This window comes from Emticicia agri, assembly GCF_004168285.1.
GTDB lineage: Bacteria > Bacteroidota > Bacteroidia > Cytophagales > Spirosomataceae > Emticicia > Emticicia agri.
The window spans coordinates 1-57,671 of sequence record NZ_SEWF01000032.1; the positions used below are offsets into that span (position 1 = coordinate 1).

Here is a 57,671-nt window from a genome sequence, read left to right on the forward strand (position 1 = left end):
ACTGCCGCTGTAGTTACATTACTTATACTTGGATTCTGGCTTGTTGAACTATATGAATTCGGCCCTGACCAAGAGTAGCTTGTGCCACCTGATGAAGTCAGATTCAATGTTTGCCCTACGCAAACTGGTGTGTTTGAAGTGGCTGTTGGCGTTGGCAAGGCGTTGATGACTATCGAAGTAGTCGCTGTGGCACTACAACCATTGGCATTGGTTACAGTTACCGTATAAACTCCTGCCGCCGCTGCTGTTACATTATTAATGCTTGGGTTCTGGCTTGTTGAACTGTATGAGTTTGGTCCTGACCATGAATAAGAAGTTCCACCTGAAGCTGTCAGGTTTAAGGTTTTGCCCACACAAACAGGACTGTTTGAGCCTGAGGTTGGCGTAGGGGCAGCATTAACTGTAACTGTTACCTGAGCAACTGCCGAACATACTTTAGAGCCTCCCACAATCCATTCAGCGAAATTAAGTGTGGTTTCTCCACTTGTGGTGTTCGCTCCGTTCAGAAAAATATATCTTATTTCATCTCCTATTACATTTGGTGCAGGGCTGGCACTAATCACTCCATTGCCTGTCCCACTTACTACATTACCTTGATAAACCATTGAGCCGTTTTTCCAGATTTGCATTACTCCACCTTTAGAGCGGTCTGTGCAACAATCATTTCTGCTATCAAGGCTTAAAGATGTAATCAGGTAATCTCCTCCTAAATTATAACCTATACCCCAATCTTGGCCACCGGTTATTCTGGTGGCATGGAATGTATCTCCCCCTGTATTATCAACCCCATCAAATAAACTCTGCGGGCCGGCGTATGAAGCTGAAGAGTTAATATAATTAAAATTGGTACCACTATAAATTGACTGGTCTTTTACCAGATTTGTATAACTACTGTTGGCTTCATAAGCGGTTACTGTATAAACAGTACTTGTAGTCGGACTAACATTGATACTTGTCGTAGTTTCACCAGTACTCCATACATAACTTGTTCCTCCATTGGCTGTTAAAGTAGTGGATTGCCCTATACAGATAGCTGTACTTCCTGAAATACCGGGTGTTGGAGTCGGATTAACCGTTACATTGGCTGTTGCTGTAGCTGCGCAACCTTGAGCTGAAGTAACTGTAACGGTATAAACCCCTCCCATAGCCGTAGTTGCATTAGGTATAGTTGGGTTCTGAGATGTAGAACTAAAACCAGCGGGTCCAACCCAGTTATAGGTACTGCCACCAGTTGCTAATAAATCAATAGTATTACCTGCACACTCTACATCTCCGGTTGCGGTTACTGTAGGAATCGTGTTTATTGTAGCTGTTACTGCTGTCCGGGATGAACTCACGCAACCATTCACTGTACAGGTTACATAATAAGTAGTATTAATGCTGATACTTGGCGTAGTATAAGTAGTTCCGGTAGCTAAACTTGAGGTAGCTGTGGCAGAGGCGTACCAGGTTACTGTACCGCTACAACCTGTTGTACCTAAACTTACTGTTCCGGTGCCGCATCTGCTTCCGTTAACAGCAGTTGGTGCTGATGGTAAGTTATTCACTGTTACCCGTGTGGTGGCTGTGGCTGTACAACCATTCGCATCTGTAACGGTTACGGTATAAACTGTGGTAGAAGTAGGGCTGACAGTTTTAGAAGTACCGCTTCCCAAGCTATTACTCCAGGAATAAGTATAAGGACTGGTACCCCCTGAAGCATTGGCTGTTATAGTTGCACTACTACCTGTACAAATGGTCTGGTTAGCTGAAGGATTGATTGTAATTACAGGTACGGTCAAGGTTGTTTCAGTTCCATCGTAAGAGCAATCAGAATTAGCTAAGTTAGTTAATGAAGTGCCTACTACAATTTTGTATTTTCTGCCATTCATTGCCGCCGCGATAGTTGGCAATGTGTAAGAAACCGTATAGGCTCCTGAGGTAAATGTAGTTGATGCACCGCTTGTCAAATCAGTCCAGGTGGTTCCGCCATCAGTGCTTTGTTGCCATTTATAGTAGGTATATTGAGTATTACCATCCGTTACAGTAGCAGAAATGGTATGTCCGGTAGTGCCAATACATTTAGTTATATCAGCACTTTGCACAATACTTGGTAAACACTGAGTAATAGAGATATCGTCAATAACCCAGTCATTTCCCATCCCACCAGTTGCATTATTTCTGACACTGAATATTGATGTGGTAGCATTACCTGTAGTAAATGTAAAGCCCACTTTCTGCCAGCCAGTTCCTGTTATATCACCAGTAGTATATTTACCAACCCCATCAACCAGGAAGGTTAAGTTAGGTTTAATGGTACAACCTGAAGTATTAGCGGCAGGGCAAATATTATATATCCATAAACTATATTCGTATCTTGTATTCGGACATAGGTTTGTTACTGTTCTTTCAATCACAATATCAGGGTTATAAGAAGCATTAACAACCATCATATACCCGTTTACATCGCCTGTAGTATGGTCTTGTGTTAAAATATCCCAAGTTGTAAAGATATTTCCGCCAGCTGTTGCGCCATTATAATCTGTTGAATTCGTAATTGAATAATTACCATCATTGGGCGAGTCACTGGTTATAGGGGCATAACTATATTGTGTCTCACCTTGCACTAAAGAAGGGCCATTCTGAGAACTACCTGAACCAAAATCGCCACCTGGAAAGAGGTTTGAGCTTTTTGTAGTCGTACAAAGACCAGGAGGGCACGCAGGTCCGGTATTACCCACAGTTACTTTTCTTTCACTATAACAAAGTGGATTACCCCCTCGGGAAACTACTACATAATAAGTACCTTGCGATAAGTTTGATATAGTATTAGCAGGAGAAAGTGTAGAAACTTTCACATAGCTACGGCTTGTTGATGAAATCCACGAAACGTCATCTGTTCCTAAAACATTTTGCAAAACGATTTTACCATCAGTAGCAGAACAAGATGTGGCAGAAGTAGTGGTAGCACCAGTAAAATAAGAACTGGTTGAAGAAATAAGAACCGCTGATATAGTTCTACAAACAATCTTTGAAGTTTTGTCTCTGATAAATATGGTATAATAACCAACACCCAGACCTGAATAAGTCATCTCTGAATTATACCAGGTAATTCCATCCATACTATTTTCATAGTAAGGACCTGCACTATACTCTGTTACAAAAATATACCCGTCAGTTCCTGAGCATGTGGTCGGATTTGTTGGCGTTACGGCAACAGGTGTTGTACATATAGAGGCACAGCTGCTATTAATGACCATATTTGTGGTAGCTGTAGCTGTACAACCATTACTGGCAGTTACTGTTAGTGTATAAACACCTGCCATAGCACTCGTAGCACTGGTAACTAAGGGAGATTGCTCACTACTGCTAAAACCATTCGGGCCGCTCCATGAAAAACTTTCCCCGTTTCCTCCACCTATTAATTTGAAGGTTGTTCCCATGCAGTGGGCACCTGTATTGGATGCGCTTGCTGTTGGAGGCACCAAAACAGTAACTGTTAAAGCAGTGCGGCTTGAACTCACACAACCGTTTACTGTACAGGCAGCATAATAGGTAGTTGTTGAACCAACAGCAAGACTTGGTGTAGTATAATTTCCGGTTCCTAATACTGTTGAAGTAGTCGTATTGGCATACCAATTGACTGTTCCGGCACAATTAGATGCTGAAAGAGTTACAGAACCTGTTCCACAACGGCTAACAGAGCTTGTGGTAGGTGCAGCAGGGATAGGCTTAATAATTGCATCGGCTGACCCTCTGGTTGTACTTGCACAGCCGTTTATAGTACAGCTTACATAATAAGTAGTTGTACTTGAAATACTTGGTGTGGTATAGTTTGTTCCGGTTCCTGAACTTGTAGAAGTAGTGGCATTGGCATACCAGGTATAAGTGCCTCCACTACAACCTGAAGCCGATAGTGTTACTGTTCCAGAACCACAACGACTATTATCATTGCCTGTTGGCGCAGAAGGAATAGGCTTTACCAATACACTGGCTGTAGCTGTAGCCGTACAACCTGCGGCATTGGTTACAGTTACTGTATATACGCCCGACATTCCGGTTGTTCCGTTCGGAATAGTAGGGTTTTGTAAAGTTGAAGTAAAACTATTCGGGCCTGACCAGCTATAGGAAGTTCCGCCTGATGCACCTAAAAAAACCGTAGAGCCTTCACATTCGTTGTCTCCGGTTGTAGTTATGGTTGGTAAAGCATTAATAGTAGCGGTTGCTATGGCTCTATTACTGACACAACCATAATTACATTCAACATAATAATTGGTCGTACTTGAAATACTTGGGGTAGTAAAGGTGCTTCCTGAACCAATTGAAGAGCCACCCGTAGCGGCTGTGTACCAGGCATAGGTACCCGAACATCCGCTCGCAGAAAGTGTTACAATTCCTGTACCACAACGGCTTCCACCAACTGTGTTTGGTGCTGAAGGAGGAGCAGTAACAATGGCATTTATTGAACCTCTGGTAGTGCTTACACAACCATTCAAAGTACAACTTACATAATAAGTAGTAGTGGTTGAAATGCTTGGGGTAGTATAGGTAGCACCAGTTCCTAAACTTGCTGAGGTAGTAGCATTGGCATGCCAGGTATAAGTACCACTACAACCGGTTGCTGTCAAGGTAACTGTTCCTACATCACAGCGGGCTACATCTGCTCCACTTGGTGCGCCAGGAATTGGTTTAACCAACACGCTGGCTGTGGCAGTAGCCGTACAACCTGCTGCATTGGTTACAGTTACTGTATATACACCCGACATATTGGTTGTACCATTAGGTCTGGTCGGGTTTTGTAAAGTTGATGTAAAACCATTTGGTCCTGCCCAGTTATAAGAGGTTCCGCCTGACGAGGCTAAAATAACTGTCGAACCTTCACATTCAATATCACCTGTAGCAGTAGCTGTAGGATTAGGATTTACAGTAGCTGTAACTGCCGATCTGCTACTTAAACACCCAAAGTTACATTCAACATAATAAGTGGTGGTGCCTGAAATACCTGGCGTATTAAAGGTACTTCCTGAACCAATTGAAGAACCACCTGTAGCAGTTGTGTACCAGGCGTAAGTGCCAGCGCATCCACTTGCTGAAAGAGTTACCGAACCTGTACCGCAACGGCTACCATCTACGGTAACAGGGGCTGAAGGAGGGGAAGTAATAATGGCATCCATTGAACCCCGGCTTGTACTCACACAACCATTTACTGTACAGCTTACATAATAGGTAGTCGTACTTGAAATACTTGGGGTAGTATAACTTGCCCCAGTACCCAAACTTGTTAAGGTAGTTGTATTGGCATACCAGTTATAGGTACCTCCACTACAACCTGTAGCTGTTAAAGTAACTGTACCTGTACCACAGCGAGCTACATCTGAACCTGTAGGTGCTTCCGGAATTGGGGTTACTAATACATTGGCTGTGGCAGTAGCCGTACAACCCGCGGCATTGGTTACAGTTACAGTATATACACCCGACATATTGGCTGTACCATTGGCTCTGGTCGGATTCTGTAAAGTAGAAGTATAACCATTCGGGCCTGCCCAGCTATAAGAAGTTCCACCTGTGGCACCTAAAATAACTGTAGAGCCTTCACATTCTGTATCTCCGGTTGCTGTGGCAGTCGGATTAGCGTTTACTGTAGCGGTAGCCGATGCACGGCTACTTGTACACGAACCAACATTACATTCAACATAATAGGTAGTTGTACTGGAAATACTCGGGGTCGTAAAACCACTGCCAGTGCTTAAAGAAGAACCTCCGGTAGATACATTATACCATCTGTATGTGCCTGAACAACCGCTTGCTGTAAGAGCAACTGTACCTGTACCACACCGACTGGCTCCGGTAGCACTTGGCGTAGAAGGAGCCGCCGAAACTGTAACTGCAGTAGTAGCCGTATAAGTACCACTACAGCCGCTGAATGTTACGGCTAAAGTATAAGTACCGCTCATAGCGGTAGTGGCATTGGTTCTGGTCGGATTCTGTGAGGAAGAGGAGAAGCCTCCCGGCCCGGTCCATTGATAGGTGGCTGCTGTTGGGTTAGCAGAGCCTATCAGGTTTAATGTTTGTCCTACACAAAGAGGTTCATTGCTATCTGCTGTTACCGTAGGTGTAGTTGTAGTTAAAGTGATATTGCTTGAAGTAGTACAACCATATACATCTTTAATAGTTACTGTATAGGTACCTGCAGCTAATCCCGTAAATTCATTGCTATCCTGAAATGAACCACTGCCTAATTTATACTGGTAAGTTGGTGTTGTTACAGAAGATGAAGCAAATGGTCTGATGGCGTCAATCGGTATAACCTCAGAAGGGGCAGTCGTCGACTCCCCCGGTTTTGCCCATCCTACTGCCATATTATCTCCTCCGCCGCCTTCTTTGTAGATAGCTTCAATATAATAGATTTCCCCGGCTACCAGACTAATGGCTGCTGACTTCTGTGTAGAAAACTTATTCCATTCCCGTACACCTGTATAACTCGTATGATAAGCAATTCTGGTTCTATTAGCAGCACTGGACGTAGTACTTAGCCAGAGTTCACTATTGTCGTCAGAAGCAATCCAGAAATAATAGGTTCCTGTTTTAGTGGGTGTAATATATCCAATTATCCGACCACCAAAATTATCATCCTGATCGGTCTCTGCTTCCATAGTCGTCAATGAAGAAGTACTGGTCGGGCTATTCGGATAATTGGCATTGCTGGTAAGGTTTGCTACTGTTGAGCCGCTGATGCCGCTCCATTTCTGGAAAGTAATACTTCCTAATCCAATAATTCCATCACTACCTGTGGCGGTGATGGTTCCATTACTTGCGCCACACGTAGGGTTAGTTCTTGACAAACTTACCTGCGGCAACATATTTACTGCTACCAATATTGTATTTGAGGGTAGCCAGGTTGTACACTCATATCTTCTTGCTAAACGGCGAAAATAAGTTAAGGTAGAGATTGTTGGAGAGTCATAAGTAGCACTGGTTGCTCCTGAAATATCTGTCCATGTATAATTATCTGTACTCGACTGCCATTGATAATAGAGTTGCTGGCTACCACCAGATGCCGATGCGTAGTTATTAAAAGCGGCCGGATTAACCGAAGTAGCACAAAAAATCTGGATTGTCTGGTTATCGCTGGTGCTTATATAGCCCGCAGAGGTAACGTTACTACAAGCTACTGCGTCGCCATTCACATAATTGGCAGGTAAGTTTCTGTGAAAGAATTTTTCGCCTTCATTAAAGATTTTGCTTTCTTCTCCGGTAGTATTGGCTAAAGAGAATATAGCGGCATTCTGGTCTGACAGACCTGAATTAATATTTGCACCGACTGAAAGTAAACCCTGATTTGCTGATGATAAAAGAGAATTTTGCGCAAGAGCAGAAGAAAAAACACTAAAAAGAAGACAGACACTCAGACCTATGGCACACTTATAGTTAACATAAGTCTGCCAAAAGAGGCTTCTCTTTAAATCAATGAATTTAGGAGAGCAATAGTTATTTTCTATTACAATGGACACCTAATTTTTATATGCTTTTTTTGAGTTGGGTATATTGAGAGACTAATTAAAAAATGTTTAGGTTTGCCTCTATGTATCCTTATAAAGCAAATGCCATGCCATTGACAAAAAATATTATCAAGCGGATACACCAAAAATTATAAACACCTGATAATCAGCAATAAAAAAATTACAATCCACCTAAAAAAGCGGGAGAAAGAAAGTGATAAAAACAGTTGGAAGAAGCTAAAGAAAAAGCGTAAAGACTTAACAAAAAACTTACCAGTTTTGTATTATTCTTTTATAAAGAAGAAACTATTACCGCAGTAAAGCCCATAGTACACTAAACGTAAAATAACCTTTACCCGTAGTAAGTGCCGAGCGTGAAAATGAAAATCCGAATTGCTTGATTCGTAGATTGGCACCAAAACAGAAGCCGCCTGCGCCCCCTAAAGAATTAACAGTAAGCTCCTGATGGCGCAGGTGGTTGTATCCGGCAAGCAGATGGAAGTTTTTATGAATCAAAATTTCAGTTCCGACTACCAGATGGCGAAGTACCTTATCTGCCACAGATATTTTTTCAGGAACTTTATTGCCCTGATTATCAAAGGTATAGTTAAATGCAGGGTCGTTATAGGCTATATCAAAAACGTAGAGATGATGGGCTGTAAGTGAAAATCTTACAGGCATATGGGCAGGCTTGAAAGAGGCACCAATCTGTAAATCAAAGGGTATGTCATGCTTAATATTTCCATAGCTTTTTATAACAAACCCGATATTTTTTGCCACAACACCAAAGTTCAAATCGTATTCCGGATGGTTAAACGTACCTCCCCAATCGGTAAGTATCGCCATTGAATTATACGATTCCAGAACAGACCCGACTAACCGGGCAGTGATGCCAAAAGATATATTGTTGATTCTTCTGGCATGGGTAATACCCAGTGAAAAATCATTTGCCAAAAACTCGGCAGTTGGGTTACCAACTGCATCAGTTCCCTGAAAAGTACCATAGTTCAGGTTTTGCAAACTAATGCCCCATTGACATTTATTATTAGCTTTTTTAAACTTTGGCGAATAATTGAGTGCAAAAAAATTACTTTGTGCCAGATATGGTGAGTAGTTTATACCCAATTGTCCTTGTTGAGAGGAGTCCAGCAAGGCGGGGTTAACGGTATGCAAATTAATATCCTTATCGAAAAGTGAAGCATTTACACCACCTAAAGCATTCAGGCGTGCATTATTGGTTAGTGTAAGAAAAGAAAAGCTATTCTGTGCATTTGCGTCACTGCCTGAAAAACAAATTACTGAAAAAAATATGAATGGTCTAAAAAATGAGGTAGCCGATTTTAAGGCCCAATGCCAGGTGGGGTATGTTGTAGTTTCTGTCTCTGTATCCAAGCCCTGAGTTGCTGAGTAAACCATCATTATAATAAAAAAAATCATTCGACATATCGCTCTGTAAAGATTCACTCGGGTCATGATGATTAATCATGATTCTCCTTAAACCTGCACCCACATAAAAATCAAATACAAAGTTGGTATTTTTTTTCAATTCATTACGGATTCTTATCTGATATCCGACTTTTGCGCTTATCCCTACCACATATTTATTGATAGGATAATTGACCATTTCATAATAATTGCATAGCCCGGATTCACATTCCCGGCCTATACTCCTATCTGACCTGTCGTTGATTTGCTTATAAAACAACTCATAAGCTACATATCTTCCGGTAAGCGCGCTAGTAGGTCTATATCTTCTTGCTTCTATCTTGGCACGGATATTTTCTCTGAATCTGCTTTGAGTAGTGCCCAGAGAAGCTGTCCAGAAATTAGCTTCTGCTGTACCATACCCAAATTCTTCCGATAAAGTCCATCTGTTTCCTTTCAGCCGATGTTCTATAGCAAACTGAAAAGTATTATCAATGTCTAAAAAAGCCAGCGGTGCCAGCTTCAAGGCAAGATGCTTTTTCCGGAGAGTATCTTGAGCTAATGATTGATTTAAAAATACTAAAACGAACAACCAGCTATATATGGTATATCTCATGATTCTATCGGAATTTTACTCAGCAGTTTCAGTTCATTCTGTGCATTGTAGCTGTATTGGTAGATACCCTGTTTTCCGGTAATAATCAATACGTTAGCGTCAGGGATAACATCAAATGCAGTAAAATCTTCAAAAGTTTTGATTAACTTCAAGTCGTTAGGATTGGTTTTGTCAAATACTTTCAACCCGAAATCGCCTTCCGTTACAAACAAAAGTTTACCATCTACACCTAAGCCATGTGGATTCTGCATAGGATAGCTTTTTACTAACTGCGGTCTGCTCATATCTCTGATGTCAACAACATCTAAAGCATTTAAGCCCCGGTTACAATTATTGCCACTGCGCAGGGTTACATACGCATAGTTACCTTCGGCCACAACAGGGTCACAGGATACAATGTGAGAATATACGGCTACTCTTGCAGGCTCTTCGGGATTAGCTATACTGAAAATAAACATACCGGTTTGTGTACCCACTAACAGATGCCCCTCAAAAGGGAAAATAGTTTCAACAACTGTATTGAGCGGCACTCTTTTAATAAAAGTTGGATTTTCGGGCTCAGTAATTCTAAAAACCTTTAATGACTGGCTATCTACAATATATAAATAATCTTTGGCAATCGTAAAGCGGGCAGTAGAGCCTCCCCTACCAGTATTTGCACTGTCTGTGCCAACATAATCTGATTTACAGGCATATATCAGAAATAGCAGAATCAGACTACAGATAATTTTTCTCATAACTTTCATGATTTATCTGAAACATTTAGGATTGGTTAGTTCGACATACTCCCATGCTTTTACATACCCTTTACTTGGGTCAACACATTCAAACTTCCCCCGTTCATTCGGATAACTCGGATATGGAAATGCCTTTTCGACACGCTTCAAAACCTTTACACTATTCGGGTTTGAAATATCAATACTTACTAAATCATCGCCATTATCTGCATACAGAATGTTATCCTTAATTGAAATATCTTTGTTGACAGGAATTGAAAGAAAAGCAACAGGCTTGGGGTTGGTTTTATCTGAATTATCGAAAATATGGATACCCTCGCCTGATTCATTGATGTAGAGGTACTTACCTTTTATATAAATTTTACCGGGGCTGGTCAGCCCTCTGGCTTGCTGAAGTTCTATTTTGCGGATACTTGCGTAGTCGGTGTAAACAGGTCTGTAACCCATCACTTTTTCATTGGCTGCTTTCTCTTCTTCAGAAATGCAGCTACTCATCAGGGCGATTATTACCAAAAAGTACAGTTTTCTCATAATAATATGTGTTAAAAACAGAACTTACTCTCTATCTACTATGACAACAATCGCCCCGGAATGGTTGGAAAAAACTTTAGTTTTTTTTCAGATAGGCAATTACCGTTTTTCTGATGTCATTCCGCACATCACCATCTGAAAAAGAATCATTTACAGAAATAATATCAGGATTTGTTTTTACAAAAAAGTCAAGATTGCGCTCCTTACCTGTCAGTAGAAAATCGCTCGTTACTACTTTATATTCCTGGTTTACATCAAGCAATTTTCCGTTGATTTTCCATTCTTTTTTCGTCTCATCATAACTGATTTTATCCCATTGCAGATAACCTCCGCTTCCTTTGTTTTGCATACCAGTCTGTAATATTCTTTCTAATAAACGGCCACGCATTTTTACTTCAATTACTTTTCCGCCAAAAGGCAGTATGCGCAATACATCTAACTGGGTAAGTTTGCCAGCAACCACATCATCTATTCTGATAGAGCCACCATTGAAAAAGGCACAATCTATAGCATCAGGTGTAGCGGTGGTCATGGCTTTGGCAATCATGTTACCCATCGCACACTGCTGATTTCTGACAGTTGACTCATGCCCATCTAAAGGCTCTTTTAAATCGGTAATTACTTCGTTTTTATCAATGCCAATGGCTTTAAAACTGGCATCAGCAATATCTTCCCATTTTTTTACTACTACTGCCGCTTCTGCATTATCAACTATGGTATCATCTATTTTCTGCAATTCTGATTTTACTGTGGCCTGATGTTTAGCTTTGTTGTAAACAATTCTATGGACATAGGCAGTTTTGGCATTAGCATCTGCTTTAGCCGTCGTTACATTGCCTATTTTTTCAATCATATGCTCATGGTCGTGTCCGCCCATAATCAGTTTTACTTCCGGCAACATACTAGCCAGTGTCATATCGTCAACTTTATTAAGGTGTGTCAGGGCCACTACAAAATCACATTGCGGCTTTAATTCATTATAGGCTTTTTTAGCTGATTCAAAAAAATCATCGTACCAGACATAATCTTTCGGGTTCGATGGCAACACTACGCCAAACATTCCCATTTTTACGTCTTGACCTTTAGCATTTTTAAAAGTAAAGATTTGTGTTTTCGGAAAAGGCACTTTGGTGCCATTTACTACCTTACCAAAAGGCTCTAACTTACCGTTAATCTTCTCTAAGGCATTGGTATTTAGCCAGTTAAATTTCGATTCGTTGATTCGTTCCTGTAAATCTTTCTCGTCTAAATCAAATTCATGGTTGCCAAAGCATACCCAGTCTACACCTGCTGCATTCATAGCATCTACCATTTGTCTGCCTTTAATTCCCTTGCCTTCATATCTTAATGTACCTGTAACTGATGGACTCAAAAAATCGCCGGAAAGCACCGTAATTGTATTCGGATTTTCTTTTAATAATTCCTGCCTTACAGTAGCTACTCTCGCCATACCCCCTACTTTACCATTGTCTAAAGGCGATATTTCATATACATCATTCAGATGTAAGAAAGTAACAGCTACTTCGTCGGGGTTGGTTTTACCGACTTTAGCCGTGCGACAGGCACCGAATAATACGATTAAAGACAGAAAAAGGAAAAGTTTTTTCATCGAATCAACAATTATGAATGATTAAAAATAGGTTACAAAGGTATTTAAACGAAAACGCTTATAAAGTACAAAACTCTATAAGCGTTTCAAATGTATAGAAAAAGCCTTGATTTATACTAACTCTCCTTTCAAATGCTGAGGTGTTACCCAATCGGGCTTGGTAGTACGGATATTGGCTTTTAAGTCATTTAATAGGGTATAAAGCCCAAAATAGGTACGGTTGACATATAGCCCATGTTGTGAACCACGTGCCGAATTACCGTTTTTCAATTCGGGCATTTTTGAAATAAAATCCAAAAACTGATAAATTTCATCTACATAGCCCGATGCACCAAAATCGAAGGAATGAGAGTCGAAAGGACGACCTAATAAACGAATCATCTGTTTGAATATATCAGCAAACAAAGCCTGTTCTTTGGGTGAGTCTTCTTTCAGCAAGAAATCCAGTTCCCAGAAAATTTTCTGGATTTTTTCTTCATCATTCAATGTATCAGGGTTCATCAAAGCAAAATAATTCTGATAATAATCGTCAGGAATTACTTTGATACAGCCAAAATCTAATACGCCTAATCTACCGTCAGCAGTCATCAGAAAATTGCCCGGATGAGGGTCTGCGTGCACTTTACGAAGTGTGTGCATCTGATAATCATAAAAATCCCATAGTGCCTGCCCAATCTGATTCCTGATTCCCTGCGAGGGGTTGGTCTCTAAAAATTCTTTCAGATGCATTCCTTCTATCCAATCCATAGTCAGAATCCGGTTAGATGAAAACTCAGGATAATATTTCGGAAAAAACAAATGCGGTATATGGGCACAGGCTTCTGTAATCTCAACAGAACGCTTCAATTCCAAATCATAGTTCGATTCTTCTAACAATCGTTCTTCTACCTCTTTAAAATATCGATCAATTTCAGCATCGTTCAGACTCAGCAATTGCACTGCCAGAGGACGAGCCATTTTTAAATCAGAACTAATACTTTCTGCTACGCCGGGGTACTGTATTTTTACAGCCAGTTTTTTGCCGTTTTTATAGGCTAAATGTACTTGCCCAATAGAAGCGGCGTTTTCAGCCTTTAATTCAAACTTATCAAACATTTCAGCCGGAGATTTCCCGAAATACTGTCTGAAAGTTTTAATAACCAAAGGAGACGACAAGGGCGGTGCCGAATACTGTGCCATCGCAAATTTATCTGTGTAAGCCCTCGGTAAAAGATTTTTATCCATACTCATCATCTGAGCTACTTTCAGGGCACTGCCCTTGAGGTTGCTCAAAGTTTCATACACATCAGTGGCGTTGTCTTTGTGCAATTCCTCCTTGCTTAATGAAGGGTCTAAAATCTTTTTACTATAATGTTTTATATAGTTTCCTCCTACTTTTACACCTGCCTTTACAAACTGCGTGGCTCTGGCTACTTTAGAGGTAGGTATTTTATCTTGTGGGTTCATGTGTTAATGGTGAATTATCTTGAACTGTGATTTACCTGATTTGATGATTTCTCTGATACTGGTTAAATAGATTGTGAATGAATTATGTAACCTCTCGATGTTCTTATTATAAGAAATCAGCGCAATCATCAAATCAGGTAAATCAAAGTTCAAGACTAAATTCTTCTGTTATGAAATAAAAATTTACCTAAATCAAATAAAGAATCTAAGGGCGAACGGCCTAATAAATCGAAGGCAGTATTAACCGACTTCTCAATCATGGTATCGGTTTTTTCGAAAGCCTTACTGGTATCATTAATCCAGAAGTCTAAGATAAATAAGGTCTTACCCCAGAATAAGTCGGGATAACGCTGAGTGATTTGCGGAAGCGGGCGTTGCTCTATTTCTTTGGTTTCACGAGCCTCTAATACCAGTTCATTGATATAATCGTAGAAGGCAACTTTAAAATCTGTGAGTTGAATATTACGCTTCATATAAACAGGTTTCTGAAATCCTTCATACGATTTCAGGATAAAACTTCTGTTTTGTTTGAGAACTTCTACCCACGTATAGAAAAAGGCCAGTACTTTTTCACGAACCGAATACTCGCCATACACTTCCTCGTCCTGTGCCGTCGTAATCGTATCTAAAAAGAAGCCTTTCCAGATTTCGCTTTCTATCTGAGGAAACGAAGTGTATTCTTCATAAAAAGCAGCTTCTTTGATTTTCAGTTTTTTAGAGAAAGCATAAACTGATTCAGGTTGAGTACCCTTGTCAAGAATATGCTCTATGTAGGCTTGTTTGATTTTATCTTTAGTCATTGATGTTAAATTAGAATTGTCCATTTTGTCTTCAGTTTCCGAAGAATCTCGATAATAAAACAGAAGTAGTATTATGTACTTTCAACAAAGTGTCAGGAATATTTGTTTCTTTTACACCCAGCATTTCTGCATATTTTTCGCCCAGTAAAAATCTTGATTGCGCCTGTAGTATATCAGCAGCAAACGAACCCGGGCTTATGCCTCTTATAGCCTGCATCAACGATTCTGTTAATGCCTGACTTTCAGCCGATTGTCTGAATTGTCGTTCAGCAATTAACCGTTCAAGTTTAATGGCATCCTGTTCGCTGGCAGGTAATAAATCATTCTCAATACCTAATAAAAAACTAATCATATTCCAGGCGTGCAGATAGGCTCTTTCGTAGGTACTATCAATACTATAGCCCAGTTTTCGCATACCTCTCAATACAATCAGCGAAAATGCCAGATTAGTGCCCAGCATATCTTCCTGATTAATCGGGTGTCCCCATGCCATGTCCCATCTCTGGCTGTGTAGTGTAAAAAATCTGATGGCTGCGTGCATCAGTCTTACTTTGGTACAAATGGCAAATATTTTATTACTCGTCCAGTTATCATAATTCATTACTGCTTTCAGAAAATTACCTGTTTCAACCAACCGGTTATAAGTATCTTTCCTGATTCTTTCTGATAAATACAATACTCTGGCACCGTCGGCACCTAAGTAGCAATAAGGCAAAGCATACAGTCCTAAGATTAACCCGATGGTCTGCTGATTTTGCCGATAAAAATCCGTAGCCCGAATGAGCTCTTTTTTATTGAAAAAATCAGGGAAAGAAGAATTTTCAGCTAAGAAGTCTTGCAATAGCTGTGGTTGACTTTGAAAACTAAGTTTTTTAAAATCTGACAGAAATGGCATTAAGTTACGAAGAAAACTTATGCTCTCTTGCGCTACTAAATCCTGTATCAGGGCATCTGCCTTTCTATCTCCTATTAATCGATAATTCGCTAACTGGTTTTTCATTATTGCAACTCTTGTATATATATAAACGCCTTGCCTGAAAGAATAGTTTTCCCTAATCACTAATATAGTTTAATAGGAAAAGTAGTAAGGTTATGGTGTCTGAATAGCTTTATTTGTAATTTTACAGGAAATCATGGCAGGGTAAATTAAATTTGTATCCTGACTATTTCCTGCATGATATTTGCTTTGTTTAATCATCTGATTCATATAATTTGTTACACATGCCCGTTCATAAGTCATTATATATTTTACTGCTGTTAGTCTTTCTTACGTTCGCTTGCAAGAATCGTTTAGATGTATTGGCCAGAACAGGAGAAGGCGAGACTAAAGAAACGGAATTGTGTTTATTGAAAAATGCGAGTCATGGGCATGGCATTGTTTATAATTTCGACTACGACACTAAAAAACTCATGACCTCCTTAGAGGGCTTTGCCGATTTTGACAGGATTTCTTATGAAAACGGCTTACCTGTTAAAGCCGAAAACTCAAGAGATAAAAGCTATTATATTCTGTTTCAGTATGATGCCAAAGGAGGGCTATCAACTATTAATTTTGTTGGTAAAGACAGTGCAGGCAAGCCTTTTGAGTTTAAGAGCAATGCCTATGTAAACACTAAAAAACAGGTAGAACGTATCAATTTATCGCTTCCTATTTTTGAAGATATTCTTGAAACTACCATTACGTATGATAAAGCCGGGAATGTTGCTAAAATAAGCATTATAAAAGACGGCAAAACAAATACGCTATTAGAAAACCTGAGTTTCGATGATAAAAACTCGCCTTACCTTGGTTTACCTTTATCTAATGTGATGCTGTATTTTGTTATCTTTTCAGCAAGTGTAGGCACAGAAAATACCACCTATTTTATCAATAAAAACAACGTAACTTCGGCTAAAGTCTATTCCATCAACGGAGACATTAGTTATAATTACCAGTACGACTATAACGACAAAAAGTTTCCGACTAAAACCAGAATTACCCGCAAATACAACGGTAAAGATGAAAATTATCATGAGAGTTTTTCTTATAACTGTCCATAATAAAGAAATATCTGGAAATTTAATTAAAAGAACAAGCCTCTGATAGTCAGGACTTTAAGGTAAAAAGCAAAAACTTCTCAAATTTTACCCGAAAGAGTTCGACAAAAAATCGTACCTTTGTATCCCGTAATCAAAGATATTAAGACAACATGTCAATGAACGGGCAACCCCGAAATCCGAAGTATATTTTCGTTACGGGCGGCGTAACTTCATCACTTGGAAAAGGCATTATCGCTTCTTCTTTAGCCAAACTCCTCCAATCAAGAGGCTTATCCGTAACTATTCAAAAGTTTGACCCCTACATCAATGTAGATCCAGGTACACTGAACCCTTATGAGCATGGCGAATGCTATGTAACTGATGATGGTGCCGAAACCGACCTTGATTTAGGCCATTATGAGCGTTTCTTAAATGTTCCTACTTCACAAGCCAACAATGTAACCACCGGACGCATCTATTATAATGTAATTATGAAAGAGCGTAAGGGAAATTACTTGGGAAAAACTGTGCAGGTAATCCCTCATATCACCGATGAAATCAAAAGAAACATTCTTCAGTTAGGAGAAACAGGTAATTTTGATATTATCATTACCGAATTGGGTGGTTGCGTGGGCGACATCGAATCGCTTCCTTATGTAGAAGCAGTACGTCAGTTAAAATGGGATTTAGGTTCAGATAATCTGCTTGTTATCCATCTGACGCTCGTACCTTATTTACAATCGGCAGGTGAGTTAAAAACAAAACCGACACAACACTCGGTTAAAATGCTACAGGAATCAGGCGTACAGCCGGATATTATTGTTTGCCGCACCGAACACCCGCTTCCGCAAGATATTCGTAGAAAAATAGCACTTTTCTGTAATGTAGAGCAAAATTCTGTGATTGAGGCAATGGATGCTGAAACGATTTATGATGTGCCTTTGTTGATGCAGAAAGAAAAGCTCGACCAGAGAGTATTGTATATGTTAGACATCTATAACGACCAGGATGCTGACATGGATGCCTGGAAGGGTTTCTTAGGCAGATACAAGAATCCGATTGAAGAGGTGCGTATTGGTTTAGTGGGCAAATATGTAGAGTTAAAAGATGCGTATAAATCAATTGCCGAATCATTTATTCATGCAGGTGCAGCTAACGAATGTAAAGTAAATATTGAGTGGATTCACTCTGAGAGCCTTACTCCTGAAAACATTGCAGAAAAATTTGACGGGCTTGATGGTGTATTAGTAGCTCCGGGTTTCGGCGAAAGAGGAATTGAAGGCAAAATAGCTGCAGTACGCTATGTAAGAGAAAACAACATTCCGTTTTTTGGTATCTGTTTAGGTATGCAGATGGCTTGTATTGAATTTGCCAGAAACGTAATTGGTATGCCTGAAGCACATTCAACCGAAATGGCACCGGATACCGAATTTCCGGTAATTGACCTGATGGAAGAGCAGAAAAATGTAACTGATAAAGGTGGTACCATGCGCTTAGGTGCTTATGCTTGTAAACTAAAAGACAAGACATTAGCCAAAAAAATCTATGGCAAAGCCAATATCAGCGAGCGCCACCGTCATCGTTGGGAGTTCAATAACAAGTATCAGAAAAATTATGAAGCTGCAGGTATGGTTATTTCAGGTATTAATCCTGACAGCGGATTGGTAGAAATAGTAGAATTGCCTAATCATCCTTATTTTATAGGTGTACAATTTCACCCTGAATTAAAAAGTACGGTAATGAACCCTCACCCACTCTTTGTTAACTTCGTGAAAGCAGCTATAGAATACGCTTCCAACAAGAAATTAGTACTTAGTTAATTAGTGTTTAAATCTTTGAACGCCAAGCGCTTAGAGAAAGCCTAATAATTAGGAATTATTATGAATGTTTGCGACTTTTGTAGGGCAATTTGAATTGCAAAGTGGATTTTTTACGAATTATAAATTTTTAATGGAAAAATTAATAGACAAAAACCAGATAATTGGTATTGTATTGTTGTTGGCAATGTGGGCTGGATATATGTATTTTATGCCTTCAACTCCCCCTCAAGAGCAAAAACCAGCAATTCCGGCAGATGCAACAAAACTAACACCTAAAAATGCTCCTATTACCGATACTACAGCTATTAAAGCCGCATTTGGTGATTTTGCATCAGCAGCTATCGGAACTGCACAAGATATAGTTATCGAAAATCAGGATACCCGTTTTGTGTTTACTACACAGGGAGGAGATATAAAAGAGGTTACGCTGAAAAATTATTCTGCCTACGGCGATTTCAAAGCAGGTAATAAAAAACCTTTGACCCTTTTTGATAACAAGACTTCGACCATTAATCTTGAGATTCAGACCAATAAAGGGAAAGTAGATTTAAAGAAACTGTTTTATACATCTGCCAATCAATCGACAGTATTAAAAGCAGGCGATTCTACCAGACTGGTATTCAAATCTGCTTTGGCTGATAATCAATATGTAGAGCAGGTATATACCATTAAAGGTACGGGGTATACTGTTGATTATGATGTAAATCTGGTAGGCTTAGATGCCGTTGTACAAAATCAGCCTGCCCGTTTATTCTGGCAAGATAACCTGAAAGTATTAGAGCATGATATTAACGAAAACCGAAAAGCAGCTCAAATCAACTATTGGGATGCGAAAGAAGATGATTTTGACGATATTGGCTCTAATAAAATAGGCAACGACGAAATAAATCTGGTTGACCCTATTCAATGGTTTTCGTTCAAGCAAAAATACTTCATTACAGGTTTTGTAGCTAAAAATCAGGCAATGGCTACGCCTAAGTTTAAACTGACTACTCCTGAAACAAACCCCAATGTAGTAAAGATTGCAGAAGTAGAGGCAAATCTGCCTATTGCTGATTTGAAAACAGGTAAAGGCAATTACCGTTTCTATTTCGGGCCTAATGATTATAACCTGGTTAAAACAGTGGCTACGGGTTTCCACAGAAACGTATATTTAGGTTATGACTTTGTAAAACCTATTAACCGCTACATTTTTGTACCTTTATTTAACCTGGCCGAAAACCTTATCAGTAATTATGGGTTATTAATTATAGTGGTGGTATTGGTAATTAAACTGGTGCTTACACCACTGATTTACAAGTCTTATATCAGTTCGGCTAAAATGCGTATTCTGGCACCTGAACTAAGCGAGATTCGCGCAAAGGTGGGTGATGACCAGGTGAAAATGCAGCAGGAACAAATGAAGCTTTACCAGCAAGTAGGTGTGAATCCCCTGAGTGGTTGTGTACCTATGTTGTTGCAGATGCCAATTCTGATGTCGGTATTCTTTTTGTTTCCGAACATGATTATGTTCCGTCAGAAAAACTTCTTGTGGGCTTCTGACCTTTCAACTTACGATTATCCGATCAGCTGGGCTACTGACCTCCCGATTATTGGTAATCATATCAGTTTGTTTGTGGTACTAATGACCCTATCGAGTTTGGCGTTTACGTATTATAATAACCAGATTACCCCAGACCAGCCGGGTCCTATTGATATGAAGAAATTAAGCTATGTATTTCCGATAGTTTTCTTCTTTGTTTTAAATAGTTTTCCGGCGGCATTAAGTTTTTACTACCTTGTTTCAAACGTTATCACTATTGCGCAACAACAAATTGTACGCCGATTCGTTGATGAAGATAAAATTCGGGGGATTCTGATGAATAATAAGATAAAATATCAGGCGAACCCACAGGCTGCTAAAAAAGGAAAGTTTGCGCAGTTTATGGAAAACCAGGTAAAAATGGCCGAAGAAAGCCGCAGACAACAGGAAGAGTTGAAAAAGAAACAACAACAACCGAATAAAAAGAAATAATTTATATTGCGTGTGAGGTATCCTTACACGCAATTCATATAAATCCCTTGAACCAACCTATGAGAAGGACAAAAAATATTTTCATTTTTTTATTCCTATCATATGCTGCCATAGCGCAACAGCAAGCTGGTCTTAGCGACAATGATTATTTGCTGCGATATAAGAAAGCTGTGCAATTTTACGCCGACCAGAAATATATTGAGGCAAGAGAACTACTTTTACCGCTCACCAATAAGAAATACGAAAACACGGTTTCCCCTTACGCACATTATTATTATGCGCTATCAGCTTTTAAACTGAATAAATTTTATGATGCCCGTACTATTCTGAAACAGCTTTTCGACCGCTTTCCAGACTGGAGAAAGATGGAAGATGCTACTTATTTATATGCCAATATTGCTTTTGCTGAAAATAAGCCGGAAGAAGCCTTACAGGCACTCAACCGTATTACTTCTAAAGCCTGGAGACAGGAGATTGAGAATATGGAGTATGTGTATCTGAGCAAAATTAAAGAACTAAGCCATTTAAAACAACTTTATAAAACATCGCCTGATAATCCGGTACTTGCTCAGCTGATAGTTGACCATATTCAGAATAGTAAAAATGTAAGCAGAGAAGATTTAGAATTATCTGACCAATTAACCAACCAGTTTAAGTTAGGAGGAAATTCGGATAGTAAATCTTCAAGAAGAACGAAAAAAGAAGATGATAACGCTATCAATGTAGCGGTTATGTTACCCTTTCGCCTGTTTGAGTTTGACCCAAACAGAACCAACCGTTCCAACCAGTATATCTATGATATGTATGCGGGCATGAAACTGGCACAAGAAAAATTAGCCAATGAGCAAATCAATGTTAACTTATACGCTTTTGATATAGAGCGTGATGTAAAACATGCCAACGAAGTAGTGGGTAACCGTGGTTTTGATAAAGTGGATATGATTATTGGGCCGCTGTATCCGGAAGTAAACAAAGTAGCTAATAATTTTGTCAAATCTAACGATGCTATACAGATACATCCGTTATCGAATAACCTTCAATTGGTAAGTAATGATAAAAATACCTTCTTAGCTTCTCCTTCTTACGAAACTCAGGCTGCCAAAGCTATTGAATATATTGCTAATGAAAAATCGGCACGTTCGGTAAGCATTTATTATGGTAATAGCCGTAAAGACTCCACTTTTGCCTATATATACCGAGATAAAGCTATGGAAAAAGGGTTGAAAGTATTAGCTATTAAAAAATACCTGAATGCCGATAATATTGATGCTAAACTTAAGCCTGATCATATTTTTATTTCAATCAGTGAACAAAACTTAGGGGCTAAAATTATAAGTGCTTTAGACAAAAAAAGAGTTAGCTCCCCTATTATAGCAGCGTCGACGGCTTTTGACTTTGAAGGCTCTTCTCTTAATATCTTTAACAGAGAGTTGTATCTGATTCAGTTAGACTATATGGACAGAGAAAAAGAAGAGGTAAAAAATTTCAGAAGTGCCTATATCAATAGCCAGAATATTGCGCCATCTTATTATAGTTACTGGGGATACGATATGTTGCTGTTTTATGGCCGAATGTTAAAATCAGGTAAAAATAGGCTTCGAAGCAATTTAGATGCTATTGAATATACCCAAGGTTATACACTTGACGGCTTTGATTATACCAGCCACTCTAATGAAAATAAGATTGTACCTATTATAAAATACCAAGATGGTAGGTTTATTGAAGTAGCAAGATAAATAGCATACATATAGTAAAAACAAAAAAGGTGCCTTCCAGCACCTTTTTTGTTTTTACTATCTTCAAAATGTCAAAAATTTCATTTATTTCAAAACATACTGAAAATTCAATATACAAAAAAATAAGGAGGATATGAGCCCTCCTTATTTTTTATATACAATTTGGGCAAATCAAATTCCGAAAGTTTCTTTCACTTTCTCAACAAAATCTAATTTTTCCCAGGTAAATAGTTCAACATCTACAACTTTCTCACCTTCAGGTCCTTTAAACACCTTTCTAACCCACTCTGACTCACGACCCATGTGTCCGTAAGCAGCCGTTTCAGAGTACATCGGATTACGCAATTTCAAACGTTGTTCGATAGCATAAGGACGCATATCAAATATTTTCTCTACAATCCTTGCAATCTCTCCGTCCGAAAGTTTTTTACCGTTTTCGCCTTTTACTTTAGCAGTGCCATAAGTATTTACAAAAATACCACAAGGTTTAGCTATACCAATCGCATAAGATACCTGCACTAAAATTTCGTCGCATACGCCGGCAGCCACCAGATTTTTAGCAATATGGCGGGTAGCATAAGCAGCAGAACGGTCAACTTTTGATGGGTCTTTGCCTGAAAAAGCACCACCACCGTGCGCACCTTTTCCGCCATAGGTATCAACAATAATTTTACGACCTGTTAATCCTGTATCACCATGCGGGCCACCTATCACAAATTTTCCGGTTGGATTAATGTAATAAGTAATCTGGTCGTTAAACAATTTACGTAACGATGGCTTTAACTTAGCCTTTACACGAGGAATCACGTAATTAATGATGTCTTTGCGGATAGTCGCCAACATTGCTTCGTCTGTACCGAAATCATCGTGTTGAGTCGAAACTACAATGGTATCTATTCTAACAGGCTTGTTAGTATCTGTATATTCAATCGTTACCTGAGATTTTGCATCAGGTCTCAGGTACTTAATACGTTTGTTTTCACGACGAATGCTGGATAATTCCTGTAAAATTTTGTGTGCCAGATCTAAAGCCAGAGGCATATAGTTGTCGGTTTCACGAGTAGCATAACCAAACATCATTCCCTGGTCTCCTGCACCTTGGGCATCAGCTTTTTCTTCAAAATTTTTCTCATCTGCTGTGCGGTCAACACCACGGTTAATATCATCGGATTGTTCATGAATCGCTGATAATATACCGCATGAATTGGCTTCGAACATATACTCTGATTTAGTATAACCAATTTTTGAGATTACATCACGGGCAATTGTTTGTACATCAAGGTAGGTTTTAGTTTTTACTTCACCTGCCAAAACCACTTGACCTGTTGTTACGAGTGTTTCGCACGCAACTTTAGAAGAGGGGTCAAACGCCAGAAAATTATCAATAAGAGCGTCAGAAATTTGGTCAGCAACTTTGTCCGGGTGACCTTCCGATACTGATTCGGAAGTGAATAGGTACGCCATAAATCTTATTTAGTTTTAAATGATTTGCAAAAAGTGTATGCTAAAACTCTATGCTATGCAGAAGGAAAAAAGAAACTGTTTTTGACAAACAAGCATCTGAAAACTTGTTGCCCGCATCTTTTTACCACCGTAGTGTTTCTACTCGGTTGGATTTCCGCAAAAGGGAATTTCTTGATACTTCTACAAAGTACGGCATTTAGCAAAACAAATGCAAAATTTAGCATGGAAATATATCTATAATACATTATTTGCCTACCGAAATTATCTTTAAATAAATTCTATAATGGAAAATTTATCTATAAAAACAGCATGAATACCGATATTTTCACCTTTATGTATTCTTCTGTAAAACCTTTGCATTTACAAAAAAACAAAGAGTTACTTTGTAGATAAAGCAACTCTTTGTTTGGGAAAATAAATATTTTCTAAACGAATATTTGGCAAAAATACTATTTACCTTATTTCAGACTATCTATTACACGTCGGATTCCTGCAAAACGTGAAGCGTAATATTTTTCTTTTAAATAGCTGATACTAACCCCGGTTTTGCAGGCTGAATGAATAAATTTCAGGCCATTTTTATCAGATTCCAGCACAATACCTACATGAGATACCTCATCTTTTCTGTTAGCATTGATTTTGAAAAATATCAAATCGCCGGGTAGCGCATGTTCGGGCGTTGTCTGATAGCCCATTTTAAAAAGGTCTATACTACGATGGCTGAGTTTCATGCCAAATTTGGCAAATACGTAGTTTACTAAACCGGAACAATCAAATCCTTTGAGTGTTTTGCCGCTCCATAAATAGCGGATGCCAATAAGCTTTCGGGCGAATCGTTGTAGGTCGTCGGTTAATTTTGAATTACTCTTTTTATCGCTTACCTCGTTCGGTGAAGTTGTGGGGGATTTTGGAAGGTCATTAGCTTTGGAAGCCAATGATGAAACGACTAACAACGAACCCAATACATATTTTTTTAACATTATATATTGATTTGGTTCTGCTACAAAATTAGACAAATACAATGCCTAAGTCCAAAAAAACGATGCAAATAGGCAATTTATTGTCAACGAATCACAAAAAAGTACAATTTTCTTTTAGAAATAAGAAGGAAAGCGATGATGAGCCGGAGGATTTTTCTGAATCAGGTGCGGAATACAAAATATTAATTATAGGTAAATATTTGTAAAAAATTCCGTAAAAAAAAATGTTAGTTAAAAAAACTTAAAATTTACATTCATAATAGAAAATATATTTATCTTCGCATCAGGTTTAACTAAACAATTAGTTAAAAACGCAACGTTATTACTTTACTAAACCATTTCATGAAAAAGCGCTTACTTCTCCTCGCTGTGCTTGTGCACACTGTTACACTTGTCTTTGCCCAGACTCCCACTAAATTTAACATTAAAGGCATTGCTATTGATTCGGGTAATGCAGTTATGCCATTTGCTACGGTTATGCTCTTACAACCCAAAGACTCTACGCTGGTAAACTTTGGACGAACTGACGAAAACGGAGCATTTGAATTTAAAAATGTAAAAAAGGCCAACTACATTCTGAAAATCTCTTTTGTAGGCTACATTCCTTTCCAGATTGATGTAAAACCTGTTGATGGAGCAGTAAATGATTTAGGACAACTAAAACTGAAGCCCATTGCCAAAGAGCTGATGGAAGTAGTTGTGAAAACCGCTCGGGCCCCTTTGAATATCAAGGGAGATACTATAGAGTATAACGCCGCCTCATTTAAAGTACCGCCGGGCTCATCGGTCGAAGACCTGCTGCGGAAATTACCCGGTGTTCAGATTGACCAGGACGGCAATATAAAAGCCCAGGGACAAGATGTAAAAAAGGTAACAGTTGATGGGAAAAGTTTCTTTGGCAATGACCCCAAAGCTGCCACCAAAAACCTGCCTGCTGACGCAATTACTAAGATTCAGATTTTCAATGATAAATCAGAGCAGGCCAAAGCTACTGGTGTTGACGACGGAAAGAAAGAAAAAACTGTTAACCTTGAACTAAAAGATGATTTCAAAAAGGGAGGATTTGGAAAAGTTACAGCGGCTCTTGGTACAGATGAAAGAGCTGAACTGAAAGGGAACTACAACAGATTTGACACCAAGCAGCAATTCTCGGTACTTGGTTTAGGTAATAATATTAATCAGACGGGTATTTCGAGAGATGATTTTCAGGATTTCAGGGGCAGCCAGGCTAATAACTGGGGCGATGAAGCTGATTTCGGATTCAGTAGCGGTGTAAGATTTTTCTACGATAATGATACTGAAGAAAGCATATCCATTCCGGTAGGTGGGCGCAATTTTCAGGGTTTCTCAGAAAACTATGCTGGTGGTGCCAATTATAACTACGATACCAAAAAGACCAAGTTTAGTTCTAACTACTATTATAACCAAACACAGCAATTGGTTTCTAAAAAATCAGAGAGAGAGAATTTTCTTTCAAATAACAATTCATTCAAAACCGATGAAGATAGTTACCAAAATCGTATTAGCCGGAACCACCGTGTGAGTTTACGTTTCGAACAACAAATAGACTCACTAAATACATTGGTATTGATAGGAAACGGTAGAATGGGTGATGGCACAACTAAATTTAACAGTTTGCAGGAGATTTACAGAAATGGCAGTACCACAAAGTCGAATCAGACTACCATCAATAACTTTAATGAGTTTAACTCAACTGCCATTGCCCTGATTGGTTTGTATCGCCATAAATTCAAGAAAAAAGGCAGAAATTTTGCTGCAAGTGTAACTTATAACTATAATATTTCAGACGGCGAAGCCAGTCAGAGTTCGGTAAACGAGCTATTTGGTGCTCCGGTGGGTTCTATTCCTGCCAATATCAATCAGATTAACTTTACGAATAGCCCTCGTAATCTGGTTAAATCGAGCTTGCTTTTTGTAGAGCCTTTGTCTAAAAAATTCTTCTCAGAAACATTTTATAACTTCAGTTTACGCCGTGATGCCGTAGATAGAAATGTACAAACTACCGACGGTATCCGTATTGATTCATTGAGCAATTATTACAACAACGATTTCATGTTCAATCGTTTCGGCACCAATGTAAGATATAATCATAAAGGAGTAAATATTTCGTTTGGTTTAGCGGCACAGCATTTCCATTTCGATGGAAACTTTGCACGCAGTAAAAACGCAACAGATGTGCAACACATCAGCAGAGATATTTTTGCCTGGATTCCTGCGTCTTCAATTAATATCGACCTGAAAAATAACCGTTATCTATGGGCTGATTATACCAAAGAAGTAAGCGAACCTGCCATTAAAGATTTACAACCGATTATTGATAATAGCAATACGTTATACATTCGGGTAGGTAACCCTAATTTATTGCCTATGAGTACGCACAGAGCGTTTGTGGGTTATAATATGTTTAATCCGGGAAGTTTTACCAATATGTTTTTCAACCTGAACTATGGGTATAACATTAATCAGGTAATCTATAACCAGACTGTTGACCCTGTAACTCTGGTAACTACCGCCATGCCTACCAATATTTCAGGCGGGCAAAACTTGGGTTCATATTTAGGTTTCGGTTTCCCTCTTAAAAAAACCAAGAGTACTTTAAATTTAAACGCAGGAACAAATATCTCTAAAAACCTGATTTACATTAATAACGTATTAAATACCACCAGAAATAATAACTACAACTTTGGTTTCCGTCTTGATTTGACACCAAGCGATAAGTTTACTTTCTATGCCAATGGTAACTTTGGTATTACTAATACCAAATACTCTATCAATACAACGCAAAACCAACAGATTTTTAATCATACTTTAGGTGCCGAAATGAACATTGCCTTGCCCGCAGGCATCTATTTCAGTTCGAATCTGAATTACAGAATCTCTAAAAACGAGCGTTTTGGGTTCAATCAGCATATACCCATTTTATATGCTTCAATGTATAAGATATTGGGTAAAGCCAAAAAAGCAGAGATTCGCCTATCCGGGTATGATTTGTTGAAGAAAAATATCGGTATCAACCAATATGCGTATCAGAACTTCGTTTCAACAGAACAGACACAGACACTTTCGAGGTATTTCATGTTAAGTTTTACTTACAACATGAGAGGTGTAAGTGCTAAAATGCGTCGTCAAGGGTGGTTCTAATCTTAAATATCATTAATATCACATACAAATGAAAGCTATATCAAAATATCTATTCGGGTTGCTCTTGTTTTTATGCTTATCACCTCTATCGGGTTTTTCTCAAAAAACCGAAGGCATGATAGTGTATGAGCGCCAGGAGTTCTGGTCAAAAATTATTGGGCAGTTAACGTATCTCTCTAACGAAGAAAAAGACCGTGTGAAACAAACATGGGGCAAAAACGATGAAGGATGGAAATCTAAAACAAAGATGTATTTTAACGCCAACGAAAGCCTGCTGACTAATCTGGAAGAAGCGAGTGAGTATGGTTGGTCGTCACGCACAGAAGACTATTATATCTACCGGAACTACGAGAAAGAGAAGAAAATAGAACTTATTGAAATGTTGGGTAAAACCTATGTACTTGAAGATTCACTAAGAGCCCCTAACTGGAAAGTTCTTAATCAGATAAAAGATGTGGCAGGATATATCTGTATGAAGGCAGTTACAGAAGATACTGTTAAACATCAGAAAATAACTGCCTGGTTTACTGGTGATATTCCGGTTTCAGGAGGGCCTGAAAGGTTTTACGGACTACCGGGAATGATTTTAGAATTGGAAATCAATGATGGTGATGTGGTGATTACAGCCTCTAAAGTAGAGTTCAAAAAACTGGAGGGTAAAGAACTGGCACTTCCGAAACTAAAGGGGAAAAAGATAAAAGATGCTGATTATGACACTATCATAGCCAAGCATATCAAAGATAGCATTAAGTCTTATCGGAATCCCTACTGGGCTATTAAGTATTAGAAGTATATACATTATAAATAGAATATTACCTGTGCTACCGTATGTAGCACAGGTACATCTATCAGCATCAGTTATTTCCATGGGTCTAACACTACTTTTACGCAACCATCTTCTTTTTTATGAAAGATTTCGTAAGCGTGTTCAATTTCTGACAAACCTAAGCGATGCGTAATAATATCATCTAATTGCACTTTACCTTCTGCAACATAGCTTAATAACTTATCTATATGTTTTTGCGCAGGAGCCTGCCCGCCTTTTAATACAATTCCTTTATCAAAGAACTGACCTATCGGAAAATTATCGTACATAGTGGGATAAACTCCTAAAACCGATACCGTTCCTCCCCTGCGTACAGCACTCATACACGCTTCTAATACTTTTACAGAGCCTTTCTCAAAGTTAATTGTAGCCTTAACCTTATCTATCAGGTTTCGTTCCGGCTCAAAACCTACGGCATCAATACATACCTCTGCTCCACGGCCTTCGGTCAAAGCACGTATTTGTTCCACCACATCTTTAGGTCCATCTTCCCACAAAATAGTTTCACAACCTGTTGTCTGCTTTGCTTTGTCTAATCTGTATTGCAGCGTATCTACTACAATTACTTTAGCTGCCCCTCTCAGCCAGGCACTTTTTGCTGCCATTAATCCAACCGGTCCTGAACCAAAAATAGCGACAGTTTCACCGCCTTTTACCTCTCCCCAATCTACACCTGTGTAGCCAGTCGGAAATATATCTGTCAGAAATAAAACCTGCTCATCAGTCAGATTTTCGGGCACTACTCTTGGGCCAAAATTGGCATAAGGTACTCTCACATATTGTGCCTGACCACCATCGTAGCCACCATATAAATCTGTATAGCCAAATAAAGCACCCCCTTTTTCTGTCATTAATCCACCCTCAGGACCATACATTTCAGGATTGCTATGTTCGCAATGCCCGGGTAAATCATGGTTGCAAAAGAAACAATGTCCACAAGCAATCGGGAAGGGCACTACTACCCTGTCGCCACGTTTAAGCTTTTTTACACCTTTACCTGTCTCTTCTACAATTCCCATAAATTCATGCCCCATTACCATAGGACGTGGCTGTGGAATGCCACCTGAATACATATGCAGATCAGAGCCACAGATGGCTGTTGAAGTTACTTTTAGAATAATATCATCCTGTTCTTGAATAGTCGGGTCATCTACTGTATCATAAGTAATTTTGTGTGCCCCATGTATGACTGCTGCTTTCATAAGTTTTTTATTTTGCGTTATCTACAGGTTCCTGTTGTTTATACATATTATTCGCAACTATTTTGTCTGGCGTAACGTTGCTCATAGCTACCTGCATTTTGTTTTTAAAGCCTGAAACAACCATATCATCACCATTCATAAGGGCATTATAGCCATCCATTGCTACATCGGCAGGATCAGATAGCTTATCAGGGTCTTGTACAATTTTTGAGTTTAACATATCAGCTTTTCTGAAAAAATCGGTAGCCGTAGCTCCCGGTAACAGAGAAGTAATTACTACGCCCGATTCTTTTACTTCTGCACGAATGGCCTCAGTAAATGAATGCACAAATGCCTTAGTACCATGATAAACTGCCTGAAATGGTCCAGGTACTTTACTGGCAATAGAAGCAAGATTCAGAATTTTACCACTTTTCCGACCCACCATATCAATCAGGAATAGTTTTGTGAGTGTAACTAAACTAATAATATTTAGTTCAATAATAGCTGCTTCTCTTTCAAGGTCAGTGTTAATAAATTCTCCATACTGACCTTGTCCGGCATCATTGACCAGAATATCAATCAGAATACCCTGAGATTTCACAAAATCATACACTTCAAAAGCTGCTTTTCTATTAAAAAGGTCTTTTGCTAAAGAAATTACATCTACTTTATAAGTAGCTATCAATGAAGTCGCTACCTGGTCAAGCTCTTTCTGGCTACGAGCCACAATAATCAAATTATGGCCGTCTTTAGCTAATAATTTGGCTAATTCGTATCCAATACCACTCGTACCGCCTGTGATAAGAGTATAGAATTTTTGTTGTTTTTTAGACATGACTTTATAGATTGATATATACCTTTTTGGCAAAAAGAAAGACCACGGTAAAATCACCAGCTATAAATTCTTAAGTAGGTAATAATGGGCAATAACACGGACGCAAAGTTGAAGGAGGGGGTAAATTTGTCTCAATATGAACACCCAACTAATCATCAACTAACTGGCACAGCTTTTTTACGTTTTAAGTAAGGAGTAAACAATTAAACTCATACAACTATGCAAAATCAAAAAGACACGCAGAGACGAGACGAAGACAAAAACACGTCAACACAACAAGGTGGTAACAGAAATACCCCTCAACAAGGACAACAAAGTAACAGTAATCAAGGTCAGCAAGGCCAGGAAAACCGCAACCAAGGCCAACAAGATACCAACCAGCAAGGTGGTAACAGAAATACTCCACAGCAAGGTCAACAAAATAGCTCAAATCAAGGCCAACAAGGACAAGAATATGATGCCAATGGTCCGGATAGAGATGACCAGAACAAGCAAAGTGGAGATAATCGTTATGATAAACCAGAGATTCAACCTCAGACAGATAAACCTGAAATAAATGAGGTATAGAAACTGATTTTTTGTAAAATCAGGATTTCAAATACAGGCAAGCCATCTCAGATTGTATTTGAGGTGGCTTGTTTTCTAAATAAATAAAGCCATGCAAAATCAAAAAGACAATCAAAGAAGAGACGAAGACAAAAATACCTCAACACAGCAAGCAGGTAATAGAAATACATCTCAACAAGCGCAGCAAAGTGGCAGTCAAACCCAGCAAGGGCAAGAACATTGGAATAAAGGGCAGCGACAAGGAGATAACCATGAGAGCCAACAAAATATTACAAACCTCGGACAAGACTATCAGACTACTGATGCCACAAGCACACAGGATGATACCTCAAATAACAGAAACCCTAAAACTCATAAAAGTGAAGGTTAAACCTGTTAAAACAACAAAGCATGCTAAATATCGACTTAGCATGCTTTGTTGTAGTTGATAATGGTATGTATATACTAAAGCATTCGCTTGATAATTTCTTCTACTGAAACGTGTTCTGCCTCTGCCTTGAAATTTCTTACCACACGATGGCGTAATACAGGCACGGCTACTGCTTTTACATCTTCAATATCAGGTGAGTATTTACCGTTAACCAAGGCATTGCACTTGGCACCTAATATCAGGTTCTGAGAAGCACGAGGGCCTGCCCCCCACTCCAGATATTTATTGGTATCCGGTGAAGCTAATTCTGTATTCGGGCGGGTTTTATGTACCAGACTTACTGCGTACTCTACTACGTTATCAGCTACCGGAACACGACGCACCAGATGCTGGAAATAAAGAATCTCATCGCCTGTTAAAACCTTTTTTACTACCTTTTTATTATCAGAGGTTGTATTCTTTACAATGTCTAACTCTTGTTTGTATGAGGGATAATCCAGATTAACCATAAACATAAAGCGGTCAAGCTGGGCTTCCGGTAGCGGATAGGTACCTTCCTGTTCGATAGGGTTTTGCGTTGCCAATACAAAGAAAGGGCGACCGATGTTGTGTTTTTGTCCTGCTACAGTTACCGCATATTCCTGCATGGCCTCTAAAAGTGCTGATTGCGTTTTAGGAGGTGTACGGTTAATCTCATCGGCCAGAATAATATTAGCAAATACAGGACCTTTGATAAATCTGAAATTACGTTCGTTATCTAAGGTTTCTGAACCTAAAATATCAGAAGGCATTAAGTCAGGTGTAAACTGAATACGATTAAAGTCCAGATCTAAAGCCGAAGCAATTGTTTGAATCAATAGGGTTTTTGCCAGACCCGGCACCCCTACTAAAAGACAGTGACCCTGGGTAAAAATAGCTGTTAATAATAAACGAACGGTTTCATCTTGCCCAACGATAATTTGTCCGATTTCATTTCTTAAATTGTTAAAGGCAACTTTAAGGGCATCTGCTGCTTCTACGTCTGAATTAAATTGAACTTTGCTCATTAATTTATGGTATGGGTGAATTGTTTATGAATGAATCGCTGTTAATTATCGGTTCGTACCTGACCAAAAATATTACACGATTCAAACTCAGGGTCAATTTTTATATAAACATCAGCTATTGCTTTTTTAAACCAAGCTTCTATCTCTTTGCTCCGTTTTTCCATCAGTGCAAATTCTTTTATTTTCTCAAAATCATCTTTCAGGTTAGCAATATGCGGTGCATATTTTGCCTTATAATAAATGATTCTTGCGCCTGTTTTACCATCTTCACTTCTGTAGGGCATGGGTGCAGTAATCGTGCCAACTTTCATACTATCAATGGTGAAGTAAAGTGTCGGATCCATCGATTGGTCTAACGGTAATTTTGATGCTCCCGTCTGTGGGTCAGACAACATACCGCCGGCATCTTGTGTTTGTTTATCGTCTGAAAAGTCTTTGGCTGCTTTTTCAAATTTAATACTGTCTTTCACAATTTCTTTACGAAGACTATCTAAAAATTTAGTAGGCTCACCCAAATCTAAACGATTATAATCCGGGCGTAATAAAATATGTCTGGCATGGTATTCCTGCCCTCTTATTTCAAGGGTCTGAATCAAATGCAAGCCAAAATCAGACTCTACTACATCAGTCATTTCATTGGGTTTCAGCTTCATTGCTGCGGCTTCAAATTGTGGTACCATCTGCCCTCTTTTTGACCAGCCTAAATCGCCTCCGTACTGACGTGACCCCGGGTCTTCTGAATATTCTTTGGCTAAATCTTCAAATTTTTCTCCGGCCAATATACGTTTTTTGTAGTCTAACAACCGCTCTGAGAGTTCGTCTTTCTGAGCCCTCGTTACCTTGGCATACCTTACAATATGGCCTATCTGTACTTCAGCAGGTATTTCAGGAATACTGTCTTTTGGAATCTGGTTAAAAAATTTCTTTACCTCATTGGGCGTTACCTTCAGGTTTTTAGAGATTTCGCCCTGCATTTTCTGCGCAGTTAATTGTTCTTTTACCTGCGACCGGACTTCACTTTTTAAAGTTTCCAACGATTTGCCAAACTGTTCCACAATATTTTTTTCATTTCCATAGAGTTGAACCATCTGCTGCATACGGGCTGTCAACTGATCATCTACTGTTTTATCGTCTACAATTACCGAGTCTATTTCAGCTTTCGCTACTAATAGTTTGTTCACTACTAAACTCTCTAATGCCTGGCATTTGGTAACAGGTTGCTGTTGCTGCGCCGAACGCAGGTACCATTGCTCTACTTCTGAACGAAGCACAATATAGTTATCCACTTTGGCAATAATCCTGTCAACATTAATAGGCTTAGGCGTTTCTTGTGAGAATGCCAGTATTGGCAGGCAAATGAGTAAAACTAATTTCTTTAACATATAATTGGTAGTGTACTTGATTCTTTTTTTTGACTTATTATTTTTTCGCCTCTAAGGCTTTATCTAATTCTTCTCTGTTAATTTTAACCGGATATCTGTTTTCCAATTCTTCATACAATTGTTTTTCCAGTTGCTTCTGGTAGTCTACCAATACCTGACCACGTGCTTCACGCAAGGTTTTGTAACGGGCCGGTTCAATTCTTTCAACACTTAATTCAATATACTTCCCATCTTTTATTACCGATTGGCTGCCGATTTCCCATTTAAAAGCATTTATATACTTATTATCTCCTTTCTTGAAATAGCCATCTTCTATTGTTACAGCATTGGCCTCCTTACGATTGAAACGTTTTTCAACATCTTTTTTTGAATTGCTGTAAAATACAAACATCACCCTTTGGTTTTTTGTCCAGTCAAAGCGGTCAGCACGTTTGGTTTTGGCAAAATCATTTTCTATAATTCTTTCTATTGGTAACCCATTCGCTACCAGAAACTCCTTCACTTTTTCAATACGCTCTGCCGAATTACTGGTGTTTTCGTTCTGGTCGGCATATCCACCAATCTCAACAATATATCCTTTATTGATACGCATGATTTCCAGCAAAGTTGCCAGAATCTTTTTATGGTCAGGAGTTAATTCGCTTGCATACTTGTCATAATACAAAGGTGTACGCATGGTACTATTAAGCGAATACGGCACCCCTTTCTTGAAAACCTCTCTGACTTGCCCTAATGTTTTAGCATCTTTCGCTACTATCAGGCTTCCAAACATTCTTTCAGACATCCGGTAGTTACCTTTATTCTTTTCATAAAATGCTCTTTGTCCTAAAGTATCTGCTACCGATTTTTCAAACACAAAATCATTCATCAGTTGCATTTTCAGAAAACTGGTTGAGTATTCCTGCATCAATAGCCTGAAATCAGAGTTGATTTCGGCCAAATGCGTTTCGGCGTACTCTTTCACATTCTTATCGACAAATTTCTTATAAAGACTGCGCATCCAGCTAATTGCCGAATATCCGGTTGGTATCCGTTCAACCAATTGCCTTTCCATTACATAATCGAAAAAGGCTTTGGCTTTGATTTCATTCTTACCAATTGAAAAAATAGTGCTATTAGTTATCGGGCCATTCAAGGCATATCCCCATTTCTTTTTCACTAAGTTTGTATCTGCCGACTCAATGGCTTTCTTTACAATGTCCGGGTATTCAACAAACTGCATATCTTTTTTCATTCGGTTCAGAGCATTTTCTCTCACCAACTCACCTCTCGAATCGGTTACTACTTTTTCTTTTAATTTTGGTAAAAGAACTTCATACGATTCAAGCGGAATTTTCTTGGCTAATCGTATAATATGCCAACCTGCCGAAGTACGAACAGGTTTAGAGAACTCTCCAACTTTCAAAGAAAATGCTGCCTGCTCAAAGGCGGTTTCTTCACGTGTGCCGATACCAAAAACAGGCAGATAACCCTGGTTTTTTCTGGTCTTATAATCATCAGAATATTGTTCACATAAAACTTCAAATTTGGCCCCTTTTGTTAAAGCCGTATATAAAGAATCTATCTGAAACTTTGCTTTGCCAAGAGAATCGCTTGAATTAGGAGGAACAGCCTTTAAAATATGCTGTACCCATACTTTTCCACTATTAGGCCGACGCTCCAGAACTTTAACTAAATGGTATCCGGCCTTTGTTCTGATAGGCATTGATACCTGCCCCACTGCTATATTAAACGCAGCTTTTTCTAACGGATACACCAGTTGTAAGGCGCTAAACCAGCCTAACTCTCCTCCTTTACCACTTGTTTTTTTATCTTGCGAGAATTGCTGTGCCAATACCCCGAAATCTTCTCCTTCCAAAGCTCTTCTGCGGATATCTATCAGTTTATTATAAATAGCGGCAGTATCAGCAGGGTTGGCAAATTCAGAGATTTGATACATGATGTGCGAGGCTCTTACCTCTTGTAACATCCAGTCGTAGGTTTCTTTCAGCAAATATTTGATAGTAGCACTATCTGTCAGGTAAGCCTCTGCTAAAAGACCGTTATAGGTCTGTAGTTCCTCTTTATACTCCTCCGAATTATCATAACCTCTTCTTTTTGCCTCGGCTACTATTCTCTGATCCTGAATTACTTGTTCTAAAGCCTTATCAGCAGATACAGAATCATTCACCATCATTTTCTCAAGTTCGTGTTTCAGTTCAGACACCTTTACTTCATTGGTACCTACTGTCAAACCAACCGGTTCAGTATTTACTACATTTACAGGCTTTACCTCTTGTGCAGTTGGTGCCATGCCTGCTGTTTGCGAACTATCTTTTACCTTTTTTTCAGAAGCAGTTTTCTTTAAAACCTGGCAAGCAAACTGTGAAAAGATTATTAATATATATGGAAATATCTTGTAAAATCGCTTCATAACAATACGCCTTCAATCATCTTCATGGCAATGCCACTATGTTACAATAACTAAACTCTATGCGTTTAAAAATTATTGTGATGAATATTAATTTTGTTTGGGTTATTAATGTGCCTGAAATTTCTATTTTTCAGGCCTTAGAAAAACGAAGAATCAAAAATAACAGAAAAATCTGCTTTTTACGAAGTTTTCTTGATTATTTCTTCCACAATTGACTCCCCTAATGACAAATCTCCACTTGTCCACTGCCATTTTTCATACAGACGAATACGTCCGTCAGGCAATACTTCCGGCGTAGAATAACATCGCCCGGTCATTAACTCTCCTGCTTTATTAATATGCTCATATCGCATATCCAAAGCATTTTTTTCTACCACTTTAGCTATCAGAAAGCCTTTTACTATGGCTCCTCCGGCATACTCTGCCCAAACTATATCGCCTGCCTGCGAATAATAAAACAGGGTTTCATCTCCTACTTCACCATTAGCCGTATTACTAAGCGACCCGAATATTTTTTTATGAAAATTTAACATTTATAGGAACTGTTTACGTTAAATTTTAAGAATCAGTATGACAATTTTTGCAAAGATATCGCTACCTCAACCAATTTCTTATTGACCTTAAACAATAGGTTCTTGTTGAGACAGACAGTGAAAACTTCCAAGTCCCCAGATAATTTCGGTGGCCTCTATGCCTATGATTTTTCTATCCGGAAAACACTCCTGAATAATACCTAAAGCTACCTCGTCTTTATCACAACTATAAGTCGGAACAATTACTCCTCCATTGGTAATCAGGAAATTGGCATAAGAGGCGGGCAGACGTACACCACTATCGTATACAGGCTTAGGCATAGGCAGTTCTTTAATAGTTAACTGCTTACCATTCAGCAAACGCATTTTAGATAAATCTTCAAGATTTTGCTTCAATGGATGATAATTATCATCTGTTTTATCATGCTCTACTACCGTCAATACCGTATCTTCATTTACAAAGCGGGTGGTATCGTCAATATGTCCATCAGTATCATCACCTACTATACCCTCTGTTACCCATAATACCTGGTCAACGCCATAATAATCATACAGGTATTGTTCAATCTGAGACTGGTTCAGATGTGGGTTTCTGTTTGGGTTTAATAAACAGGACTTACTGGTCAGCACAGTACCTTTGCCATTAAATTCTACAGACCCACCTTCCATAATAATACCCGGCACTACATAAGGTAAGCCTAAATAATGGGCAATCTTTACAGGTATCTGGTCATCGTCGCCATAGGGTGGATATTTACCTCCCCAGGCATTATAACCCCACTCTACAATCATTCTCTGCCTGGTTTCCGGATTTATCAGAAATGCCGGACCGTGGTCTCTGCACCATGAATCATTCGTAGCATGTATAGGAACTTCTATCTGATTCGGGTCTATCTCATATTGTTTAATAAGGTCTGTTATCAAAGCCTTTTGTTGTTCGTCAGTTGCATTTATACATACTTTCTCACTTTCGGCAATGGCTTTAATAAACGCCATATAAGAGGGATATATTCTTTCCAGACGTTCGCCATAATCCCACGAATCAGAGTTCTGTGGAAAACTTAGCCACGTAGCACGGTGTGGATGCCATTCTGCCGGAAAGAAAAAGCCTTGTTGTTTGGGTGTTGTAGCCACTAGATAAACTTTATTTTGGGTTTCAAAACAGATTATTTATTAGAAAAATATAAAGAATGGCAAAGGTAAGGCTATTATTTAATAAAATAAATCCAAAACTCAGGATATTCCGTAAGTACAATCAGAAGTGCAAAAAGATTAAAAATTTGGGCTTGAATGAATCACAAAAAAAATCCGCTTAAAATGTGTTGTTTTTTTTGGAAAGATGTAAGATAAGTAACATATTTGGACAAACTTACTAATTTAGCCCCGAAAGCATAGATCGTTTGGCACGTCGCATTAGCATATCAGAAGAAGAATTAGTGGCTTTGTTGAAAGACAGAGACGAGCGAGGCTACACTATTCTGTATAATAATTATTCAAGTGCCTTGTATGGTGTCTTGAACAAGATTGTACAATCAAATGATGATGCTAATGATTTACTTCAGGATACATTTCTAAAAATCTGGAAGAATATTGGAAATTATGATTCCTCTAAAGGAAGCATTTTTACCTGGATGATGAATATCGCCCGGAATCTGGCCATAGACAAAATCCGTTCAGTTGATTTCAGAGATACTTCGCAGAATGTTTCTATGGAAGACAAGGTACTTTATCAGATTGATAATGAATACCAGACAGCTCAGGACGTGGACGGTATAGGGTTACAAAAAGTAGTTGGTAAACTAAAACCTGAATATAAGCAGTTAATAGATTTAGTTTATTATCAGGGCTATACCCAGGCGGAGGTGGCCGAAGAATACGGAATACCTCTTGGTACAGTGAAAACCAGAATTAAAGCGGCCGTTAATACACTACGGACTTTACTTCAGACATTAGTACTTTTGTTGATGAATGTTTTTTAAAAATTAGTAGAAAATGAATAAGATATGCTTGATACTTTGACCTAAACTTTTCATAGTATTATCAAGCTAAATATAAAAATGGATATTAATTCATACATAGCGTCCGGTATTTTAGAAAGCTACGTGCTTGGCTCGGCTACTCCAGAGGAGATAGCTGAAGTAGAGCAAATGGCTGTAAAATATCCTGAAGTAAAGGCAGAGCTTCGTGCTATCGAAGACGCCTTGGAAAGCTATGCCTTTGACCATGCCGAAATACCCCCAACTCATTTAAAAAATCAAATATGGAACACACTTGTGGCTGATACAGTTCATATAGATGCTGCGACACAAGGAACAAAAGTGATAGATTTCAATAGCGGAGAAGAGGTAGAGCCGGTGTTTACAAAACCAAGTGGATTTTTCAGTAGTTATATTCGTATTGCCGCTTCATTGGCTTTACTGGGTAGTGTGCTTGCTAATGTGTATGTACTGACCCGTTGGAACGAAAGTAAGCAGAATTTAACCGCAGCCATTAATGAAAATATAAATCTGCAAAAAGAGGTCAAAAATAATGAAGGCATGATGAAGCCGAGTGAAGTAAACCTGTTGATGAGCCCGGCTGTAAAAACATTTAAGTTGATGGGGCAAAAAGTATCTCCAAACTCAACCGTAATGCTTGCCTTAGATATGAGAACCAACACGGTTTATCTGGTTCGTCCTAATTTACCTGCTCCACCTGCCGGAATGCAATATCAACTGTGGGCAATTGTAGGAGGTAAGGCTTTAGATGCTGGGGTATTTGATATTATCAACAACACTCAGCAATTGAAAAAGGTACCTATACCCAATGCTTTCGCTGTAACGCTTGAGAAGAAAGGCGGAAGCGCAGTACCAACATCAGATATTTTTGTTCAGGGTTTATAAGGGTTTAGAAACCAGAGCAATTACAAAAGCCAACCCTTCGGTTGGCTTTTGTATTATAGTTTAAAAGCATTTTATTTTTTATAGATAATTAGTTTTGGATACATACTCGGGTTATTGCTTTTAGAGGAAGCAAAAATTAATCTTCTATAAGGTGTTTCATCAACAAGTTTTAGAATAAAACCAAAACTGTTACTTTTATCATTGAGGTAATTCTGAACTAAAGAAGTTATATCGACTATATAGTTGGCATAATCTTCGGTTGAAGAAGATAGTGTTACCTTAACATTTGAGTCAAATGTCGGTTGAGTACTCCAGGTTACTGTATTCTGATCCCAACTACTCGTAATTCTATAAATTTCTAATTCATTCGGTGGCATATTAACTCCTATAGTTGTATTTGGGTGCCCATATAAGTGTAATTCTGCACGCTTTATCTCTGTTCCTTGTGTTATATTAGTTAAGTCAAAATCTAACAAAGTTCGCGTAATATTTGGGATACCGCTATTTGTTTGCGTAACACCTCCGATATCTAAAATACTACTGCTTCGGTTCTCATCAGGTATATATGAGCTTATGGTCGCCTCTTTACTAAATGTTTTATTGGGTTGTAATTGCAAGCAATTGACACAATTTGAGTTTGATACTGTTTTGGTTATTACATAAGGCACACATGCAGTCCCTTTACAAACAGAATCTACACCAATAATGATTACAGATAATTCTTGTTTTGACGATTTATTCAAAATCAGATTCTGTACATCAGGTAGAGAATTAAAGGCTAAAGCTTTACTTAAACTGATAGTAAGAACCATTGTAAATAAAAAATAATCGCTTTTCTTAAATAAAAGCATAAGTTTTGAGACTTTCATTGCATTACTTTGTTTAAATCACTCAGCAAATAAATAATTACAAGAGAGATATAAAGAGTCTCTCTCCTACCTTTTGATTTCAAAAATTGCGCCAATTATTTTATTACCGATTAATGAGTAAACTATGTAAATGAAACTCGATTCAAACTCAATTCTTCATTAAAGAATATCAAAAGAAAAAGGTATCCATAAATAGATACCTTTCAAATCAATAAAATTCTTATCAAAATTAAAATCTTGCTATATTAATTGGGCGTATAATAAACCACCAGTTTAGGATGTAACTGCGCATTAGAAACCTTAGATGAAGCAAAAATTAACATTCTGTTAGGTGATTCATTCAATAATTTCAGCATAAACCCAAAACTATTGCTTTTATCATTTACATAATTCTGAACTAATGAAGTAACATCTACTACATAGCTTGAGTAATCGTTTCCAGGAGATGAAGGAAGAGAAGCTTTAGTACTTAAATCCATAGAAGGCTGTGTGTGCCAGGTAACCGTATTTTGATTCCAATAAGTTATAATTCTATAAATATCCAAATCATTAGGTGCAATATTAGGTCCTATGGTAGTATTTGGGTTTCCAAATAAGTATAACCTTGCACTATCAATTGGAGTGCCATCAGGTATAGAAGACAAATCGAAATCCAATAAAGTTCTGGTAGTATTATAATTTATTTGCGTAACACCTCCAATATCCTTTATATTGGCACTTCTGTTTTCATCAGGTATAATAGAACTAATAGTAGATTCCTTGCTTGAACTTGCATTAGGCTGTAAAACTAAAACTCCCAGACAGTTTACTGTACAGTTTGGACAAGCCACCTTTTTTTTAACAAAGTTCCCATCATTATCAATCGTAACTCTCCAACAATTACTATCAGGAGATTTCAGTATAATACCTTTTGTAAAATCTTTTACATATACATCTCCATTATCTAACTGAACATTTCCAACCCCTATATTCAATTTTGCTTCTGGTTCCTGAGTGGCTATACCCACATTTCCGCTTGGGTCAATACGCATTCTTTCGTTGGCTCCATATGAGCCAAATCCGGTTGTAAACTTGATTATTCCTTTCGGAGAGCCTTCAAAAGGAGAGTCAGCCCTTAAAATTAACCCATTGCTGCCACCTCTGGCTTGAATAGTACTAAAATTGGCATAGATTGTTTGTAAAGGAGTTCCTTGTCCATATTGTGAGCCTAAATATCCTATTTCTAAAAAACCATCGTTTGCAAGACTGAATCTCTGGCTTACCGTTCCCTGAGTATTCGTATTTTTAAATTCAGCATAAATACGTGAATCAGGATAATCGCCACCAACTGTATTATCTTCAATATATATTTTATTGAGTACTTTATCAGTATTAAGACTTATTTTCTTTGTAGCAACATGAGTTCCACCTGAAGGTAGTGGACTAATGGTATAAGGTATCTGTCCGAAACTCAGAATAGGGATTAATAACACAGCCAAAAATGTAAAAATGTTTTTCATAAAATGTTCTAATTAAAAGTTTAAAAATAGTCACTAAAAAAAATAGATAAGCATATCCTGAAATATACCTAATTGTTGAAAATCTGTTCTTATCTGATATTCAAAATTATTATTTTCGAATGGCTTTAAAAAGGTACCCATAGATGATTTTTGATTAGGTATCTTATGATGGTATTCCATGATAATTTGGTCAATTTTTTCTTTACTTAACAGCTTATTTTCTACCAAATCCTTTACAATCAATTTTTCAGCCCCCTCTACATCTATTTTTATTAAATCAGCCTTCTGCGTAATAAAATCAGATAGTTTTTTGGTTTTCACTTCTATTTTAGTTCCTACTACTCTGTCTTCTAAAATACTACCCATTAAATTCTGACTGTCACTTTCATAAAAAGTAATTGTTCCCTCTTCATCAGATAAAGCCAGATTATAGCAGAATACATTTGACAAATTGTTATTCTTAATGTTTTGCTGTAGAAATTCAAAGGTTTTGGTTTGTGGCTCAAACGCATAAATAGTGGCTTCGGGATAAAGCCATTTAAAGAAAATAGTTGCCATTCCGATATTGGCTCCACAATCAAAAATAACAGGTTTTTGCGTTTTTGCTGAAAAATTATACTCAAATCCTACAAAAACTTCCTTCACTAAATAATCTAAAAGTCGATAATTATAGTTAACAATTTCAAAACCAAACAATCTTACTTTTGCAGGTGTCTGTTTTTTAGCAACTATTTTTAAAAAAGCTAATTTGGTAAGAACAAAAATCAAGTGAAATTTCTGAGATATACTTAAAGGCAATCGAGTTGTCTTTAGTATTGCTCTCCATAATTCGATAAAAATATTCATTATATATTTGCTATGTATTTAATCATCAAAAACCCATTCCGTAAGTTTATTTCGGCGAATTTAGTTTTAAAGTATATGCTTAAAGCCTTTGTGCCTAATGCCTTGTTACTTGTACATACTTTTATCCAGCGATGCGCAAGTATATAGTGTAAGGCTTTGGCGTCAAATCTTTTTGTAATTTTATTCTGCTCTTCAATGCGTTGAAGCCAATCGGCAGTTTTTTGCAGAAAAACTAAACTTTCCGCCTTTCTGAAAGCAATATTGTAGTGTAAGTTCACTTCTTCGTCACCTGGCAATATGCCTAAATTTTTTAACTGTATCTCATAATTCAGCTTGACAGCTTTTTCTGACTTTTGCTGTTGTACTGAACTGATGTTGGTAGTATGTATACGATAGTCAACCAGCGTTTTCGGTAAAATGGCAACCGGATACTTTGATGCGATTCTTACCCAGAGTTCATAATCTTCAGTAGGCGGAAATTCAGGTCGGTAATGCACTTCGGGTAAACAATTTTTTCTTAGCATCACACTCGACTGCACAAAGTAATTGACAAATAACAATAAGGCAGAGAGGTATTTGTCAGGAATATAAGACTTAATAAAGTTGCCTGTTGGTTTACCCTCCGAATCTATCAGTCTTGCCCAACTTGCCACCATCGCATGGTCGGCATGTTTTTTAAGAAAACTATATTCTTCTTCAAGCCTTGTTGGGTATGAAACATCATCAGCATCAAGCCATGCAATATATTCTCCTCTCGATTCACCCAACAAACGGTTCCTTGAAAAAGAAAGCCCTTTATTTTCTTCATTCTCTATATACCTTATACGAGAATCCTGAAAACCCAATATGACTTCTTTACCCGAATCGGTTGAAGCATCATTTAAAACAACTAACTCAAAATCTTTAAATGTCTGATTTAAAATGCTATTAATCGCTTCTTTAACATACCTTTCTGCATTATAGACAGGCATTAAAACTGAAACAACAGGCATAACTAAATGATTAAATCAAACAATTCTTTTTCAATACTACTTACTTATTCACAGAAATCAAGCCTTTGGTTTGTTTTCTGCATTATTTTTTCTGAACTCCATTACCAGACCTCCAACAATTAATAATACAAAAACAATTGATGAAAATAAATCAATTTTTGTTCCGACTACTACCGATTTTGGTTGAAACTTGAATTCAATTTTATGTTTTCCTGCCGGAACAACCATTGCCCGCAGTACATAATTAGCTCTGAAATGCGGCGTTTCCTGTCCATCTACATAAGACTTCCAGTCTTCATTACCTCTATAATATACTTCTGAGAAAACAGCCACCTGATTTGATGCCGAATTTGACTCATAAGTCAAGGCATTTGGTTTATATTCTGTCAGTTTAATAGTAGCTGTGGTATCTTGTTGCAAAGATTTTCCATTCAGATAGCTGTTATAACGCTGGTCAACAAAAGCTATGGTACGAGGATTAAAGTTACCTACCGATTTAAGTTCTTCATCGGCATTTTTTACTACTTTTATTTCATTCACAAACCAGGCATTCCCTAAAGCATCAGGGTTTCTCTGGGCCATAGGCTCTCCATTTTGGCCGGGTGTTATGAAATACTTCGTATTAAGCATATTCAAAATCGGCACATTCAGTTTCCCGTCTTTTACCATAGCATTCTCGTATAGCTCCTGCATACGTTTCAGTTTAGCACCATGATACCCCCCTATCGATTTATGGAAATAAGAGATTTTGGCATCTGACCAGAATCCCTGTTCTGTGGCTAAATCAACTACTCTGAAATCAGGGTCTGTGTCCTGCAAAATCTGCTCATCAGCAGGTGATGGTGTATAAGATTGACTTACAATGGAAGATTTTGGTTGGAAATCGGCATTGTTTACATAGCGTTTGTCAACCAGAATCAAATCCATAATTGTTAATATACCTAATACAATTACAAATATATTGGTTTTGATTTTCTGCGTACTAAAAGCCCAGACTAAACCTGCTGCTGCTGCCAATAAAAACAGCGAGCGCAGAATATCACTCATCACTGCCGACTGACGGTCAGCTATAATCGAGGCCAGTAATGAATTGGCAAACTCCTGCCCGTTGGCCTGTGCGATATTCTTCACAAAACCGTCATCATTCGGCGAGCGGAAATCAAGCATAAAATAACCGATAACCATTATACCTAATAATCCTCCTAATGTATACATCAAAGGTTTTTTCAAATCTTTGAAAGCAAGGTTATTATCAACAATCTGTTTAATACCTAACATGGCTCCCAAAACCAGACACAGGTGTAGCAGTGTCAGAATCATCTTGCTATCTCTGAACTTATTGAAATAAGGGAAGTAATCGAACATAAAATAATTAAACCCGCTGAAATAGCTTCCCCAGGCTATAAAAAGGTAGATAACTGATGTGGCCAGTACGACATATTTAAGCCCGTCTTTGACGATAAATAATGACAAAAGGAAGAAAAACAGAACGATAATACCTGAATAATTAGCCCCTGATGTATAGCCTTGCGGGCCAAAGTATAAGGGTAGATTAGAGCTGAAGTTGAGTGCCGTACCTTCGTCTATGCCTTTACCCACCATCATTTTATACGTTTCTGAACTTTTACCAAGATTACCATTAGAAGACCCACCCAAAAAATTGGGTGCTAACAGGCTTAATGTTTCTATTTTACCAAAAGCATAATTTTGTCCAAAAGCATAGTCTCTGTCTAATCCGTCAGCCGAACGATTAATGTTTCCTAAAGTTAATTCAGATTTGCCACGTGTGGTTTCTTTGGTATAAACTAATGTATTCCACAGATACATTCCACGTGTTCCTACGCCTACTGCTATACAAACAAGAATGATAGCATACGCTTTTAATAATCCTGAAAAATTACTCTTTTTTACATGAAGGTAACTTTCGAAAATAGTATAAAACCCTAACAGGAAGAACAAGTAATAGGTTATCTGAGGGTGATTAGCATAAATCTCTAACCCCATAAACAGGGTTGTAAGGGCAATACCTATCCAATACCTTCCTCTGAAAACTGCAATAAATCCGGCCAATACTCCAGGAGCAAAAGCCAAAGCAATGATTTTTGAAATATGTCCTGCTTCAAGAAAAAGAAAACCATATGAACCAAACGCATAGGCCACAGAACCAAAAAAACTAACCCATCTGTTTACGTTCAATACCCGCATTAATACATAAAAGCCCAACATTAATGCAATCAATACATTGGCAGGTACCGGAAAAGCCCCCAACAATGTAGCCCCTAACCAACTTGACCAACTATTAGGATAGCCGCCAACAATCATATAGCTGGGCATACCGCTAAACATAGAGTTTGTCCACCAACCCCAATCACCTGTCTGTTTATGAAAATCGTTTAATTCTTTTGCAGCAGCAGAGGCCATCTGAATATCGTGCAATCCAAGTCGTTTTCCTTGCAAGAGCGGAGAAGCATATAAAAAACTAATCACAACAAAACCAACTATTGCAAGAATGGTAGGGATATACTTTTTAAACATTTTTTAAAAGAATATGATAGAAATAAAAATCAGTTAATGAAGGTTTTAAGAGTAGATTCAAAGTTTAAATATTCTGACTGCACAGACGCTTTGTAGATACCTTTGCAGAACGAACCATAGTTTTAAAACATACTCCAAGTACAAAGAACGCAAAGAAAAATCAAACTCGGTAAGAATAAGACCAAATTTCTTTGCGAAATTTGCAAATCTTTTATTTTAAAATCAGACTTAATGTTCCTTTTCAATATCACTTTCAACGTTGAAACAAATATTCATCCCCAATGGCTTAAATGGATGAAAGCCAATTTTGTACCTGCTGTGATGCAAACAAAATTACCCTATAAGTCTTCTCTATTAAAGTTGTTGACCGAGGTAGAAAATGGGGGTAATACTTATTCTTTTCAGTTTTTTTTCAAGACTATGGAAGATTTCCTCAGGTTTGAACTTACGCACAAAGAACCCATTTTAGACAGACATAATATGCTTTTCAGAGGAAAAGTTGTACAGTTCAGTTCTCTTCTTGAAGAAATAGAATGATTTTTCACTGCTCAGTCAAATAATTTCATAAACTTCGCAGGTACTTCTGTTTCAAAAAACAGGTCTTCTTTCGTAACCGGATGTTTAAATGATAACACCCAGGCGTGTAATCCCAAACGATTAATCGGGTTGCCTGTGGCTCCATATTTGGCATCTCCTACAATGGGGTGTTTCATATCTTTGGCATGTACCCGTATCTGGTTTTTACGACCTGTTTCGAGGTTAAACTTTACTAAAGAATACCGGTTGCTTCGCCTTAAAACCTCAAAATGGGTAACGGCCTTTTGCCCAATAGCAGGGTTCTGGCTTGAATAAACTATCAGAGCCTTGTTTTCGACCAGGTAAGAAACTATTGTTCCCTTATCTTTTTCTACAGAACCCTCGGTTATTGCCAGATAGATTCTCTGCTCAATGGTATCATTCCAGGATTCCTGTAAAAGTTTCTGTACTTTTTCACTTCTGGCAAATATCATTAGCCCCGAAGTCTCTCTGTCAAGCCTATGTACCACAAATATCCTGTTAGCCGGATTCTGTTTTTTTACGTAGGCACTTAAAGTACTATAAGCATTATTATCTTTTTGTTTCTCGGTAGCTATTGATAGTACTCCCTCCTGCTTTTCAATAACAAGCAGATACTGGTCTTTAAAAACAATTGTCAGCCCCTTTTGTTTCTGTTCTTCAGGGCTTTTCTTCCAGTGTACTTCTACTACCTGCCCAGGTTTGAGAATATGGTTAAACTGGGTAACAGCCTTTCCTTCAACTATAATATGTCTATCTCTTAGCAATGCTTTTACGTCGTTCCGGCTTTTATTGATAGATTTAAGCAGAAATAACAATAACTCTGTTTCTTCTTTTACCTCAAATCTGGTTTCTGCGGGTTTATTGGTGCTCTTCTGTAAATGGGTTTCTTTATTGAAATTCTTCATATCTGTCTATCTATAAAGCATATAGATTTGCTTTACAGAGCAAAGGTAATGTATTCATTAGCTGTTCTGAACAGACAGACTGTAAATTTTAAAAGCAGATTAATAATGATGAAGATTTTAGTTAGAGCTATTTACGCTCAATAGAAAGAATCTTGAATTCGGTACGGCGGTTTCTTTGATGTTCGGCTTCTGTGCATTGTACGCCATCACCACAACCATTTACGGGTTCTTTTTCTCCCATACCTACGCCTTTCATTCTGGCTTTAGCTATTCCTTTCTTTGCCAGAAAGTTTACTACTTCATTTGCCCGTAACTGCGATAATGACAGATTATCCTGTGCGTTGCCTCGTGTATCAGTATGAGAGCGTATTTCAATAATCATATTGGGATTTTTCTGCATGGTTTGCACCAGTTTCTCCAGTTCTCTTACCGACTCTCCCCTTATTTTGTAGCTTTCAGAATCGTAATAGATATTATCTAACTGTACCACATCGCCGACTTTATAGAGTTTTGTATCAAACAAAGAGCCTACGTTAGCTTTTGTGGTTTTCTTTTTAAAGATATTGGTGATACTTCTTTTCTCTGCTATTTTTTCAACCAGTTCAAAACTTCTTCCAAAGTTTTCCTTGATGGCTTCCAGCAGGTAATCGCAATTCAAATCCCTTTTAAATTCATAAGACCCATCAGCACCCGTTGTCATTTCCTGTACCTGATTGGTACATTGGTTAATAAACCGAATCAGTACGCCTGCAATAGGTGTGCTGTCTCGTCCGGCTGTTACTACTCCTCTGAAAATCGTTGATACATTATTCTTATTTCCTTTCGATAAGAGAATTTCGTTAGGGGCATTAGCATAAGCAACTTCTTTTTTCTTGGTATTATCAACCAGTACCGCTTCACGTTTCAGATAAATATCTAATTTTGAGGCTTCATAATCTGACGCATCTTTGTTTGAAAAACCAACAACTATTTGCTGATACCCATTCTGCTTGACAATAAAATTGAAATCATTATCTGCTTCAAGACATAGATTTATAGTACCTGCATTATTGGTAATGGCACTTTCTTTAGAATTGGCTTCCCCTTTGGTTTCGTATTCAAACCTGATACGGTCAAAAGGCTTTTTACTTTCTGCATCAAATATATTTACCACTACTTCTCTGCAGCCATATACTGTTCCTAAACGGGTAAACTTATAAATATCATCATCATTACCGCCTCTTTTACGGTTACTGCTTAAAAATCCTGTCCGACGGTCGCTATCAGTAATAAGTCCGAAATCATCTTTATTTGAATTGAGCGGTGCACCAAGATTTCTGACCTTACCCGAAGGCATACCTGTGGCGGTATTCATAGGCATGAAAAAAATATCCAAATCTCCTAAACCCGGGTGGCCGTCTGACGAAAAATACAAGTTTCCTCTTTCGTCAACAAAAGGAAACATTTCGTTACCTCTTGTATTGACACTTGCCCCTAAGTTTTCAGGTTTAGACCACTCACCATTGTTATACCTTGTCATCCAGACATCGGTTCCGCCATAGCCACCGGGCATATCTGAAACAAAATACAGAATTTTATCATCAATGGTAATAGTCGGGTGTCCACAAGAAAAATCATTGCTATTAAACGGCAGTTCTTTTACTTTTTTCCACTCATTGTCTTCATAAAACGCCATGTATAGTTTTAATCGGGTGATACCTGTATTTTTTTTCTGACCGAAAATACCTCCACTTACATTCTGACTATTGCGGGTAAAGACAATTTTTGAACCATCATGAAAAAACGTACACGGCCCCTCATGGTATTTTGAATTCAATGTTTTGCTGAATTTCTGCGTAGGAATACTGGGTTCTTCTTCATAGTCCAGGTCTTTGCTACCTGCCACATAGTCACTGCCTTTGCGCCCTACTGTTTTGCTATCGTTAGAGGTAGGCTGCGTATAATAATCATCACCTAATTTTTTTGAGGCAGGCGTTGTTCTTGTAGTAGAAGAAGTACTTGTTCCAATAGCTGAGGCATTTGATTCATTGGCCAGTATTTTCAGGTCTTCCAGATAAAATAAATCAAGAAAAGAAGAAGCATCCCAGTTAAATACCCGTTTGATAGTGGCATTGCCTGTTCGACCCGATACAAACACTAGGCCCTTTTTGTAATAAATCGGACTAAAATCGGCACTGCTCGAATTAATTCCTATATATTCTATCCGGTAACTGCCTGAGTTTCGCTCTAATGCGCCACGATTACTGTTGAGTTTGATAAACTCCTCTCCTCGCTTGTCTTGCTCCTGTAATTCATTGAATTTCTGCCAGTATTGATTAGCTTCTGTGTATTTCCCGTTACTGGTTAGCACCTGAGCAAAATGTCGATAGGTTTTTACATCTTCCCCTTTTAAAACAGGGTTCCCACTTAGTACTTCTCTGAAAACCCTTTCGGCATTTACAAAGTCTTTTACCTGACGGTAGGCTAATGCTAATTGTATTTTGGCCTTCAGGGTTTCTTCATCAGTCAAGCCCTTCGGTTTTTTCAAAGCAGTTTCATACAACTCTATTGCTTTTGCGTATGCTAAAGCATCATATTGCGCATCAGCTTTCTGAAGCGCCTTAGAAGTGCTTTGAGCATGAACGACAAAAGCAGAAGTAGCAAGAAAGATAAAAATTATCAGGTTTCTCAATAGCATTGCCAGGTAGTACTGCTTTCTTATAAAACGTAATCAACCACAAAAATCATGCCTTTGAACAAGACATTTTATTCACATTTCACCCAATTTGGAATCACAATTTATGAATTATTCAATAATATAAGCATAATTTTTCTACGTTAGTGCAGTATTACCAGTTTTTTGACCGATTTACCAACCTCTTTGGTTTCATCTTCCAGAATAATAAAGTACACGCCACTTTTATACGTTTTAAGTGATAAATGGTGTTCGGTTTTATTAATGAATGATTCCTGATGTATGAGACTGCCCCTCTCGTCAATCATTTGTAATTTCACGGTTCTATTTGCCAGTTTATTTAATTGCAGGGTGATGCTTTCATCAGCCGGATTGGGAAATAGCAGAACTTCTTTATCTTCAGTCTCTCCTACTATAAAACTGCCTATTGTTTCAGGTATCTGTGAATCGTTAATGATACCTGAAGTATTTATCTTAGGGAATAACTGGCTCTGGGGTATTACCTCTCGTGCCTGATTTGAGCCAGACCATTCTAATTTGGCTACTGCTCCGCCTGTATTTTCGTAATATTCTATCTTAATCGGTACTTTTACGCCACCTGATAGCAAAACAGCATAAGAGTGTGTAGTAGGCGACTGGTCAATCCATTTATTGATAATTAACCGATTATCAATCCATACCCTTACCCCATCATCTGCTGTCATGATAATATTATACACCTGTGTAGTACGTGGCAATAAGAACCCTTCCCACCGAGCAGAATAAGTATCGGCGGCTATACTTGATGCCGGAGACCCATTGCCCCAGTTAAAATTGATTGTCTTGTCTATACGGGTGAGTTTCAGGCTTGTCAGATCTCTGTTATTATAATAACTGGCTGTTAAACCCGTACCTGCAACAGGTTCAGGCTCTACACCAAATAACTGGCTTTGTGGTACTACTTCTCTGGTCTGGCTTGCACTTTCCCACTCTAATTTTACCATAGCATTACCTGTATTCTCATAGTATTCTATCAGAATAGATGCTCTCTGCCCGGCCACTAAATTCATCGTAAAAGTATTAGTTACAGAAGATTGTGTTACCCATTTATTTACTTTCAACTGGTTGTTAACCCATACTTTTACACCATCGTCTGATGTAATTCTGAATGTATATGTTTCTGTATATTTAGGTAAAATCTGTCCTTGCCATCTTACTGAATAAGTATCATTTCCTATAAGTACATCCGGTGAACCATTGCCCCAGTTAAAATCAATTTTACTATCCATTCTGGTTAGTTTAGGGGTAGTCAGGTTAGCGTTATCATAATAAGTAGCCGCCAGACCATTGCCGTTGCCATCGGGTGGCGTAGTCGGATTAACAGGTACTACAACACCAAATAACTGACTTTGCGGAATTACCTCTTTCACCTGGCTTGCACTTGTCCATTCTAATTTAACTGCGGCATCGCCCCCGTTTTCATAGTATTCAATCTTAATTGGCACTTTCTGCCCGGCTATCAGGTCAATAGTAAAGTTATAGGTGGTAATCGGTTGGTCAACCCATTTGTCTAATACCAACTGATTATTAATCCATATCCGTATTCCGTCATCAGCCGACGCACTTATGGTATAGGTTTCTGAGTATTTAGGCAATATCTCTCCTATCCATCTGGCAGAATAAGTATCTACGGCAATATTGGATGCAGGAGAACCCGTTGCCCAGCTAAAATCAATTTTATTGTCAATACGAGCCAGCTTAGGCTCTGTTAAATCCATATTGTCATAATAAGTAGCAGCAAGGCCATTTCCATTCCCATTTTGTACCGGAGGGGTGGTTGGCGTATCAGTCTTTTTGCTTACGGTGAAGGACTGAAAGACTGGTCTTGCCGGAGCAAAATTAGTATTACCCGACTGTGTAGCTGCAATAGTTACCGTGCCCGGTAAACCGTTTAAGGTAACCAGGTTACCTATAACCGTAGCAGGTCCACTCAGCACATAATAAGAAACAGGTAAATTTGACGAAGAAACGGCATTGATGCTGAAAGGCACATCTGTATTAAGTTTGTTGGCAAGCCCACCAAATGTAATCGTTTGCTGTGCTCCGCCGCAATTAGGATAAATATCTTTACTTAATACGCTCTCCAATCCTTGTGCATCTTGCACCATTAGAGTAATCCGATACCAATAGGTAGCTCCATCGCAACCTACAGGAGAGATAACGGTTGAAATTGTTTTCTGATTGATAGGAGGCTCAGGGTGATTATGTTCATTATGAAATAAGGCTACCTGCCAGCTATATTTTAACTGCGAAGGAGAGGTCTCATTGTCAGAAGCAGAACAATCCAATGTCAGATAGGTTTTGCCACTTACCTGAAAAGTATTAATCTCGCTTAAAGTACTTGAGTTAATAACAGGTGGAGTATTATTAGGTGAAACTAACATATAGGCCGAACTTTTGGCACCTCCATTATCTGTTACGGTCAGTTTTACATTATACGCATTATTTCCTGTAGTAGTAAATGTTTTTTGCGGATTGGCAGCCGTACTGGTACTGCCATCACCAAACTCCCATAGGTAAGTCAGGTTACCATTTTCAGGGTCATATGACTGGTCGCCTTTAAATTGAACGGTCAAGGGTGAGGCACCAAAGTTTTTATCTAAAGACACAATGGCTGTCGGAAACTTATTGCCTGACTGTGTATAGGTAATACGTCTTATCTCACCCGGATATTTAACATATAATATAGCATCCTGAAATGGTTGCTGACCCACATAAAGAATGGGGCCACTTCCGTCAGGAACAAAATTCTTCACTTGTTTCGGATTAAGGTTATCATCAAAACTGATATTTCTTATCCAACCCCCACCATAATCTGCATGGAAATAAGTGTCTTTATATTCAGCCGGAAAACTTGACCCTGTGTACCATACCCCACCGGTAGAGGCATTTCCGCCAAAAGAAGTACCTGTCAGCAAACTACTCCCTACATTACTCACTACTCCATTCACAAGTCCTCTTGCATTACTTCCGCTACGCCAGTCTAATTTAGGTCTGTCAGCGTTAGAGGGTCTATAGGCAGTATTACTATATGCCCCCAGTAAATCCATACCTTCGTAAGAAGGCCAGCCAAAATTTTGCCCCTTGGTTGTGAGTACATTTAATTCTTCTTTGGTATTCCAACCTACATCGCCTATTAAAAATGTACCCGGGTTACCATCGTTTCTGTCGGGGCTACCTGTACCTGTTTTTATAGTAAAACGATAAGGGTTTCTTAAACCGATTGCCCACACTCTCGACTGTGCCGAACGAGGGCTACCTGGGTTCCAGTAAGGATTTGAGGGAAGTCCATCTCCGGTATTAGGGTCGATTCTGATGATTTTACCGCTTAGCGAGTTAAGCATCTGACATCTGTAAGCCCCTACGTTTTCCTGTTGCGTAATAATTCCATCGTTCAGGGCTGTCTGCCAGTAGGTTTCTCCGGCTGACCCCTGATCGGCAGAGGCATAACTGGCACCATCACCAAAACTTGCCAGTAGTGTTCCGTCAGTACCAAAAACAATATGCCCTACGCCATGAGATTCGTGCAGAACAGGCATACCTGTTGATTTGGTTTCTCCTAATATTATTTTTCTTGAATTATAGTCAATCTGAGAGAAGTTTGAGCTGGCAGTGGCTGTATAACGTGTAATACGACCAATAGTAGCATTATAATACTCATTGGTATTTGCATTATACTGCGATGTGCCAAACTTTAATAAATGATGCCTGTCAACTACATATAGTAGATATACATTTCCGTTCGAAATGAAATTGGGGTCTAAGGCAAACCCTACCATACCAAAATCCCGCCAGTCGCCTACCTCGGCCGAAATATCAATAAAAGGCTGGCTTTGCTTTACTCCATTTTCAACAATCCAAACTCTTCCGGCTTTTTCCCACACAAACATACGGCCGTTGGCATCGAAGGTAAAGCCCACTACCTGATTCCACCCTCCTAAAAAAAGCTGGTCATTAAAACCGGACGGTAGTTGTCCGAAAGATAACTCTGATAAAAAAAGTAAAATAAAAAGGTTTACTACCTTTTTAAAGGGGTAGATTTTTTTCATAATAAATTGTTATAGGTTCTCAATAGCGTTTACACTCTTTCATTAGGATAATAACCAGACTTTTTAGCCTGATAAAGAAAGTGCCACCTCTCATTAGAATTGAATCGTCTTGAAAGATGGCACAGTTTAATCGAATCGGGGGTTAGCGTTTATCTTGCAAGGGTAATATATCCTACTTTATGTACTTTTTTACCTCCAAGCTCGTAGTCAATTGCATAGAAGTACGTTCCGTCAGGTAAACCTTCACTACCAAATCTGATACCCTGATTTGATGCTCCGTCCCAACCTTTTCCTGCTAATGTATTGTCTTTATCCTTGAAGACTAAATGACCCCAACGGTTGAAGATACTACCTGATGTGATTTTGGCACCCTCAGGAATAGTTACCTTGAAGTAGTCGTTCACACCATCTTCGTTCGGTGAGAAACCTTCAGGGATTACCACAACCCCACCTGCATCAAGCGGCAATCTCAATAATGTTGGCGATGCCTGATTAGGTTTCACCTCCATACCTGAATTTGATTTGTCTGTTACAAGTTTTCCATCGCCTATTGCTTTTGCATGCGCATAGCTTTCATAAGGACCTTCATGACCGTTGTGGAATACTTTCACTGTATAGAAAATAGAGTCCATTTTACTTACGGCCAATTGGCTTGTGGTGTCAGCTATCAATAGGTTGGCATCTTCTTTACCATCGAAATTAGGATTCAGTTTCAATGTTGAGTTCAAGCCTACTGTTGGTTTACCTACCATCACGTAGCTTACGCTATCAGCGAATGTCTTGTTCAGACTATCAGATACCTGTACATTGGTCAATTTAGAACTTCCAACATTTTTCACTAACGCTAAGTAAGTTACTGAATAACTTGTTTCATCCAGTTTCGTCGAATCTACTATCGCTAATGCTATACCAATGGCCGGTTCTGTCGGATTAATATCCACTTCTACTTCAATCGGCGTAGGGTCATTGTTGTTGGTTGGGTCGCCATCATTATCAGGGTCAGGATTTACACCATCAGTTGATTCTTCTTTCGGCTGACCATCTACACTCAATTCTGCTTTGTTGTAGAACATGCCTGCCGTAGCATTGCTAAAGTCAACTTTCACATTGAATTTCAATGCTGAAGTTTTACCTTTCTTAACGCTGCTTAACGAATCAATCAACATATTTTTGTTCAATCCACGACCTGTAAAGTTAGGATTCACAACCAGACCTGAATCAGCTACTATCTTCACAGTATCATTCAGAATCTTCGCACCACTGCCAAAGGCTTTCTCTAAGTCATCAACTACCTGCACACCTGTTACATCTGCATTACCCATGTTTTTCACATAGATAGTAAATGGTATAGTATACGTTTTCCCGCTTACTAACAGAGGTTCGCCAGATACTTTGCTTAAGCCTAACAAGGTTTCTTCTTTACCCGGATCATTGATTGTGTATTCGCTCACATTGTTGCCAGGCGTATTATCAATCTCATTTACTTTAGATAGCTCGGCTTTGTTCACAATCTTACCACCTGCTACCACTTTTGTTTTGTAAGTAAATGCTACACTATCACCTGCTGATAAGCTATCCAGTTTCAGATTAACAATGCCATTAGCATAAGTAGCATTTGAACTGGCAGACACAAAGCTTAGTTTATACGGTAAGATGTCTCTTACTTCTATACCTGTTGCTTTCTTGGTACCTACGTTTTTCACAGATACTCTGTACTCAACTTCCTGATCCATCGCTACTTTATTTGCCGAAGCTGTTTTCTTCACAGCCAGGTCTACGATGGTTGTGCCAGGGGTAACTCCGCCATCGCAAGTATCAATAGCTACTTTGATGATTGAGCCTGCTGAATAACAACCTGCCGATGTGCGTTCAAACACGTAGTAAGTTCCTGCTCCTACTGCTCCCGGATTCGTAATCAATGGTGATGATGTTGAATTGGTAGCATGGAATTCAAATTGACCTCCTACTGTAGTAATGTCAGTCAGGATTGCTGTATTCAAATCTGCTGTATTGAACGGACACACATTCTTGATTTCGGCAATCACAGTTGGTGCTGTTGCAGCTTTACCTACCGTAACGATTACTTCATTAGAACGTGGACTTTCGCACTTACCACTCAATGATTTACACTTAGCCCAGTAGGTAGTGAATTCCTGCGTTGGTGTTACTGTCAATACTGCACCTGTTGCGCCTGTTGACCAAACTATCAAACCTGTACATCCCGTGGCTGTGATAACTGTACTTTCACCAGGACAGATTTGTTTTTTGCAGTGGATGAATGGTTTGTTCGGACTTCCGAATGGTATCATTACTGGCTCGGTTACACCGCTTTCGCACTCACCTACTTTACATTTAGCAGTATATTTAACCGTGCTGTCAGGAACCAGTGTAAGTGTTTCACCTGTTGCGCCTGTTGACCATACTACGATACCTTCACAACCGCTGGCTTTGATAGTTACTGATTCACCATCACAAACGAAGTCGGTTAAGCAAACAAGACTTGGTAAGGTAACATTGGTTACTTTCACTTGTACTGCATTCGACAATGAACTGCTACACAAATTCGATTCTTTACAAACCGCTGTGTAAATTGATGTAGCTGTTGGTTTTACGGTTATCGAGCTACCTGTCTGACCTGTTGACCAAATAACCACTCCTGTACTACAACCTGTAGCTGTCAGTGTTACGTTTTCAGGTTTACAGATACTTGTTTTGTTAGCTGAAATTACCGGAGCTACTGCATTACAAGTACCGCAATCATTTTTAGGTGTGATAACAATACTATTAGATGCGCCGCTGGTTCCGCAACCATTCATACAAGTTGCTGCAT

39 protein-coding genes and 1 riboswitch (1 of these 40 running past the window's edge) are annotated in these 57,671 nt (G+C 38.5%); of the genes, 12 read left to right on the forward strand and 27 right to left on the reverse strand.

The annotated features are described in order from the left end of the window. The 9 genes from EWM59_RS18870 to EWM59_RS18905 all read right to left on the reverse strand — a co-directional run. On the reverse strand, positions 1-7,490 hold a 7,490-nt coding region (locus tag EWM59_RS18870; RefSeq protein WP_130022813.1), incomplete at its 3' end, for an Ig-like domain-containing protein. A gap of 297 nt (positions 7,491-7,787) precedes the next feature. Further along, a complete protein-coding gene (gene porQ, locus EWM59_RS18875; RefSeq protein ID WP_165372225.1) occupies positions 7,788-8,870 on the reverse strand; it encodes a type IX secretion system protein PorQ in 1,083 nt (360 codons plus the stop codon). Further along, positions 8,797-9,519, reverse strand: coding sequence for a hypothetical protein (locus tag EWM59_RS27705; protein WP_165372226.1), 723 nt, complete (start codon positions 9,517-9,519; stop codon positions 8,797-8,799). The genes porQ and EWM59_RS27705 overlap by 74 nt, the downstream gene beginning before the upstream one ends. Next, positions 9,516-10,256: an LVIVD repeat-containing protein gene (locus EWM59_RS18880; protein WP_130022815.1), complete on the reverse strand. Its 741-nt coding sequence runs from the start codon at positions 10,254-10,256 to the stop codon at positions 9,516-9,518. Before EWM59_RS18880 ends, EWM59_RS27705 begins: the two co-directional genes overlap by 4 nt. Positions 10,257-10,268: 12 nt before the next feature. Next, positions 10,269-10,787 (reverse strand): LVIVD repeat-containing protein, encoded by a 519-nt coding sequence (locus EWM59_RS18885; RefSeq protein ID WP_130022816.1) that lies wholly within the window; start codon positions 10,785-10,787, stop codon positions 10,269-10,271. Between the two features lie 76 nt (positions 10,788-10,863). After that, positions 10,864-12,396, reverse strand: a complete 1,533-nt coding sequence (locus EWM59_RS18890; RefSeq protein WP_130022817.1) for a bifunctional metallophosphatase/5'-nucleotidase — start codon at positions 12,394-12,396, stop codon at positions 10,864-10,866. A gap of 111 nt (positions 12,397-12,507) precedes the next feature. Then, positions 12,508-13,842 carry an ABC1 kinase family protein gene (locus tag EWM59_RS18895; RefSeq protein ID WP_130022818.1) on the reverse strand — a complete coding sequence of 445 codons (1,335 nt, stop codon included), beginning with the start codon at positions 13,840-13,842 and terminating at the stop codon, positions 12,508-12,510. Positions 13,843-13,997: 155 nt separating this feature from the next. Further along, positions 13,998-14,642 (reverse strand): TetR family transcriptional regulator C-terminal domain-containing protein, encoded by a 645-nt coding sequence (locus tag EWM59_RS18900; protein WP_130022819.1) that lies wholly within the window; start codon positions 14,640-14,642, stop codon positions 13,998-14,000. Positions 14,643-14,673: 31 nt separating this feature from the next. Next, on the reverse strand, positions 14,674-15,642 hold the full coding sequence (locus EWM59_RS18905) for an oxygenase MpaB family protein (protein WP_130022820.1): 969 nt from the start codon (positions 15,640-15,642) through the stop codon (positions 14,674-14,676). 221 nt (positions 15,643-15,863) lie between these two features. Here EWM59_RS18905 and EWM59_RS18910 point away from each other — a divergent pair, with 221 nt between their 5' ends. The 4 genes from EWM59_RS18910 to EWM59_RS18925 all read left to right on the forward strand — a co-directional run bounded on the left by EWM59_RS18910 (position 15,864) and on the right by EWM59_RS18925 (position 22,231). Next, positions 15,864-16,682, forward strand: a complete 819-nt coding sequence (locus EWM59_RS18910; protein WP_130022821.1) for a hypothetical protein — start codon at positions 15,864-15,866, stop codon at positions 16,680-16,682. A 149-nt stretch (positions 16,683-16,831) separates the two neighbouring features. Further along, complete coding sequence (gene pyrG / locus EWM59_RS18915) at positions 16,832-18,481, forward strand: CTP synthase (protein ID WP_130022822.1); 1,650 nt, start codon at positions 16,832-16,834, stop codon at positions 18,479-18,481. A 130-nt stretch (positions 18,482-18,611) separates the two neighbouring features. Further along, the gene (yidC, locus tag EWM59_RS18920) at positions 18,612-20,495 is read left to right on the forward strand and encodes a membrane protein insertase YidC (RefSeq protein WP_130022823.1); all 1,884 of its coding nucleotides are present in this window, start codon (positions 18,612-18,614) and stop codon (positions 20,493-20,495) included. Positions 20,496-20,554: 59 nt separating this feature from the next. Further along, on the forward strand, positions 20,555-22,231 hold the full coding sequence (locus tag EWM59_RS18925; RefSeq protein WP_130022824.1) for an ABC transporter substrate-binding protein: 1,677 nt from the start codon (positions 20,555-20,557) through the stop codon (positions 22,229-22,231). Between the two features lie 171 nt (positions 22,232-22,402). Here the strand turns inward: EWM59_RS18925 and metK are convergent, their stop codons facing one another. Next, positions 22,403-23,695 carry a methionine adenosyltransferase gene (metK, locus tag EWM59_RS18930; RefSeq protein ID WP_130022825.1) on the reverse strand — a complete coding sequence of 431 codons (1,293 nt, stop codon included), beginning with the start codon at positions 23,693-23,695 and terminating at the stop codon, positions 22,403-22,405. 67 nt (positions 23,696-23,762) lie between these two features. After that, positions 23,763-23,878: riboswitch (SAM-I-IV-variant riboswitch) on the reverse strand. 275 nt (positions 23,879-24,153) lie between these two features. Further along, positions 24,154-24,675: a C40 family peptidase gene (locus tag EWM59_RS18935; RefSeq protein WP_130022826.1), complete on the reverse strand. Its 522-nt coding sequence runs from the start codon at positions 24,673-24,675 to the stop codon at positions 24,154-24,156. A 41-nt stretch (positions 24,676-24,716) separates the two neighbouring features. Between EWM59_RS18935 and EWM59_RS27710 the strand changes: the two genes are divergently transcribed. The 3 genes from EWM59_RS27710 (at position 24,717) to EWM59_RS18945 (ending at position 28,624) form a co-directional block, all read left to right on the forward strand. Continuing rightward, positions 24,717-24,881: a hypothetical protein gene (locus tag EWM59_RS27710; RefSeq protein WP_165372227.1), complete on the forward strand. Its 165-nt coding sequence runs from the start codon at positions 24,717-24,719 to the stop codon at positions 24,879-24,881. Between the two features lie 136 nt (positions 24,882-25,017). Beyond that, on the forward strand, positions 25,018-27,837 hold the full coding sequence (locus tag EWM59_RS18940; protein WP_130022827.1) for an outer membrane beta-barrel protein: 2,820 nt from the start codon (positions 25,018-25,020) through the stop codon (positions 27,835-27,837). 28 nt (positions 27,838-27,865) lie between these two features. After that, the gene (locus tag EWM59_RS18945; RefSeq protein ID WP_130022828.1) at positions 27,866-28,624 is read left to right on the forward strand and encodes a GLPGLI family protein; all 759 of its coding nucleotides are present in this window, start codon (positions 27,866-27,868) and stop codon (positions 28,622-28,624) included. Positions 28,625-28,695: 71 nt separating this feature from the next. Here EWM59_RS18945 and EWM59_RS18950 read toward each other — a convergent pair whose 3' ends face one another. Next, entirely contained in the window at positions 28,696-29,865 is a 1,170-nt protein-coding gene (locus EWM59_RS18950) for a zinc-dependent alcohol dehydrogenase (protein ID WP_130022829.1), read from the reverse strand. A gap of 7 nt (positions 29,866-29,872) precedes the next feature. Next, positions 29,873-30,682: an SDR family NAD(P)-dependent oxidoreductase gene (locus EWM59_RS18955; RefSeq protein WP_130022830.1), complete on the reverse strand. Its 810-nt coding sequence runs from the start codon at positions 30,680-30,682 to the stop codon at positions 29,873-29,875. Positions 30,683-30,901: 219 nt separating this feature from the next. Here EWM59_RS18955 and EWM59_RS18960 point away from each other — a divergent pair, with 219 nt between their 5' ends. Next, positions 30,902-31,249, forward strand: coding sequence for a hypothetical protein (locus EWM59_RS18960; RefSeq protein ID WP_130022831.1), 348 nt, complete (start codon positions 30,902-30,904; stop codon positions 31,247-31,249). 91 nt (positions 31,250-31,340) lie between these two features. Continuing rightward, the gene (locus tag EWM59_RS18965; protein WP_130022832.1) at positions 31,341-31,619 is read left to right on the forward strand and encodes a hypothetical protein; all 279 of its coding nucleotides are present in this window, start codon (positions 31,341-31,343) and stop codon (positions 31,617-31,619) included. 74 nt (positions 31,620-31,693) lie between these two features. Here EWM59_RS18965 and EWM59_RS18970 read toward each other — a convergent pair whose 3' ends face one another. From EWM59_RS18970 to EWM59_RS18990, 5 genes are all read right to left on the reverse strand, one after another. Next, entirely contained in the window at positions 31,694-32,665 is a 972-nt protein-coding gene (locus EWM59_RS18970; protein WP_130022833.1) for an AAA family ATPase, read from the reverse strand. A gap of 41 nt (positions 32,666-32,706) precedes the next feature. Continuing rightward, a complete protein-coding gene (locus EWM59_RS18975) occupies positions 32,707-34,047 on the reverse strand; it encodes a peptidylprolyl isomerase (protein ID WP_130022834.1) in 1,341 nt (446 codons plus the stop codon). A 37-nt stretch (positions 34,048-34,084) separates the two neighbouring features. Next, on the reverse strand, positions 34,085-36,460 hold the full coding sequence (locus EWM59_RS18980) for a peptidylprolyl isomerase (protein ID WP_130022835.1): 2,376 nt from the start codon (positions 36,458-36,460) through the stop codon (positions 34,085-34,087). 179 nt (positions 36,461-36,639) lie between these two features. Further along, positions 36,640-36,993, reverse strand: coding sequence for an avidin-fold protein (locus EWM59_RS18985; RefSeq protein ID WP_130022836.1), 354 nt, complete (start codon positions 36,991-36,993; stop codon positions 36,640-36,642). 87 nt (positions 36,994-37,080) lie between these two features. Next, positions 37,081-38,127, reverse strand: coding sequence for an agmatine deiminase family protein (locus EWM59_RS18990; protein ID WP_130022837.1), 1,047 nt, complete (start codon positions 38,125-38,127; stop codon positions 37,081-37,083). Positions 38,128-38,393: 266 nt separating this feature from the next. On the opposite strand from EWM59_RS18990, the gene EWM59_RS18995 reads away from it, so the two are divergent. Next, complete coding sequence (locus tag EWM59_RS18995) at positions 38,394-38,972, forward strand: RNA polymerase sigma factor (RefSeq protein ID WP_130022838.1); 579 nt, start codon at positions 38,394-38,396, stop codon at positions 38,970-38,972. Between the two features lie 78 nt (positions 38,973-39,050). Next, on the forward strand, positions 39,051-39,875 hold the full coding sequence (locus tag EWM59_RS19000; RefSeq protein ID WP_130022839.1) for an anti-sigma factor: 825 nt from the start codon (positions 39,051-39,053) through the stop codon (positions 39,873-39,875). A gap of 71 nt (positions 39,876-39,946) precedes the next feature. Here the strand turns inward: EWM59_RS19000 and EWM59_RS19005 are convergent, their stop codons facing one another. The 5 genes from EWM59_RS19005 to EWM59_RS19025 form a co-directional block, all read right to left on the reverse strand. After that, a complete protein-coding gene (locus EWM59_RS19005; protein WP_130022840.1) occupies positions 39,947-40,744 on the reverse strand; it encodes a DNRLRE domain-containing protein in 798 nt (265 codons plus the stop codon). A gap of 245 nt (positions 40,745-40,989) precedes the next feature. Next, on the reverse strand, positions 40,990-42,243 hold the full coding sequence (locus EWM59_RS19010) for a DNRLRE domain-containing protein (RefSeq protein WP_130022841.1): 1,254 nt from the start codon (positions 42,241-42,243) through the stop codon (positions 40,990-40,992). Positions 42,244-42,276: 33 nt separating this feature from the next. Next, a complete protein-coding gene (locus tag EWM59_RS19015; RefSeq protein ID WP_165372228.1) occupies positions 42,277-43,011 on the reverse strand; it encodes an FkbM family methyltransferase in 735 nt (244 codons plus the stop codon). A 77-nt stretch (positions 43,012-43,088) separates the two neighbouring features. Beyond that, a complete protein-coding gene (locus EWM59_RS19020; protein WP_130022843.1) occupies positions 43,089-44,081 on the reverse strand; it encodes a glycosyltransferase family 2 protein in 993 nt (330 codons plus the stop codon). A 57-nt stretch (positions 44,082-44,138) separates the two neighbouring features. Next, positions 44,139-46,616, reverse strand: a complete 2,478-nt coding sequence (locus EWM59_RS19025) for a YfhO family protein (RefSeq protein WP_130022844.1) — start codon at positions 46,614-46,616, stop codon at positions 44,139-44,141. A 231-nt stretch (positions 46,617-46,847) separates the two neighbouring features. Here EWM59_RS19025 and EWM59_RS19030 point away from each other — a divergent pair, with 231 nt between their 5' ends. Continuing rightward, the gene (locus EWM59_RS19030; RefSeq protein WP_130022845.1) at positions 46,848-47,153 is read left to right on the forward strand and encodes a DUF4286 family protein; all 306 of its coding nucleotides are present in this window, start codon (positions 46,848-46,850) and stop codon (positions 47,151-47,153) included. An 11-nt stretch (positions 47,154-47,164) separates the two neighbouring features. Here EWM59_RS19030 and EWM59_RS19035 read toward each other — a convergent pair whose 3' ends face one another. From EWM59_RS19035 to EWM59_RS19050, 4 genes are all read right to left on the reverse strand, one after another. Further along, positions 47,165-48,079: an RluA family pseudouridine synthase gene (locus EWM59_RS19035; protein WP_130022846.1), complete on the reverse strand. Its 915-nt coding sequence runs from the start codon at positions 48,077-48,079 to the stop codon at positions 47,165-47,167. A 127-nt stretch (positions 48,080-48,206) separates the two neighbouring features. Then, positions 48,207-50,750: an OmpA family protein gene (locus EWM59_RS19040; RefSeq protein WP_165372229.1), complete on the reverse strand. Its 2,544-nt coding sequence runs from the start codon at positions 50,748-50,750 to the stop codon at positions 48,207-48,209. A 146-nt stretch (positions 50,751-50,896) separates the two neighbouring features. Then, positions 50,897-54,841: a PA14 domain-containing protein gene (locus EWM59_RS19045; RefSeq protein WP_130022848.1), complete on the reverse strand. Its 3,945-nt coding sequence runs from the start codon at positions 54,839-54,841 to the stop codon at positions 50,897-50,899. A gap of 149 nt (positions 54,842-54,990) precedes the next feature. Continuing rightward, the coding region annotated (locus EWM59_RS19050; RefSeq protein ID WP_130022849.1) for a T9SS type B sorting domain-containing protein crosses the window boundary (this coding region is incomplete at its 5' end): on the reverse strand, positions 54,991-57,671 show 2,681 of its 3,723 nt. Its footprint extends 1,042 nt past the window's final position.

Excerpts from the sequence above, each read along its gene's own strand:
- EWM59_RS27705 (WP_165372226.1), bottom strand. The coding sequence starts at position 9,519 with ATGAGATATACCATATATAGCTGGTTGTTCGTTTTAGTATTTTTAAAT.
- EWM59_RS18880 (WP_130022815.1), bottom strand. The coding sequence starts at position 10,256 with ATGAGAAAAATTATCTGTAGTCTGATTCTGCTATTTCTGATATATGCC.
- EWM59_RS18885 (WP_130022816.1), bottom strand. The coding sequence starts at position 10,787 with ATGAGAAAACTGTACTTTTTGGTAATAATCGCCCTGATGAGTAGCTGC.
- EWM59_RS18890 (WP_130022817.1), bottom strand. The coding sequence starts at position 12,396 with ATGAAAAAACTTTTCCTTTTTCTGTCTTTAATCGTATTATTCGGTGCC.
- EWM59_RS18895 (WP_130022818.1), bottom strand. The coding sequence starts at position 13,842 with ATGAACCCACAAGATAAAATACCTACCTCTAAAGTAGCCAGAGCCACG.
- EWM59_RS18900 (WP_130022819.1), bottom strand. The coding sequence starts at position 14,642 with ATGACTAAAGATAAAATCAAACAAGCCTACATAGAGCATATTCTTGAC.
- EWM59_RS18905 (WP_130022820.1), bottom strand. The coding sequence starts at position 15,642 with ATGAAAAACCAGTTAGCGAATTATCGATTAATAGGAGATAGAAAGGCA.
- EWM59_RS18910 (WP_130022821.1), top strand. The coding sequence starts at position 15,864 with ATGCCCGTTCATAAGTCATTATATATTTTACTGCTGTTAGTCTTTCTT.
- pyrG (WP_130022822.1), top strand. The coding sequence starts at position 16,832 with ATGTCAATGAACGGGCAACCCCGAAATCCGAAGTATATTTTCGTTACG.
- yidC (WP_130022823.1), top strand. The coding sequence starts at position 18,612 with ATGGAAAAATTAATAGACAAAAACCAGATAATTGGTATTGTATTGTTG.
- EWM59_RS18925 (WP_130022824.1), top strand. The coding sequence starts at position 20,555 with ATGAGAAGGACAAAAAATATTTTCATTTTTTTATTCCTATCATATGCT.
- metK (WP_130022825.1), bottom strand. The coding sequence starts at position 23,695 with ATGGCGTACCTATTCACTTCCGAATCAGTATCGGAAGGTCACCCGGAC.
- EWM59_RS18935 (WP_130022826.1), bottom strand. The coding sequence starts at position 24,675 with ATGTTAAAAAAATATGTATTGGGTTCGTTGTTAGTCGTTTCATCATTG.
- EWM59_RS27710 (WP_165372227.1), top strand. The coding sequence starts at position 24,717 with ATGCCTAAGTCCAAAAAAACGATGCAAATAGGCAATTTATTGTCAACG.
- EWM59_RS18940 (WP_130022827.1), top strand. The coding sequence starts at position 25,018 with ATGAAAAAGCGCTTACTTCTCCTCGCTGTGCTTGTGCACACTGTTACA.
- EWM59_RS18945 (WP_130022828.1), top strand. The coding sequence starts at position 27,866 with ATGAAAGCTATATCAAAATATCTATTCGGGTTGCTCTTGTTTTTATGC.
- EWM59_RS18950 (WP_130022829.1), bottom strand. The coding sequence starts at position 29,865 with ATGAAAGCAGCAGTCATACATGGGGCACACAAAATTACTTATGATACA.
- EWM59_RS18955 (WP_130022830.1), bottom strand. The coding sequence starts at position 30,682 with ATGTCTAAAAAACAACAAAAATTCTATACTCTTATCACAGGCGGTACG.
- EWM59_RS18960 (WP_130022831.1), top strand. The coding sequence starts at position 30,902 with ATGCAAAATCAAAAAGACACGCAGAGACGAGACGAAGACAAAAACACG.
- EWM59_RS18965 (WP_130022832.1), top strand. The coding sequence starts at position 31,341 with ATGCAAAATCAAAAAGACAATCAAAGAAGAGACGAAGACAAAAATACC.
- EWM59_RS18970 (WP_130022833.1), bottom strand. The coding sequence starts at position 32,665 with ATGAGCAAAGTTCAATTTAATTCAGACGTAGAAGCAGCAGATGCCCTT.
- EWM59_RS18975 (WP_130022834.1), bottom strand. The coding sequence starts at position 34,047 with ATGTTAAAGAAATTAGTTTTACTCATTTGCCTGCCAATACTGGCATTC.
- EWM59_RS18980 (WP_130022835.1), bottom strand. The coding sequence starts at position 36,460 with ATGAAGCGATTTTACAAGATATTTCCATATATATTAATAATCTTTTCA.
- EWM59_RS18985 (WP_130022836.1), bottom strand. The coding sequence starts at position 36,993 with ATGTTAAATTTTCATAAAAAAATATTCGGGTCGCTTAGTAATACGGCT.
- EWM59_RS19000 (WP_130022839.1), top strand. The coding sequence starts at position 39,051 with ATGGATATTAATTCATACATAGCGTCCGGTATTTTAGAAAGCTACGTG.
- EWM59_RS19005 (WP_130022840.1), bottom strand. The coding sequence starts at position 40,744 with ATGAAAGTCTCAAAACTTATGCTTTTATTTAAGAAAAGCGATTATTTT.
- EWM59_RS19010 (WP_130022841.1), bottom strand. The coding sequence starts at position 42,243 with ATGAAAAACATTTTTACATTTTTGGCTGTGTTATTAATCCCTATTCTG.
- EWM59_RS19020 (WP_130022843.1), bottom strand. The coding sequence starts at position 44,081 with ATGCCTGTTGTTTCAGTTTTAATGCCTGTCTATAATGCAGAAAGGTAT.
- EWM59_RS19025 (WP_130022844.1), bottom strand. The coding sequence starts at position 46,616 with ATGTTTAAAAAGTATATCCCTACCATTCTTGCAATAGTTGGTTTTGTT.
- EWM59_RS19030 (WP_130022845.1), top strand. The coding sequence starts at position 46,848 with ATGTTCCTTTTCAATATCACTTTCAACGTTGAAACAAATATTCATCCC.
- EWM59_RS19035 (WP_130022846.1), bottom strand. The coding sequence starts at position 48,079 with ATGAAGAATTTCAATAAAGAAACCCATTTACAGAAGAGCACCAATAAA.
- EWM59_RS19045 (WP_130022848.1), bottom strand. The coding sequence starts at position 54,841 with ATGAAAAAAATCTACCCCTTTAAAAAGGTAGTAAACCTTTTTATTTTA.